The following is a 56,891-nucleotide window of genomic DNA, read 5'->3' on the forward strand; positions in this document are numbered from 1 at the left end:
AGCGGGATCAGCCGCTCAGATCGGGGCTGGTCGCTGTACAGTGTAGCGACCAGTCGGACATTTCTACTTTGCAAACCGCCGGACATTCCAACTTCTCCGCCACAAGGCCGATCCCCGAAGACCCGCCAACAACGACGACGTGCTGCAATGACATGATGTTGCTCCTTGAATGACGTAGTCGCCAGGACGTCGATCGGCCGGCGACGGAAACATCATTGCTGAGGGCGACAATGGCAAACAGTTCCAGTTTTATCCTGGTATCGATACTGATATGATGCCTCATGGATCAGATATCGACAGACCCGAAGCTTGAGGCTCGCCGGCGTGAACTCGCGGCATTCCTGCGCTCGCGTCGCGAGCGGCTGACGCCCGCCGCCGCCAATCTGCCGGAAGGTTTTCGCAGACGCACGCCGGGGCTGCGCCGTGAAGAGCTCGCGATGCTCGCCGGGGTCGGCACCACCTGGTACACATGGCTGGAACAGGGGCGCGACGTTCGCCCGTCGCCGCAGGTTCTGTCCGCGCTTGCTGATGCGCTGCAGCTCGATCCTGCCGAACGCCAACACCTTTTTGTGCTCGCGGGCCGACCGCCCCCGGAGGCGCGGTCCGTCGGGCCGGAGATCGTAGGCGAACCCTTGCAGCACATCTTGCGCACACTTAGCCACCAACCGGCCTATGTCCTCGGCCGTCGCTGGGATGTCCTCGCCTGGAACACGGCCGCGGCGAAGCTCTTCGGTGGCTACGATAACGCGGATCCGGATCAGCGGAACACGATGTACAGGCTGTTCGCCGATGCGGCGCATCGCAAGCTTCTTGTCGACTGGGACCATGTCGCGCGCGCCTCGCTTGCGATGTTCCGTGCTGACAGTGCTCGCTTTGCCGGGGATCCCGATTTCGAACGATTGATTGCGCTCCTGAAGGAGACAAGCCAAGAATTCCGCGAGTGGTGGCCAAGACATGAGGTTTTGCGGCCACTGAGTGGTCTCAAGCGCATCGACCACCCGCTGAAGGGCCGGATGTCCTTTGAACACACCGGCCTGACCATCATGGGTGAGCCGGACATGAAACTGATCGTCTATACTCCGGTCGATGTCGATGAGACGGAGAGGAAGTTGGCGGAACTGCTGGCTTGAGCAAGCGATCGATCATTGCCCCATCGGAGGGGCATCCCATATTCTCCTCATCGCCGTCCTTCGAGGGGAAATCATGGACCGCATTCGCATGAGATTCGTTGCTGCTTTCGCCGCCCTGTCGCTGGCCGTCTCGCCGCTGGTGCCGGCGTTTGCCGCCTCGCCTGCACCTGTAGAAGCCGAACATGGAATGGTCGTGACTGCCCAGCATCTCGCCACCGACGTCGGCGTCGATGTCTTGAAGAGCGGCGGCAATGCGGTGGATGCGGCGGTCGCCGTCGGTTATGCGCTGGCTGTCGTCTATCCGAGCGCGGGCAATATCGGTGGCGGCGGCTTCATGACGATCCGCCTGAAGGACGGACGAAGCACGTTCCTGGATTTCCGCGAACGCGCTCCGCTTGCTGCGACCAAGACGATGTACCTCGACGCCAAGGGCGACATCGTGCCTCGTGCAAGTCTGGATGGCTATCTTGCCGTCGGCGTGCCCGGTTCGGTCATGGGTTTCGAGACCGCACGCGAAAAGTATGGAACGAAGTCCCGGGCGGCCTTGCTGGCGCCGGCCATCCATTTTGCGCAGGAGGGCTTCACGCTTGGGCAAGGGGATGCCGCGTTTCTCGCCGCCAGCGCCAAGCGGCTGGCAAAGGACGAAGCCGCGGCGAAGATCTTCCTGAAGTCGGATGGCAATCCCTACGCCTCCGGCGAAAAGCTGGTGCAGCCTGACCTTGCCACAGCACTTTCCGCCATTGCGGAAAAGGGACCGGACGCCTTCTACAAGGGCGCCCCGGCGGAAGCGATCGTCAAGGCAAGCCAGACCAAGGGCGGCCTGCTGGCGAAGGAAGACTTCGAGCAGTATGCCGTGCGCGAGCTCAAGCCTATCGAGTGCAACTATCGCGGCTACGATATCATTTCCTCTCCTCCTCCCTCCTCCGGTGGCGTCATCATCTGCGAGATCCTGAACGTGCTGGAAGGCTACCCGCTCTCCTTCCTCGGCTACGGTTCGGCCGAGACCGTGCACCTGATGGTCGAGGCCATGCGGTACGCCTATGTGGACCGCAACGCCGCCCTCGGCGATCCCGATTTCATCGACAACCCGGTGACGACGCTGCTCGACAAGAGCTATGCCAAGGCCATCCGCGCAAAGATCGACACCTACAAATCCGGCACCTCCGCAAACCTGAAACCGATGGGCGCCAAGGAAAGCGTCGAGACCACGCACTACTCGATTATCGATGATGAAGGGAACGCCGTCGCCGTCACCTATACGCTGAACGGCAATTTCGGCGCCGGCGTCGTGGCTCCGGGCACAGGGATCCTGCTCAACAACGAGATGGATGACTTCACCTCCAAGCCCGGCGTTCCGAACCTCTACGGTCTCGTTCAGGGCGAAGCCAACGCCATCGCGCCGAAGAAGACGCCACTTTCCTCGATGAGCCCGACCATCGTGACCAGGGACGGAAAACCCTTCATGGTGATCGGCAGCCCCGGCGGTTCGCGCATCATCACCATTACGCTGGAAGCTATTCTGAACGTCATCGACTTCGGCATGGACATCAGCCAGGCAGTCAACGCGCCGCGCATCCACCACCAATGGCAGCCGGACAAGATCTATCTCGAACCCTACGCCCTCTCTCCCGATACGATCCGAGCGCTGATCGCGATGGGCCACACGCTGGACGACGGCAGCGGCCCGCCGCAATGGGGCCAGGCCGCCGGTATTCTCGTTGGCGGCAAGAGCCTTGCCGGCATCGAGAAAGGCGGCGGCGCGCGCTACAACGGCGCCATGGACAGCCGCGCGGCCGAGGGCTCGGCCGGCGGCTACTGACCCCATCAGCGGATCGTCGTGCGGGCGTATTCGGCCTTGATCGTCACGACAGGTTTTGCGCCCACAACGCTCGGCCGCGCACTGTCGATCAGCGACGCCTTGGCGGTCACGGTATAATCGACCGGCACATCCTTGCCGAAATCGAAATAGCTGTCGATGGAATGCGCGATCACCGCCACCGTCTCGTCTGCGGTCAACCGGTCGTAGACCAGATGCGCCCGGACCGCGGCGCTATCGATGTTCACGCTCGAGACATGCCCCTGCAACGTGATGTCGGCGGCCTTGGCGTCGAGCCCGAGGCTCGCAAAATCACCGTCGAACCGTGCCATGACGGCCTGCTGATCCACGCGAACGGTACCGCCCGGCGGAATATTGGCAAGCACCTCCGGCGAGCAATCGGAGAGATCGAACCATTTCGACGAGGCAACCGCGATCCGCAACGTCGTGCCTTCGATCTGCATCCGGCTCTGGTCCTGGCAACCGTTGAAGAACCAGCTCGAATACCAGCGACTGAACCAGCCGTCGCGCCGGCCGCGCGTCTCGGCGCGATAGGGCTCTTCGGGTTTCGTGCTGATCTTGATCGAGCTGGCATCGCCGCTGATGACAACAGAGCGGATCGCCGAAACGTCGAGCACCTCCCCGGTCTTCCAGCCATCGGCAAAAGCCGAAACCAGTGTCATCAGCAGCATTGGTATCACTATGAATATCGTCATCGCCTGTCTCCTTGTGCGACGCCGCTCCCATCGAACGGCGAGCCCAGGTTCTTCCGAGGCGCGCAAAATCGAGACCTTGATCGCAATCCGGGTCGCCCGCGATTGCGATCGAGGTCATTGTCGTGCTGATATCTCTCTGCCTGTATCGGGACCCGACCCCATGATTTTCGTGCCGCTGCCCTTTGTCGTCACATTGCTGCTCCTCATCCTGCTCGTGCGCATGGTGCGGCAAACCGACGGTATAACGCCTGAGAAGCGCCCCTTCCTGATTCTGACGACGCTCTACGCGCTGCAATCGGTGCTGATCGGCCTGCGCTGGGGCTATGACATCATCGCCCTGATGCCCGCCCAGGCGGTGCTCGCGACACTCATCGCCGCCTTTGCCTGGATCGGTTTCAGCAGCCTGGCGCGGGAGACACCTGCTTCGTGGCTGCGTCTTTCTCCACATCTTCTGCCGGCCCTTCTCGTGCTGGTGCTGATGGCCTTCCGGCGCGACCCCGTGGGGATCGTCGTCACCCTTACCTTCGCAGGCTATGGCTTCGCGCTCTTCTGGCTCGCCCGCCACGGTCCCGACGGGCTGGTCTCCTCGCGGCTGGATGGCGCGCTCCTCTCCTATCGCTCACTGCTGATCACCGGCTTCGCGCTGCTCGCCTCCACCGCCGCCGACATCGTCATCAGCTTCGATTTCTACCGGACAGGCGGCGCCAACGCCGGCGCGGTGGTTGCAGTTGGCAATGTCATCTCACTGCTGGTGCTCGGCACGGCTGCCGTTGTCGCCAGCAGCAGCCAGTCCTCGGGGACGACCACGCCGTTCCCAGCACCCCCGCTCGCGACCTTGGGGCCAACCGAGGAGGACGGCGCGGTCGCGCGGTCGCTGGACGACCTCATGCGGTCCCGCCAGCTCTACCGCGACCCCGAACTCAATCTCGGCCGCATCGCACGCAAGATGAACCTGCCCGCCCGCCGCGTCTCAGTCGCGGTGAACCGCGTGCATGGCATGAGCGTGTCACAGTATGTCAATGATTTCCGCATCCGCGCTGCCTGCGAGCTGTTGGCGGCCAGCGATGAACCCGTCACAAGGCTGATGTTCGATTGTGGCTTCATCAGCAAATCGAACTTCAATCGCGAATTCCTCCGCGTCACCGGCACCAATCCCACCGAATTCAGACGCCGCAACCCCGCCAAGCCAACGACGTTCGATCCGCCTGTCGCGAGGAAGCTTTTCGTGTCACCGTGACAAAGTCGCCGTTCACAACAAGCCTGCACCATCCTATTCATGTCGGGATTATCATCTGAAAGAGCTTTTCATGGTCAGCATTGAAATGATCGTCGCAGCCCGCGCCCGCCTGCGCGGACATGCGCGCCGCACGCCGCTTCTGTCCTCCCCGTTCATCGACGAAATTGCCGGCCGGCGGGTGTTCGTGAAGGCCGAGTGCCTGCAGCACACCGGCTCTTTCAAGTTCCGTGGTGGTTGGTCGGCCGTTTCCGCGCTGGATCCGGCCGTTCGCAGCCGCGGCGTCATCGCCTTCTCCTCGGGCAATCACGCCCAGGGCGTGGCGCTCGCCGCCAAGCTGCATGGCGTGCCATCAGTCATCATCATGCCGGCCGATGCGCCGAAGCTGAAGATCGCCAATACGCGGGCGCTCGGCGCCGAAGTCGTGCTCTATGACCGTGCGACACAGGATCGCGATGCCATTGGCGCCGAGCTTTCGTCCGCCCGTGGCCTGACCCTGATCAAGCCTTTCGACGAGCCGCAGGTGATCGCCGGTCAAGGCACGACGGGTCTCGAGATCGCCGAGCAGGCGGAAGAGGAAGGCGTCAAGTCGGCCGAGGTGCTGGTCCCCTGCGGCGGTGGTGGCCTGTCGTCCGGGATTGCGCTTGCACTCGAAGCCAGTGCCCCGGCATTTCGCGTTCGCCCCTGCGAGCCCGATGGATTCGACGATTTCACGCGATCGCTGGCCTCAGGCAAGATCGAGCGTAATGCGACGATGACCGGCTCCATCTGCGATGCGATCATCACACCGCAGCCCGGCAACATCACCTTCCCGATCCTGCAGCGCCTCTCGGGCGCCGGCATTGTCGTGACGGACGAAGAGGCGCTTCGCGCCATGGCTCTCGCGTTCGTCCGGCTGAAGATCGTCGTCGAACCCGGCGGCGCGGTCGCATTGGCAGCAGCCCTCTTCCATGGCGATGAGCTGGAAGACGACAACGTCGTCGTCGTCACCTCGGGAGGCAACGTCGACGCCGATATCTTCGCCGAGGCTTTGGCCCGGCACGGATAGAGGCAGGCCGGGCCTGCCTCCCCTTTGTCTTAAGCGGCCTTATAGCGCGCCGCCGGTGCCGCGCGTGACAGGTTCGGCATCAGCGCCTGGCGAGCATCCTCGTAGGCCTTGAGCAATCCGGCATCCTCGAGAGCCGGAATGGTCGCGAACTCGCCCTGGTCGAAACCGGCAAGGGCGGCGTCCACCATGTCTTCGGCCTGCATGACGATTTCGGTCGGCAGGTGCTCGACCGGCGTGCCGGCGATGCCCCAGAATTCCGTCGCCGTCGCTCCCGGCAGCACCGCCTGGATGCGGATGTTCTTGTCCGCCAGCTCATGCTTCAGCGATTGGCTAAAGGCGAGAACGAAAGCCTTGCTCGCCCCATAGACGCCGTTCAGCACCTCCGGCGCGATCGCCACGATCGACGCGACGTTGATGATCGCGCCACCACCACGGGCAACGAAGCCCGGCACGGCGGCATAGGTCAGCCGCATCAACGACGTGACGTTGAGATCGACCATTGCCTGCATCTTGTCGACGTTGGAAGCAAGCAGCGGCGCGGTGCCGCCGACGCCGGCGTTGTTGACCAGAAGCGTGATGCTGCGATCGCTCTTCAGCACCGCCTCGACACGCGCCAGATCGGCCTTCTTGCCGAGATCGGCCGGAATGGTTTCAATCGTCCTGCCCGTTTCCCGGGTCAGCTTCGTTGCAAGGTCTGAAAGCCGCTCTGCATTGCGGGCGACCAGAATGAGGTCATAGCCGCGCTTTGCGAGCCGCTGGGCATAGATCGCACCGATCCCCGATGACGCACCGGTAACGAGTGCGGCTCCTTTGTGCTGTTCGGTCATTGTCGTTCTCCAAGTTGGCAACAGCGCCTGCTGTTGGCTTGAGGAGAGTCTTAAGCCTGATTGCCAATGTCTTGAATGTCATATAAGCCACCTTTTAGGACAAACGGAGTTTTGAGCCATGCAGCGCATAGCCGTCCTGCTCTTTCCGGGCTTTCAGATGATGAGTCTCGCCGCCATCTCCGCCTTCGAGTTCACCAACCTCGAACTCGGCGAACAGGCCTACGACATCGCCTATCTCTCGGAGACCGGCGGCCCGATACAGGGCTCCTTCGGCGTCACGATGGAGACGACGCCGTTCGACGATCCCGCTTTCGATACGTTGCTGGTGTCGGGTGCGGTCGGCATCAAGCTGCCGACTCCGGGAGAAGGCGAATTTATCCGCAACGCGCTTGCCGCCTCCCGCCGCGTTGCCTCGATCTGTACCGGCGCCTTTCTGCTCGCCGACGCGGGCGTGCTGGACGGCCGTCGCGCCACGACACACTGGCTCCTCGCCCGCGAGCTGCAATCGCGCTACCCCCGGGTCAGGATCGAAGAGGATCGCATCTTCATCATCGACGGATCAGTCTGGAGCTCGGCTGGCATGACGGCCGGAGTGGATCTGGCGCTTGCCATGGTCGAGAAGGATCACGGCGCCAACATCGCCCGCGCCGTCGCCCGCAAGCTCGTCGTCTATCATCGCCGCGCCGGCGGCCAATCGCAGTTCTCGGCGCTGCTGGAACTGGAGCCGAAATCGGACCGCATCCAGAAGGCGCTGGCGCATGCGCGCGGCAACCTGAAGAACAAGCTGTCTGTCGAGGAGCTGGCGGAAGCGGCCGCACTCAGCCCCCGGCAGTTCAGCCGGACGTTTCGCGCCGAGACAGGGCAATCGCCGGCCAAGGCGGTTGAGAACCTGCGCCTCGAGGCGGCTCGCCTGATGATGGAGCAGGGCCGGCACCCGATCGATGTCGTTGCCGCCGAAACAGGCTTCGCGGATCGCGAGAGGATGCGCCGCGCCTTCCTGCGCGCCTTCGGCCAGCCGCCGCAGGCAATCCGCCGGAACGCGCAGCGCGAATATCAGGCATAGGCTCTCGCTGCCGGCTGGATCGCCGATGGCACCGCATCGGCGACAGCCTCCCTGACCGATTGGAGCATAATGGCCGCAAGCCGCGCCGTCGCCGGCCCGGGCTCCGCTTCGGCGCGATGCAGCACAAGGCCGAGCGATGGAAGTTCAGGCAGGCCGGTATCGGCGGCGACGAGCGGCTTCACCTTCCGCGGCAGCCCGATCGGCGTGCGGATGCTGATACCGAGCCCGGCAGCCGTCGCTGCCCACAATCCCCCAAGACTCGGACTGACGAAGGCAAGCCGCCAGGGAATGCCCGCCGTATCGAGCGCCTTGGTCGCCGCGGTGCGCAACAGGCAGGGAGCCTCGAGCGAGGCGAGCGGTACCGGCTCGCCGCTGCCGAGATTCCAGTCGACCGCCCCATCCGCCGGTCCGATCCAGCGCATCGGCACCTCCGCGATCTTCTCGCAATGGGGTGTCAGCGCGCCATCGCTCCAGGCCAGCGCCAGATCGAGCTTGCCCGTGGTCACGCGCTCGATCAGCTCGACATTGCGCACCACCCGCGCCTCGATGCGGACCTTCGGATGCGCGCGCGCAAAACGGCCGAGCACCTCGGGCAAAAGCGTTTCGCCGAAATCCTCTTGCAATCCGAGCCTGACCCAACCCTCGAGTTCGACGCTCTGCACCGCTGCGGCCGCCTCGTCGTTGAGCTCCAGCAGGCGGCGCGCATAGGCCAGCATCGTTTCGCCGGCATCGGTGAGCGCGAGCCCGCGTCCGGCCTTGCGGAAGATCGGCGTGCCCGCCTGCTCCTCCAGCTTCTTCAACTGAGCGCTGACGGCCGAGGTCGAACGGCCGAGCCGGTCGGCCGCTCTCGCGAAGTTGCCGAGCTCCATTCCCGTCGCGAAGGTCCTGAGCACATCGAGATCGAAGATCGTCCGTCGCATCGATATAATCCCGTTTTTATGGATCATAAGTTCATTTAATTCTGATTTTTCGCATTATCGTGATGTGCGATGCTCCTCCTGTCAAGAATTCACTCAGAGGAGGCAGTCATGCCTTTTGTTCGTATCTCTCTCCTGCGCGGCAAGTCGCCGGACTATCTTTGCGCCGTTTCCGACAGCATCCATCAGGCAATGGTCGAGACATTCAATGTCCCGCCTGCCGACCGCTTTCAGGTCATCCACCAGCATGAACCGAGTGAACTGATCTTCGACCGGAACTATCTAGCCGGGCCGCGTTCCGACGACTTCGTGCTGTTCGCCATCACCGCCGGCAAGCCGCGCTCGACCGAAACGCGACAGGCCTTCTTCAAGCGCGCCGCCGAACTTCTCGGGGCATCCCCGGGCATCCGGCCGGAAGACATCATGATCGTCGTCACCACCACATCGCCGGATGAATGGTCGTTCGGCGACGGCAAGGCGCAGATGATCGAACCTGGCTGGGAAGCCCGCGCCTTCGGGAGTGCCGCATGATGGGCAACCCTGAACGCATGACTGTCATTCGTCCGGGCAACGCCGTCCGCTCGCCCGCCGATATTGCCACCGCGCCCTTCTGGGTCGAGATGCTGCTGGAAGGCGCGGTCGATGGCGAGAACACCGCGATGCGCGCAAGCCTCGATCCCGGCACGATCACGCGCTGGCATTCGCATCCGCGCGGGCAGCTGCTTTATGTTCTATCGGGCAAGGGGCTGGCGCAACGCGAAGGCGGCGTCGTGGAGGAGTTGGGCGCCGGAGATGCCGTCTGGTTCGCCGCCGGCGAAAAGCACTGGCATGGCGCGACGCCTGACAGCCCGTTCAGCTACATCAGCATCCAGGTAAGCGAGGCCGGCCGCATCGTCGACTGGCTGGAGCCGGTGGAGGTTCTCTCATGATGGCGATGCAATACAGCTTCACCCTGCCGGCCGATTACGACATGTCGATCATCGACCGGCGCATCCGCGACAAGGGACCGATGCTCGACGGCTTTCCCGGCCTCGGCTTCAAGGCCTACCTCAGTGCCCGCAAGGGCGAGTTCGGCTCGCGCGAAAACCTCTACGCACCCTTCTATCTCTGGCAGCAGCCGGAGCGTGCCAGCGACTTCCTCACCGGCCCCGGCTTCGAAGCACTGACGCAATCCTTCGGCTGGCCCCGGGTGAAGACCTGGATTGTCTGGCACGCGGAAACCATGCCTGCGGTGGCAGAGGCCAAATTCGCGACTGAGGAGATCGTGTGTATCGAGCCCTACGCCTCGCTTGCCGAGATCAAAGACGAGGAGAGCAGACAGGCACAACGGCAAGCGAGACAGGCTGATGTCCTTGCATCGGTCTCGGCTTTCGAGCCGACAAGCTGGACGGCCGTGCGCTTCAGCCTGCATCGCTCGGCCCCGTTGATCGCGGGAGCCGGCCAGATCTATCGGGTCGGGCACGTGTCCCTGCCCTAAAGCGTCAGGTCGTTGCCCGCCGATATAGCGCCAGCGATCCCGCCAGCGCCAGCATCGCCCCGCCGCAGGCGCGCTCCAGCCAGACCGCGCCTGCCGTCTTCAGCAGCCGTACGGCCTGCGAACCGAAGACTGCGTAACCGAGCATGATCAGAAAATCGAGCGATGCGAAGACCACCGCCAGCACGGCATACTGCGTCGGCTGCGGCAACGCCGGATTGATGAACTGCGGTAGAAACGCCGAGAAGAAAAGGTAACCCTTGGGGTTGGTGACGGCGACCATGAAGCTCTTGAGGCCGATCGAAAAAGCGGTTCCGCCAGTAATCTCGCTTTCCGACTTCAGCGCGGCGTTGAAGCCGCCCTTGGTGCGCAGCATCATGATCCCGAGAAAGGCGAGATAGGCAGCACCTACATATTTCAGCATCGAGAACCAGAACTCCGACGCCGCGAGAAGCGCGCCGAGACCGATCGCCACAGCACCCAGCAGCACAAAGTCGGACAGCACCGCGCCTATCATTCCCGGGATCGCTCGGCGAACACCGTAACGCGAGCCGTTGGTCATCGCCAGAAGCACCGTCGGCCCGGGCGTTGCAATCGCGACGAAGGACACGGCTACGAATGCGAGAAGTGTAACAATGTGCATGATGCCCTCCCGAACATGAAAGCCGACCCTTGCATGTGCGCCCGCCAGCCGCAAGACGCCATGGTTCAGGACAGCAAAAAGCCCGCCGCCTGTTAGGGCAGCGGGCTCCGTGAATAGTGGCTAGTGCGCTTAGATGCCGCTCTGGCCGTCGGAGCCGATATAGGCGATGCGCAGCATGTTGGTGGCACCTGGTGTTCCGAGCGGCACGCCGGCCGAGATGATGATGCGATCGCCCGGCTTGCCGAAGCCTTCGTCGGCAACGATGCGGCACGCACGGTTGACCATGTCGTCGAGGTCGGTCGCGTCATGCGTGACGACGCAGTGCAGACCCCAGACGATGGCGAGACGGCGAGCCGTCTGAATGACCGGCGACAGCGCCAGGATCGGAACCTGCGGACGCTCGCGCGAGGCGCGCAGACCCGTCGTACCCGACGAGGTGTAACAGACGATAGCCGAGAGGCGCAGCGTTTCGGCTATCTGACGAGCAGCGAGCGAGATCGCATCCGCGCCGGTTGCTTCCGGCTGCGCGCGCTGCGCGTAGATGATGCCAGGATAGTGCGGCTCGCGCTCGATGGTGCTTGCGATCGAGGCCATCGTCGAGACGGCTTCAACCGGATAGTCACCGGATGCGGACTCAGCCGACAGCATGACGGCGTCGGCGCCTTCGAATACGGCGGTCGCGACGTCGGAGACTTCAGCACGCGTCGGGACCGGCGCGGTGATCATCGATTCCAGCATCTGCGTGGCGACGATCACCGGCTTGCCCGAACGGCGACAAGCGCGGATCAGCTGCTTCTGGATACCCGGAACGGATTCGAGCGGCATTTCGACGCCGAGGTCGCCACGGGCAACCATCAGCGCGTCGGAGAGCTCGATGATTTCCTCGATACGCTCGATCGCCTGCGGCTTTTCGATCTTCGACATGATGCCGACGCGACCGCGCGCGATCTTGCGCACTTCGGCTAGATCTTCCGGGCGCTGCACGAAGGAGAGCGCGACCCAGTCGACATCGTCGGTCGCCAGAACGGCGTCGAGGTCGGTGCGGTCCTTGTCGGTCAGAACGCCAACGGTCAGCAGCGTGTCGGGAAGGCTGACACCCTTGCGGTCGGAGATCTTCGTACCTGAGATAACCGTGGTAACGATGCTCTTGCCGTCGCACTTTTCAGCGCGCAATGCGAGCTTGCCGTCGTCGATCAGCAGGCGATGGCCAGGCTGCACGGACTCCAGAATTTCAGGATGCGGCAGGAACACGCGGGTCGCATCGCCGGGAGCTTCGTTGTTGTCGAGTGTGAAGGTGTCGCCCGGCTTCAGGTCGACCTTGCCTTCGGCGAACTTGCCGACGCGCAGCTTCGGGCCCTGAAGGTCCGCCAGAATACCGATCGGACGTCCCGAACGCGCTTCGACGGCGCGGATACGCTTGATCAGCGAACGCATGACGTCGTGGCTGGCATGGCTCATGTTGATACGGAAAACGTCAGCACCGGCCTGGTGCAGCTTTTCGATCATCGACTCCTCGGAGGAGGCCGGTCCGAGCGTGGCGAGGATTTTAACTTTGCGGTTACGCTTCATCAATTCGGGCTTTCTTGCGTGCCGGGGGTATCGGAAAGTTGAACCATCCAGCTGCCCTGGCGGCCCGTATCATATTCCTTGAACCCCATCTTCTGATAGCCACGGGCGTAGCAATCATTGACACCCGTGATCTTGAACTCGTTCTCTGCCACGCACATCTGCACGTCACCCGTCCATCGTCCTCCCCGGGCGGCGTCCTCGGCGTAGAGATAATAATATCGCGACTGCAGCTCTCCCTCGATCAGCGTCGCGCATGTCGTTGCTGGCACCTGCCACCAGCCTTCCGTCATCCAGCCATCCTTGGCCCTGTATCCAATTGCGACACCCACGAGGTTCTGTGTGCCGTTGCAGACGCGAAAATCGGCATGAGCCGCGTCGGCTATGAAAAACGGCGAAAAAGCCGCGAGAACAAACAGTGCAAGACGGGCAAGCGGCCCGGAGCGCAGAAGGAAACTTGGCGCGGTCTGGATCAACACGACTTCCAATGGGCTCCCGATTATTCGTTGGTGTGCCTTCTTGCGCCGCCTCCCCGAGAATGTCAACGCAATGCTAATCGATTATATTCCATGACAGCCCCGACAGGCAGCCGTGTTGCGGCGTTTGATCAACGGCCATGCTTGAACGCGTCACTTGGCCATGCGAACAGAGATCGACCGCAAACCATAATTGGCGATTTCCCTCATGAATGCCTTCCAATCATTCGAAATCCTAGACGGCAACCATGACAGTGGCATGGTGCTCCTCGGCGACCACGCGATGAACCGTCTCCCTGAGAATTACGGCCGCCTGGGCCTGCCCGCCAATGCCTTTGAACGCCATATTGCCTATGACATCGGCATCGAGGGACTGGTACGTGCGCTGTCGGCAAGGCTCGGCGTGCCAGCGGTTCTCGGCGGCTTCTCCCGTCTGCTGATCGATCCCAATCGAGGCGAAGACGACCCGACGCTGATCATGAAGATTTCCGACGGCGCCATCATTCCGGGCAATCACCCGATCTCGACCGAGGAGTGGAACCGCCGTGTGGAAACCTACCACCGGCCGTATCACAATGCCGTCAACGAAACGATCGGCCGCGTGGCTGCAAAGACGGGCAAGGCTCCACTTGTCCTTTCTCTGCACTCCTATACCCCAGCGTGGAAGGGCGTTCCGCGCCCCTGGCACGCAGCGGTCCTCTGGGACAGCGATCAGCGCGCCGTCTCCCCCTTGCTTGACATGCTCCGCAAGTATCCCGATCTCATAGTGGGCGACAACGAGCCATATGACGGCGCGCTGAAGGGAGATACCATGTACCGGCATTGCATGGTTCCCGGCATTGCCCACGCGTTGCTGGAGGTTCGGCAGGATCTCATCGGCGATGACGCTGGCATCGCGGCCTGGGCCGACCGGCTGGCACCCATTTTCGAATCCATGAATGCCGATCCGGCGCTGCATGAGTATAAGGTGCACGCATCGCGAACGGGACCATCCGAATAAAGGAGAGCGCCATGACCGCACTCACGAAAGAACAGCAAACCGAATTCGAAGCAGCGGCCTTCCGCCGCCTCGTTGCGCACCTGCGCGAGCGCCCCGATGTCCAGAACATCGACCTGATGAATCTCGCAGGCTTCTGCCGCAATTGCCTGTCCAACTGGTATCGCGAAGCCGCCGAGGCCGAAGGTGTCGAGATCTCCAAGGACCAGTCGCGCGAGATTGTTTACGGCATGCCGTTCGAGGAGTGGAAAAGCCTTCATCAGAAGGAAGCCACCACCGAGCAAAAAGCCGCATTTGAAATCAACAACCCGCACAAATAAGCCTCGGCTTGTCGAATAGGCTTGACCCCGGCCCCGCTTCGCGGCAGTCAACGCCATCCGAATTTTACATCCCCTATCAGGAGAACACGATGTCTGATGCCCACGGCGTTGCCCGCGACCAGCTTCGCGCTTTCATCGAGCGCATTGAACGGTTGGAAGAAGAAAAGAAGACCATCGCCGACGATATCAAGGACGTCTATGGCGAAGCCAAGGGAACCGGCTTCGACACCAAGATCCTCAAGAAGGTCATTGCCCTGCGCAAGAAGGACGAGCAGGAACGTCTGGAAGAGGAAGCCATCCTCGACACCTACCTGCACGCGCTCGGCATGATCGACTCGCCGCCGGAAGGCTGATTGTCCAGGCATCTGCCCAGTTGAAACCGCCGACCAGTTCGGCGGTTTTTTTATAACTGTCGCAGCCCTACGTAACACCAAGCTGCGGCTGCTCGCGTCCTAGAAAGCTGGCAACCGACAGCAGCCTGCGCTGCAGTTCGTAAGCAATCGCACAAACCGCGCACGTCACGACCACCACGACACCGAACGCCCACGGCGGCTGCATTCCATGTTGCTGCAGCCAGTACGCGACCAGAACCAGCACCGTCTGATGCAGGACGTAGTAGGTCAGGACAGCCCTGTTCAGATACATGACGACCGGATTTGAGTGACGGATGAACCGGCGGGCATAGCCGAGCAAGGCGACGATCGCCGTCCATTGGAACACGGACCGGCAGACGCGCAGCGCCGTCACCAGCAGGGCTGGTCGCTCCGCCGCGGGAATGGTGGTGACAATCGCCGCCAGAACGACAAAGCACGCGAGCGCGATCGTCAGCGCCATCTTCCTGTGTGCGACGACCGCATCCCAGAAATCTTCTTGCCCCGCCAAAAGCGCACCGGCCAGGAAGAAGCTGAAGTAGACGATATGCGCATACCAATCGGTCACCGGATTGAGCGTCTCGCCAAAGGCCGGGAAAAGCGCCAGGCGCAGAACGGCGAGATAAAGAACCGGCCAGTACAGCAGCCCGACCCCATGCAGGGTCTTCGACAACCACGCACCTCCGCGCAGAAAAAGCGCGGGAGCGTATCGGTGGAGAAGCGCCCACAGGGCGGTATAGACCCAGAGATAAGCAAGAAACCAAAGATGCGCGAAACTCCCAACTTCGCGCCCCGATGCATCGATAAAGCCACCGGTGACGTAGCTCCACCAGAACTGCAGATACGGCATGGAAAAGCCGCTCTGCATCTTCAGCGTGATGTAGATCTGCGGCGGAATGATCACCAGCATGCCGATCAGAAGCGGCGGAAGAAGCTGGCGCGATCGAAACAGGCGGACTTCGCCCGGAGAGCGTCGCGATGTCAGCGCTGCCGTCACCACGCCTGACAGGAAAAACAGCAGGCTCATCCGCCACGGATGCGACCCGATCGAGATCAGGTCGAAGAACCAGCTTTCGCCGCCCGCCTGGTGCAGCCAGCCGCGCGAGCTATACAGAATACTGGAATGATAGACGATCAGCAGCCCAAAGGCGCACACCCGCAGGAAATCGACATCATGCCGACGCCCAATCCGGCCCTCGTTTGCCATTGCCCCTCGCCCCCGTTGCCTTTCCCTGATGGAAATTCACGCGAGCTTTATAAGTAGTCGCAAATGATTGAATGGCGCTTAATTGAATAGATGAAAAGATAACGATCGGCGGGCCGAAACGAAAAAGCCGCCGGATATCTCCAGCGGCTCTCTGATCTCGTTATCGGGAAGCTCAGTTCGTATTGAACTTCCGGACTTCCATGAAGTTCACCGCGCTGCCGCTGAAGCGGCCCGGATCGATGGAGGCCGTCTTGGTGAAGCCTTCCGCATAGACCGCGGTCGGCTGTGCGCGGAGCGTCTGGCTGACGAAGCGCGGCGCCTTGACCGGCTTTGTCACCATTTCCATGCGCGCATTGGTCAGCGCCCACTTCGAGATGATCTTCTCGGTCAGCTTCGGCTCTGTCGTGATCGTGGCACGGCCAGCGTCGGCCTGGGCGGCTTCATGCTTGGTCGGGCGCCCGCCCTTAGTCGGCGCAACCTGGGCCGCGCTGGCGTCAAGCGACGGCTTGGGTGCATCGAAACCATCGCCGAACGTCGCGGCCTTGGGCGTCGGCGCGAGCGCCGCCATCTGTACCGGCGGCTTCTCCGATGGAACCTTTTGCGGCATCGCTGCGTTAATGGCCTGTTCGACGCTCGAAATCGCCGGCTGGCTGGACGCGACTTGGCTATCGCCGGCCGTCTTCTGCTGATCAAGAGCGTCGGCAACAGCAGGAGAAAGCGTATCCTCCTGGTCTGCCACGTCGTCATCAGCTTCCGAGTCGGCGTTCGCCGCAGCGAGGAGCTTTTCGGCGAGCGCCGGACGTTCAGCCGGCGTCGGAACCGCTGCGAGATTCCCCGTCATCGCAGCCGGGTCAGCCGAAGCGACTTCCGCGTCTCCTGGAGAGCGCCGCGGTCCGAGCAGTGAAGGAACGGGTACGCTATAGGCGCTGAGATCCGCGAACTGCTGCTGACCCTCGGTCACAGCAGAAAGGGCCTCTTGTGCCGCATTTCCGGACTGAGGAGCGACCAGGGCGCTAGCCACTTCGCTTCCACCCGGCTGGTTGGCAAACGCTGGACGCACCTGCGGAACCGGCGCATTTACACTTGCGACCTCGGTCGGCTGGGCGGGAGCCTGCTGGCCGGGATCGGCTGCGTTCGGCATATCAGCCTTTGGCGGCGTCGCCTTCGCGACGGCGACAGGTGCTGCTGCACTATCATCATCAGAACTGTCTTCAGCTTCGTCAGCGCCGCCGCCAAACAGCGCGGCAAACAGTGTCTTGTGCTTCGGCTGCTCGCTCGACGACGAGCCGCTATAGGCGCCGGAGCTTGCCATCTGCACTTCGGTCGAGCTGACGCGACGCTTGTAGTCGGCCACGGCCTGCTCATATCCCGGCAGCGGTCTGCCATCAGCAGGGATGTGCATCGTGTTGCCGTTCGGGAAGAGACGGACGAGTTCTTCGCGGCTCATACGCGGCCATGCGCGCACGCCACCCACGTCCATGTGCACGAACGGCGAGCCCGACGTCGGATAGAATCCAACGCCGCCGACCTGCATTTTCATGCCGATTGCGCGCAAAGTGGCCAGTTTGACGTCAGGAATGAAGAAATCCATCGCCTTGCCGAGCATGTGCTGGCTCTTCTCTGCAACGCCGGAATTGCGCGAACGTGCCTTCAGCATGGCGTTGGTGCCTGGCGAACGGAAGCCGCAGACGACGTTGATGTAATCCTTGGAACCGCTCTGGCGATACACTTCCCAGATCAGGTCGAAGAGACGCGGGTCCATCCTCGTCGGCTGGTTCTTGCGCCAGTCGCGAAGGAAGCGGTTCAGCTGCTCGAGACCCTTGGGGTCGAACCGGCCGTTGCGCTTGTAGGTGATGACCGCCTTTTCGCCGGTGTGAATGAAATAGAGCTTGAGACTACGCGTTTCGCCAGCCGCCTGAGAGGGCGTGCTGATGACCACAGGCGACGAAACGGCAACTGCGAGAAGGGCGGCCATGGCCGTCCTAAACACCTTTCCGCAAAGGTCTGCGCACCTGTCGCGCCAGATCGGGCGCTTAGGCTTCGTATTCCCATTCAGATCCGGCAAACTCAATCCCCGTCAGACAGCCGATGGTCCTCTATCTCGACCCTTGACTGTGAAATGCGGTCACACGATGGCAAAAATGCCACACATGATCAACCTTTTCTTTACATAGTGAACAGGCCACTAACAAGTGGTTTATGATTGGTAACAAAAGATGATTGCCGGATTGTTAATGAAGCGTTTCAGGCCGCGTCCTTCTGCGGGTTGTCAGGGTCGATCCCGTAATCCTTGAGTTTTCTGTACAATGTGGACCGCCCGATGCCGAGTTTTCGGGCCACTTGACTCATCTGCCCCCGATAGAATTTAAGGGCGAATCTGATCAGCTCTTCTTCCACATCCGCAAGCTTTCGCACGTCGCCTGAGGGGTTCGTGCTGGCAATTGCGTTGTCCGGTGCATCACTGATTCGCGCCACGAGGTGGTCCGCGGCTGCCTGCGAGACCGGATCCTCGGGACTGGCGAGTTCGGCGAGACGATCGCCGACGCTATTGTCGGCAACGAGCGCGAGGTGGTCGACCACCGCGTATTCCGGCAGCTGGCCTGCGATCTGCGGGAAGTCGGCTTCGGTCAGCTCTGGTCCATCTGCCAGCACCACGGCGCGGAAGATTGCGTTCTCGAGCTGGCGGATATTGCCCGGCCAATCGTAGGCGGTCAGCAGCGCCAGGGCGCCTGCGCTCACCGTCATGCGATGGCCGTTCTTCTGCTCGCTCGAGAAGCGCTCGGTGAAGACGCGCACGAGGTGCGGGATGTCTTCCTTTCGCTTGCGCAGCGCCGGAATGGTGATCGGGAAGACGTTGAGACGATAATACAGATCCTCGCGGAAGTGGCCGTTCTTGACCTCTTCGATCAGATCCTTGTTGGTTGCCGAAATCAGGCGGACGTTGACCTTATGCGCGGTGCGCGCGCCGACGGTCTCGATCTCGCCCTGCTGCACGGCGCGCAGGAGCTTGACCTGGACTTCGAGCGGCAGGTCGCCGATCTCGTCGAGGAAGATCGTGCCGCCATCGGCTTCCATGAACTTGCCGATATGGCGCTCGGTCGCGCCGGTAAAGGCACCCTTCTCATGGCCGAACAGAATGCTCTCGACCAGATTGTGCGGAATGGCGCCACAGTTGACGGTGACGAACGGCTTGCCGGAACGGTCGCTGCCGGACTGGATGGCGCGCGCCACCAGTTCCTTGCCGACCCCGGATTCCCCTTCGAGCACGACGGGGATGGTCGACTGCGACGCACGCTGCGCCAGATCGATGACCCGTATCATTGCGGGGCTGGCCGAAACGATATCGTCGAACCCGACTGAGCCGGAACGAGACCTGCGGCCGCTGCGCGCCTTGATTTCGCGCTGATCCAGCTTGAGGGCGTTTGCAATCGAATTGGCGATCCGCTCGGGAGACACCGGCTTGACGACGAAATCGAAGGCGCCGGCACGCATGGCCTGCACCACCGTTTCGATGCCGCCCTGCCCCGTCTGAACGATAACGGGAACCTGTGTGCCGAATTCGTGCACCGCTTCCAGGAACTCCAAGCCCGTCATTTCAGGCATCATCAGGTCCAGCACGATGACGTTGTAGAGGCCGCTGCCTCTCTTCACCATCTCCAGACCGATCCGGCCGTTCTCGGCCTGATGGACCACGTGCCCGTGGCGCTCTATCGCGTTCTTGAGCAATCGGCGCTGAACCGGATCGTCCTCGACGACCAGTATCTGCGCGGCACCCTTGATCTCATTGTAACCGGTCATTGCTGCCTCACTTCATGCGAAACCTGACAGGCACTCTCGCAGAAAGGCTTGAACATCCAGTTTTGAGAAATAATTGCATTTTAACGTTTGGGGCGAAGACGAATCCGGCTCGAAACGGAGCTTCCCGAAAGCCGAAATGCCCTTGATACCGGGGCTTTAGGCGCTTAGACAGTCTAGCCTGTCGCAAAAGAGGAAGAGGAACCCCGCTCATGAAAAAAACACTCGCCGGCGCCGCCCTTAATTTTTCGGCAAGCTCCGCCGCCTCCGCGACCGATAGCGCGCTCGGCGACCTGCCGACCTGGCGATTGCAGGACCTCTACCCCTCGGCCACCTCGACAGCCTTTACGTCGGATATGGAAAAAGCAGGCAAGGCAGCCGCCGCCTTCGAAGAGAAGTGGAAGGGCAAGCTTGCGGACGCCGCCACGAAGAAAGGCGACGCCGGCATCGGCCAGGCTCTGAAAGAATATGAGGCGCTGGACGACCTTATCGGCCGCCTCGGCTCGTTTGCGGGCCTCACCTATTTCTCCGACACCAGCAATCCTGTGAACGGCAAGCTCTACGGCGACGTTCAGGCCCGGATCACCGATTTCTCCGGCCACCTGCTGTTCTTCGCGCTCGAACTCAACCGCATCGACGATGCCGTGATCGATGCCTGCATGGCGAATGACCCGGATGCCGGCCACTACCGCCCCTGGCTCGTCGACCTGCGCAAGGACAAGCCCTACCAGCTGGACGACAAGCTGGAACAGCTCTTCCTCGAAAAGTCGATGACGTCGGCTGCCGCCTTCAACCGTCTGTTCGATGAAACGATGGCGGAACTGCGCTTCGACGTCGATGGAGAGAAGCTGTCGATCGAGGTCACGCTGAACATGCTGCAGGACCGCGATCCCGCCGTTCGCCACAAGGCGGCGATGGCGCTTGCCGAAACCTTCAAGACGAATATCCGCACCTTCACGCTGATCACCAACACGCTCGCCAAGGACAAGGACATTTCCGACCGCTGGCGCGGCTTCGAGGACATCGCCGATAGCAGGCACCTGGCAAACCGCGTCGAGCGCGAAGTGGTCGATGCGCTGGCCGCCGCCGTCAAGGATGCCTATCCGCGCCTCTCGCATCGCTATTACAAGATGAAGGCCAAGTGGCTTGGCATGGAACAGATGGAGTTCTGGGATCGCAACGCGCCGCTGCCCGAAACCTCCAACGCTGTGATTTCCTGGACTGAAGCCAAGGACACGGTGCTTTCGGCCTATGGCAATTTTGCCCCCGAGATGGCCGCGATCGCCAAGCGCTTCTTCGACGAGCAGTGGATCGATGCGCCCGTTCGCCCGGGCAAGGCGCCCGGCGCCTTCGCTCACCCGACCGTTCCTTCGGCTCACCCCTATGTGCTCGTCAATTACCTGGGCAAACCGCGCGACGTGATGACGCTCGCCCACGAGCTTGGCCATGGTGTGCATCAGGTTCTGGCCGGCGGCCAGGGCGCGCTGATGTGCCAGACGCCGCTGACGCTTGCCGAGACCGCCTCCGTCTTTGGCGAGATGCTGACCTTCCGGGCCCTGCTCGACAAGACGAAGGACAAGCGCGAGCGCAAGGCGATGCTTGCTCAGAAGGTCGAGGACATGATCAACACGGTCGTGCGCCAGATCGCCTTCTACGAATTCGAGCGCAAGGTCCACACCGCCCGCAAGGCCGGCGAACTGACCTCCGACGACATTGGCGAGCTCTGGCTCTCGGTACAGTCGGAAAGCCTCGGGCCAGCGATCAAGATCTCGGAGGGATACGAGACCTACTGGGCTTATATCCCGCACTTCATCCATTCGCCCTTCTACGTCTACGCCTATGCGTTCGGCGATTGCCTGGTGAACTCGCTCTATGCTGTCTACCAGAAGGCCGACAAGGGCTTCCAGGACAAGTATTTCGATCTCCTGAAGGCCGGCGGCACCAAGCATCACTCGGAACTTCTCAAGCCATTCGGTCTCGACGCCACCGATCCGTCGTTCTGGAGCAAGGGACTGTCGATGATCGAAGGCCTGATCGACGAGTTGGAAGCGCTAGATAAGGCCTGAGGCGGCACCACCAGTCCCTTCTCTGCGTCAGCGGGAAGGGACAAAGCGAAGATCGCCGTCTTAAGGCCAAAGCTTGGACATGATCGACAGACAGCCCTACGCGCTCTTCCGGGACGACACGACCGGACAGGTGATGCTCTTCGCCGATCCGGCGGAGATCATCATCGCACGGACGCGCACCGAGTTTTTCGACGGCCTCGCGCGCATCGAGCAAGCGCGTGCCGCGGGCAAGTGGCTGGCCGGCTACCTGTCCTACGAAGCGGGTTACCTCTTCGAAGACAAGCTTTCCGCCTTTGCCGACGGGCGCAGCGAAACGCCGCTCCTCTGCTTTGGCATATTCGACGCGCCTTCAGCGGATACTCACCCCCTGGCGAAGGCAGTAAAGCGCGTCGAAAATGAGGAATGCATCACGGCACCGAAAACCGGATGGGATTTCCCCACATACAAGGAGCGCTTCGACCGGCTGCATTGGCATCTCCGACAGGGAGATTGCTACCAGGCCAACCTTACCATGCCGATCACGGCCCGTTGGAGCGGCGATCCCCGCGCGGCATTCTGGTCGCTGATCGACCGGCAACCCGTGAAGTATGGCGCGCTGGTGGATCTCGGTGGCCCGATCATCCTGTCGCGCTCACCCGAACTCTTCTTCCGCACCGACGATGACGGCTGGATCGAGACACACCCAATGAAGGGCACCGCCAAGCGTGGCAACAGCCCTGCCGAGGACGCCGCGATCATCAAGGCCATGCGCGGGGACATCAAGACACAGGCCGAAAACCGCATGATCGTCGACCTCCTGCGCAACGACATCTCGCGCATATCGGAGGTCGGCACGCTCGACGTTCCGAAGCTCTTCGACATCGAGACCTACCCGACGGTGCACCAGATGGTGAGCCATGTGCAGGCGAAGCTGCTTGCTGGTCTCACCATCACCGACATCTTCGCCGCCCTCTTCCCCTGCGGCTCGATCACCGGCGCGCCGAAGATCAGCGCCATGACCATTCTCCATGAACTGGAGGACGGCCCGCGCGACGTCTATTGCGGAGCGATCGGCATGATCTCGCCGCGCGGCGCTATGCGCTTTTCGGTCGCCATCCGAACCATCAGCCTGTTTCCCGACGGCAAGGCGGTCTTCAACGTCGGCGGCGGCATCGTCTTCGATTCGACCGCCGAAGCAGAATACGAAGAGTGCCTGTTGAAGGCGCGCTTCGCCATCGGCGATCAGGAAGTGACCCGCGATCAGGAGACAGCGGGATGACCGACCTGTCCTTGATCGAAACGCTGCGCTTCGAGCCGGGCATCGGCTTCGTGCGCCTGCGCCTCCACCTCGCTCGCCTCTCCCGCTCCGCCCGCCGACTTGGATTTCCAGAGCCGCTGGCGGCTGCCGATCGACTGAACGAAGCCGTGGCGGGCGCATCGAGCGCCTTGCGCATTCGGCTGACATTCGATCACAACGGGCAAACGGCGATCACTTCGGCGCCGTTTACGCCGTTTGCCGCAGGCAGTGTCTGGAACGTTAAAGTGGCCGGCACGCGCCTCGACTCCGGCGACACGCTGCTGCGCATGAAAACGACCCGCCGCGCGATCTACGACATGGCAAGGTCCGAATACGCATCGTCCGAAGCCGATGAAGTGATCATGCTGAACGAACGAGGCGAGGTGTGCGAGGGCACGATCACCTCGGTCTTCCTCGACGACGGATCCGGCCTCCTGCGCACCCCGCCGATCGCCTGCGGTCTGCTGGCCGGCGTGCTGCGCACCGAACTCATCTGCCAGCGAAAGGCTCGCGTTGGCCGCATCACGCCGGAAGACTTGAAGACAGGCCGGCTTTATATCGGCAATTCCCTGCGCGGTCTGATCGCCGCCAACCTTATCCTCTAAGCAACGATCCTCAGCCGATCACGCCCGCTCTGCTTGGCATGATAGAGCGCCTCGTCGGCGCGCGCGTAAAGCTCGCGTGCCGTCTCGCCCAGATGCAGTTCCGCGAGCCCGGCGGAGCAGGTGTAGGAAAAGCTGGGGCTGTTGCTGATCGGACGGGCACCTCGCACCGTCGTCAGTATACGGTCGACGATCAACTCTCCCTGCGACAAGGTGGTGTCGGGAAGGATCAGCATGAATTCCTCGCCGCCGATCCTGCCGAAGCTGTCGCGCCGGCGCACGAGCGGATGTACGCGGCGGGCAAAATCCACCAGCACGTCGTCTCCCACCTGGTGGCCATACACGTCGTTGATCCGCTTGAAGAAGTCGAGATCGATGATGCAGATGCAGCCGCTCGCCTTTTCCATCGAGGCCTGCCGCTGCACAAGGCTCTCCAGCGCCGCCATCATGAAGCGGCGATTGGAAATGCTGGTGAGCTCGTCGGTCTGCGATGCCTTGAGCGCGAAATCGCGGTCCTGCCGGATATCGCGTTCGCTGGCTTTCAGATGGGTGATGTCGCTGGCGACGCAGAGCATCCAGCCGTCCTTCTGGACGGTCTCGGTCATCCACAGCCAGCGCCCGTCGACCACATCGGTCTCGAACGCCCGGAACGGCAGCTTGCCGCGCCGCGATTGCGCCGAGACCAGCCACGTCTCGAAATCAGCGGCACGGATGACCGTCCCTTTTCCGGCCTTGGTATTGCGGCGCATAAGCTCGGCCCACAGGGGGCATTCATCCGGCTCGAGTGCGAAGGTGGTGCGAAAGGCCGCGTTTGCATACTGCAGCCGGTCATCCTGATCATAAAGCGCGATCAGGACGGCGCTCTCCTCCTGCAACTCCGCAAGCCGCTCCGATATCTGGTTCATCCGATGGTTCCGGGGCGATGGAATAACAATGATTCGCACTTTGACGCGGAAATCTGAAAAGAAGATGGATGCCCCCGAGACAATTGAATATCCACATGTATCGGAACGCAACGCCCTGAAAGGAAACACACCATGTTCATCCTCGCCTTGACCTATGTGAAGCCGAACGAGGAGGCCGACAAGCACATGGAGCCGCACATGGCCTGGGTGAAGGAAGGCTATGCCAGGGGGTGGTTCCTCGCATCGGGCCGCAAGGTGCCGCGCACCGGTGGAGTGGTTCTGGCCGTCGGAAATCGGGCTGATATCGAAGCCTATGTCGCCGCCGACCCCTTCACGATCCACGGCGTGGCGCAATACGAGATCACCGAAGTCGCGATCACCACAGCCGTCGACGGCATGGAGGCATTGAAAGGATGAAGCCTTGAGAGAGCAACCGGAAGACCTGCGTCTCCATCTTCAGTCCTTGGAGGAAAAGCTGTTCGACCCCGCCGTGCGCAACTCGCGCACATCGCTGGACGCACTGCTTGCACCCAATTTCCGGGAGATCGGAAGCTCCGGTCGGCTCTATGGTTTCGATGAGATCATCGCGGCGCTACTTGCCGAGCCGGCAGACGCAACCACCCGCGCATTGGCCGACTTCGAGATCTGGCCGCTGTCTCCCGGGCTGGTGCTCGCGACCTACCGCTCCGAGCGCAGCGAACCCCATCTTCCGCCGGTCAGATCCCTTCGAAGCTCGATCTGGCGGCACGATGCCGACGGTTATTGGCGAATGGTCTTCCATCAGGGGACACCGGCGCGCTAGAGTTCGGCCATGACGCCTCCGATCTACACGCCCTATGACGGCTCCTCGAAGCCGTTCACCATTGGCCTGATGCCGCTTGATCCCACGCGCTGGATCGAGCCGGATGCCGATTGGTCGCGCTATGTCGGCGAAAAGCAGGCGCTGGTCAGCACCAATTGCAGCGAGGTCTTCGTCGCGGAGGAGGACACCGAGGACGCTCAGCGGGAGGCGCTCGAGCTGCTTCAAACACATCTCGCCGAACGGCATCCGCAACTCCCCCGCGACGACGCGCAGACCGGATACGATCTCCCGCCATTGCTCCGCGCCGGCCTGTTGATCCAGGACGATCTGGTGATCATGCGTCGAAAGGCCGACGGCTGGCATCTCGTCGCCGGCTTTGTCGCCTTTCCATCCTCGTGGTCGCTGCAGGAGAAGTTCGCACGTCCGATGCAGGCAATCCATGCCGACGTGCCGGGTTTCGGAGATGGCACCCGCAACGCGGCGCTGATCACCCGGATCTTCGATAATCTTCAGGTTGCCCAACCCGTCGAGCGGATGAACTGGTCGATCAACCTGACGGACGACCTCTTCCTGCCGCTCTCGAAGCATCGCCGGCCGCCGCAGGCGGAAGCCTTCACGCTCGCCCAGCGCTTTGCCCGCGTCGAGCGGCAGACGCTGCGCAAGCTGCCAGTCGCCGGCGATATCCTCTTCACCATCCGCGTCTATGTCGATCCGATCGCCGCCATCGCGTCCCATCCCAAGGCTGCGATATTGGCCGCGAGCTTCGCAACGCAGCTCGAAAACCTTGACGAACACCAGGCTGCCTACAAGGGGCTGAGCTTGCAAAAAGCCGAGCTTGCGGCCAAGCTGCGCGCGCTCGCAAACCAGCACTTGCCCGCCTGATATTTGTGTTCCCGCCCCGAACGCTCTTTATTGTGACGCCATTTTGTGGTTAGAGCCGGACTTCCTCGCAGTATTTTCGCGATTTCAAATGAATTCTTAAAGGCCTCTCGCCTTCGTCACCTTCCACAGGAGAAAAGAATGACGGAACAGAACCACCCGGTATATGCCGAAATTACCGGTCCGATCGTCATGATCGGCTTTGGCTCCATCGGCCGCGGTACGCTGCCGCTGATCGAGCGCCACTTCAAATTCGACAAGAGCCGGATGGTCGTCATCGACCCGCGTGAAGAGCCCTCCGACATGGAGATCCTCAAGAAGCACGGCGTCCGTCACATCAAGGAATATGTGACCAAGGACAACTACAAGGAGCTGCTGAAGCCGCTTCTGACCGAAGGCGAAGGCCAGGGCTTCTGCGTCAACCTCTCGGTCGATACCGGTTCGGTCGATCTGATGAAGCTCTGCCGCAAGCTCGACGTCCTCTACATCGACACCGTCGTCGAGCCGTGGCTCGGCTTCTACTTCGACAAGAACATGAAGAACGCCGACCGCACCAACTATGCGCTGCGCGAAACCCTTCGTCATGAGAAGAAGAAGAACCCCGGCGGCACCACGGCCGTTTCTACCTGCGGCGCAAACCCGGGCATGGTCTCCTGGTTCGTCAAGCAGGCGCTGGTCAACCTCGCCAACGACATCGGCCTGACGTTCGACGAGCCGGATCAGCACGACCGTGAAGGCTGGGCCAAGCTGATGAAGAAGCTCGGCGTCAAGGGCGTCCACATCGCCGAGCGCGACACGCAGCTCACCAAGAACCCGAAGCCGCTCAACGTCTTCTGGAACACCTGGTCCGTCGAAGGCTTCATCTCAGAAGGTCTGCAGCCGGCCGAACTCGGCTGGGGCACCCATGAAAACTGGATGCCTAAGAACGCCAAGAAGCACAAGAAGGGCTGCAAGGCCGCTATCTATCTCGAGCAGCCCGGCGCCAACACCCGCGTTCGCAGCTGGTGCCCGACCCCTGGCCCGCAGTATGGCTTCCTCGTCACCCACAACGAGTCGATCTCGATCGCCGATTACTTCACGGTGCGCGACAAGGATGGCGAAGTCACCTTCCGCCCGACCTGCCACTACGCCTACCATCCGCCGAATGACGCCGTTCTGTCGCTGCATGAGATGTTCGGCAACGGCGGCAACTCGCAGCCGGTTCATCACGTTCTCAACGAGGACGAGCTGGTAGACGGTCTCGACGAACTCGGCGTACTGCTCTACGGCCACGAAAAGAACGCCTACTGGTTCGGCTCGCGCCTGTCTCTCGAAGAGACCCGCCGCATCGCGCCTTACCAGAACGCGACCGGTCTGCAGGTCACCTCGGCGGTTCTCGCCGGCATGGTCTACGCGCTGGAAAACCCGAAGGCCGGCATCGTCGAAGCCGACGAGATCGACTACAAGCGTTGCCTCGAAGTGCAGCTGCCCTACCTCGGGCCGGTCGAAGGTCACTACACCGACTGGACCCCACTCGACGGTCGCCCGGGCCTCTTCCCTGAGGATCTGGACACGAAGGATCCGTGGCAGTTCAAGAACATCCTCGTTCGCTAATCGCTGAACGAACCGCATTCGAAGATGCCCGCCGCACGGCGGGCATTTTTGTAACGCTTGCTGTATAAATGCCGTCCCGACACCTTTGAAGCCTTGCCTTCCCGGGCGACCCGCGCCATGTGTTTCGCAACCACACGGATAGTTCCCGCTCAGACTACTGGGAGAAGCCTATGAAAATCAGAACCCTCGTTGTCCTCCTCGGCGCCTCCGCAGCGCTCGCATCCTGCGTTTCGTCGTCGCCGGGCCCAACGCCGGTCGCAGCACGCCCGGCTCCGGTCGGTGTTGAGGGCACTTGGACAGATCCAAATGGACTGAACTCGACCTTTAGCGGTGGACAATTCGTGACTCGGACAACTGACGGCACGAATACACAAATGGCATCTGGCACCTACACAACCGGTCCCAACGGCGTCATTCAAATTAACCTGTATTCAAACGTAAAACGCACAAGCTCTTTGGTTAACTGCGCGCTGGTTGCCCAGAGCCAGCTCAACTGCACCTCCGACGCTGGTTCCCAATTCACGCTCACGCGCCACATGTGATCGGTCGATATCGACGATTGAAAAGCTCCCCTTGCGGGAGCTTTTTTGTTTACCGCCCTTGGAAAGCACCTGCACTGTCACAGCTTTTTCTCTTGCAGCTACTAGTGCTTAGTGGAAACATCAATCGCGTAGGGGATGGCGAAGCGCAGGGTTCCAGGCTTCGCCCATCAAATCAGGAGAACAGGATGACGAAGTCATTTCAATTCGGTCTGTTGACCGCGTCGGTGCTGGCGCTGTCGAGCAGCGCCGCCTTTGCCGATTACCAGCTCAATATTCTTCACATTAACGACTTCCATTCCCGCATCGAGTCGATCAACAAGTTCGACTCCACGTGCTCCGCAGAGGAAGAAGGCAAGAACGAGTGCTTCGGCGGCGCCGCGCGTCTGAAGACTGCGATCGACCAGCGCCGCGCCGCCCTTGACGGCCAGAACGTGCTGCTGCTCAACGCAGGCGACAATTTCCAGGGCTCGCTGTTCTACACCACCTACAAGGGCGCGGCCGAAGCCGAAGTCCTGAACGACATGAAGTTCGACGTCATGACCGTCGGCAACCACGAGTTTGACGACAGCGAAGACGGCCTTGCGACCTTCCTCGACAAGGTCAAGTTCCCTGTTATCTCGGCCAACGTTCTCGCCGGCGACGGCGCCAAGATCGGCGATCGCATCAAGCCCTCGCTGGTTCTCGAGGTCGGCGGCCAGAAAATCGGCATCGTCGGCGCCGTGACCAACGACACCGAGGAACTCTCCTCTCCCGGCCCCAAGATCATGATCGCCGATGACGTGCAGACGATCACCGCTGCCGTCGAAGACCTGAAGAAACAAGGCATCAACAAGATCATCGCACTCACCCACGTCGGCTATCCGCGCGACCTCGCGGCCATTGCCAAGATCCCCGATGTCGACGTCGTTGTCGGCGGCCATTCGCACAGCCTCTTGTCGAACACCGACCCGAAGGCCGAAGGCCCCTACCCGACGATGGTCGACAACCCCGGCGGCTACAAGGTGCCAGTCGTACAGGCGGCCTCCTACAGCAAGTATCTCGGCGACCTCGTGGTCGACTTCGACGACAACGGCGTCGTGAAGAGCGCCAAGGGCGACCCGATCCTGATCGATTCGTCCTTTACCCCGGATCCGACGATGACCGCACGCATCGCCGAACTCGCCAAGCCGATCGAAGAGCTGCGCAAGAAGGTCATCGGTTCGTCCGAAGGGCCGATCGAAGGCGACCGCAAGGTTTGCCGCGTCGAGGAGTGCTCGATGGGCAACCTCGTCGCTGACGCAATGCTCGATCGAGCCAAGGATCAGGGCATGACCATCGCCATCCAGAACGGCGGCGGCCTGCGCGCCTCCATCGATAGCGGCGACGTCACCCAAGGCGAGGTCATCACCGTCCTGCCGTTCCAGAACACGCTCGCGACCTTCCAGCTGGCAGGCGCCGATATCCGCAAGGCCCTGGAAAATGGCCTGAGCCAGATCGAACAGGGCGCCGGTCGCTTCCCGCAGGTTTCCGGTCTCAAGTACAGCTACGACAAGACCAAGCCGGCCGGCAGCCGCCTCCTCTCCGTCGAGACCAAGGAAGGCGACACCTTCGTCCCGCTTGATGACGCCAAGACCTACGGTGTGGTAACCAACAACTACATGCGCGCCGGCGGCGACGGCTATTCGATCTTCGCCAGCGCCGGCAAGAACGCCTATGACTTCGGCCCGGATCTCGCCGATGTCACCGCCGACTACGTTGCCGCGCACTCGCCCTACAAGCCTTACACCGATGGCCGCGTGACCGACGTTGCTGCGAACGCCGCAGCCCCTGCTGCAACGGAACCGGCAGCAACGGCGCCTGCCGCCCCAGCAGCAACCGCCCCCGCGGCAGCGGCCCCGGCTGCGCCCGCCGCGCTGGCACCCAACACGCCGACAAGCCATGTGATCGCCGCCGGTGACACACTGTGGGATCTCGCCAAGCAGTTCTATGGCGACGGCACGCTCTGGAAGAAAATCTCGCAGGCCAACGGCACACCCACGCCGCGTCACCTGACGATTGGCAAGGAACTGCAGATCCCGTCCAAGTAAGACGATTTGTCTCGATTGCGAAGGCCGGTCCGGGGTTCCCCGGGCCGGCTTTTGTTCTTATAGGGTGAACCATCCAAGCCGGGCTGCGTATGAGCCGGGCAGAGAAGACGAGCACTGGGGTTTAGATGACGATCATTGATACTGCGCACCGCCCGGCGGAACATCCGCCCGTGAAATCAGGCAAGGTGGGCGTCCTGCTCGTCAATCTCGGAACACCCGACGGCACCGACTACACCTCGATGCGCCGCTATCTCAAGGAATTCCTGACCGACAAGCGCGTCATCGAATGGTCGCCGTGGAAATGGTACCCGATCCTCTTCGGCATCGTGCTCAACACCCGTCCGGGCAAGGTCGGAAAGGCCTATGAGCTGATCTGGAACAAGGACAAGAACGAGAGCTACCTGCGCACCTATACCCGCAGCCAGTCCGAACTGATGGCGGAGCGCCTACGCGACCTGCCCAACGTTCAGGTCGATTGGGCGATGCGCTACGGCACGCCGTCGATCGCCTCGCGCATCCAGGCGCTGAAGGACGACGGTTGCGACAGGATCGTGCTCTTCCCGCTCTATCCGCAATATGCTGCTGCGACGACGGCGACCGTCAACGACAAGGCCTTCCAGCATCTCCTGAAGATGCGCTGGCAGCCGGCGCTGCGCACCGTGCCCGACTATCACGACGACGACACCTATATCGAAGCGCTGGCGAACTCGATCACGTCGCATCTGGCAACGCTCGATTGGGAGCCGGAGATGATCCTCGCCTCCTTCCACGGCATCCCGATGTCCTATTTCCAGAAGGGCGACCCCTATTACTGTCAGTGCCAGAAGACCGCCCGTCTGCTGCGCGAGAAGCTTGGCTTGTCCAAGGACAAGTTCATGATCACCTTCCAGTCCCGCTTCGGGCCGGAAGAATGGCTGCAGCCCTATACCGACAAGACGGTCGAGAAGCTGGCGCAGGATGGCGTCAAGAAGATCGCGGTGCTGAACCCGGGCTTCGTCTCCGATTGCCTGGAGACGTTGGAAGAAATCGCCGAGCAGGCCGCGCATTCGTTCCACGAGAACGGCGGCGAGAAATTCACCCACATCCCCTGCCTGAACGACAGCGAAGACGGGATGCGGGTGCTGGAAACGGTCGTGCGCCGCGAACTGCTTGGGTGGGTTTGAGGTAGGTAGCGCTGCGGCCCGCATTACCCCCTCTGGCCTGCCGGCCATCTCCCCCACAAGGGGGGAGAAGACCCTGCCTCAATGCACCGGGGGCCAGGCGGGGTTAAGCCATCCCCCTTGTGGGGAGGGTTGGGAGGGGTCTTTCTATTCACCGGCTACCGCTCGCGGGCACCGTCACACCCCTCGCCGGTTCCCCCAAAGCAGAACATGCAGCTGGGGCAGCACGCGGGCTTCGAACCACCTGTCATCCGTAACCTTGCCGACGAGCCAGAGCATCCGCTCCATGATGCCGTCGATGTCGATAGACGCATCGTCATCGTCGGGTGGCGGTGGCGTATGGTTGCCGGGCTGCAGATAGACCGGTAGCGCCGGGTATCGAGCCGCCGCCTGGCGCGCATAGTCATAATCGCGATCGTCAAAGACCACGATCTTCAAGGCAATCTGCGGCCGGCCGGCCGCCAAGCGCAGACAGTCGTCGAAGGCTTGCCAATCGGTCTCCATGCCGCTCGACGGCGGCTTCGGGCTCAAGACCAGCGTATCGAGATCCGCAAACCAGTCCTTGGCAACGCTGCCCTGCGTTTCCAAGGCAAAGCTGTAGCCCTGCGCATGGCCATGGGCGATCAGCGGCCCAAGCGGCTGGATCGCCGGATTACCGCCGGAAAGGGAGATGGTCAGCGGCTTGTCGCCGGAAAGCGCCGAAACTTCCCGCCAGATCTCCTCGACCGACATCGGCCGCCATTGATCGCGGTATTCGCTGTCGACGGCATGCAGCGTATCGCACCAGGAACAGCGGTAGTCGCAGCCCCCAGTCCGCACGAAAACCGTCGGCAGTCCGATCAGCACACCCTCGCCCTGGATCGTCGGCCCGAAGATCTCGCTGACGCGGATGGAGGCCTCACGAGCCCCGCTCATGGCCGGTATTCCGCCCATGTCTTCGGAGTCTCGCTGACCCGCACCGCCGATGTTTCCGGCAGCCGTTCCTTGCACCAGTCATAAAAGTGCTTGGCGAGATATTCCGACGTCACGCCGTCGTGGCCGAGAACCTCGTTCAGGTGCCGATGGTCGAACCGGTCGTCGATATAACGCTTCAGCGGTGCCAGCTCGTGATAGTCGCGCACGAAGCCGTTGGCATCCAGCTCCGCCGAAGCAAGCTCCACCACCACAATGTAATTGTGTCCGTGCAACCGGGCACACTGATGATCGGCCGGCAGGCGCGTCAGCTGGTGCGAGGCCGAAAAGTGGAACTCCTTGGTGATCCGGAACATCACTTCACCTCCTGCGCCGAAAACCCGCTCGTCGCGGCAACCCAGAAATCAGGATCGTCGTAGACCGTCGGATCTGCCACTCCGGCGAGATGAAATGCCTCGCGCCGCTCGACACAGGTGCCGCAGCGACCGCAATGTCTCGTCCCGCCCTTGTAGCAGGACCATGTCTCAGCGAACGGCGTTCCGCTCTTCACCCCATCCGTGACAATATCGGCCTTGGAGATATTGACGTAGGGCGCATAGAGCGAGACCTCTGCATAGCCGTCCAACGCCTGGTTCTGCATCGCCTGGAAGGCATCGATGAACCCGGGGCGGCAATCGGGATAGATGAAATGGTCGCCGCCATGAACGGCGACGGCCACGGCATCCGCCTTCTGCGCGGCGGCGAGCCCGAAGGCGATGGCGAGCATGATGGCGTTGCGGTTCGGCACGACCGTCGCCTTCATCGTTTCCTCGGCATAGTGGCCGTCAGGCACATCGACATCATCCGTGAGCGCCGAGCCGCTGAGATGCCGGCCGATGGTGCGGATGTCGATGATCTGGTGCGGTACGCCGAGCCGTTTGGCGCAAGCAGTGGCAAAGTCCAGTTCCTTGCGATGCCGCTGGCCATAGTCGAAGGAAAGAAGGCCGATGAGCTGATGTTCCGCGGCAACCTTGTGCGCAAGCGAAACGGAGTCCAATCCGCCGGAGCAGATGACGATAGTCTTCATGATGGAGGTCCCTTGTTTTGACCGGGTGGGCTGCGACCGGATACAGCGGCGTTTTACGCCACCCCCCTCCCGTTGTGAAGGGCCAATCGAAAACCCATATATCCAGTCAGGATCCTTGGCGTCGGCGCGACAGGCTGGCGTTTGAATTCGTCTACGCTAAGGTGCAGTCAATCGATTCTATCGCGGGGGAGTTTCATGGTTTTGGGCGGCTTCGACATTGTCGTGATCGCGTTGGTGGTCTTCGTCATCCTCGTGCTCTTCGCCGGGATCAAGACCGTACCACAGGGCTACCAGTACACGGTCGAGCGCTTCGGTCGCTACACCCGCACTCTGGGGCCCGGCTTGAACATCATCACCCCCTTCATCGAGCGCGTCGGCGCTCGCATGAACGTGATGGAGCAGGTTCTCAACGTCCCGACCCAGGAGGTCATCACCAAGGACAACGCCTCGGTGTCGGCCGATGCCGTTTCCTTCTACCAGATCCTGAACGCTGCCCAGGCGGCGTACCAGGTCTCCAACCTCGAAAACGCCATTCTCAACCTGACCATGACCAACATCCGCTCGGTCATGGGCTCGATGGACCTCGACGAACTGCTCTCCAATCGCGACGCGATCAACGATCGGCTGCTCCGGGTGGTCGATGACGCCGTCCAGCCATGGGGCATCAAGGTCACACGCGTCGAGATCAAGGACATTCAGCCGCCGCGCGACCTTGTCGATGCGATGGCGCGACAGATGAAGGCCGAGCGCGAAAAGCGCGCTCAGGTGCTGGAAGCGGAAGGCGCCAGAAACGCCCAGATCCTGCGCGCCGAAGGTGCGAAGCAGTCAGCCATCCTGCAGGCCGAAGGCCAGCGCGAAGCGGCCTTCCGCAACGCCGAAGCCCGTGAACGTCTTGCGGAAGCGGAAGCCAAGGCAACTAAAATGGTCTCCGAGGCGATTGCCGCCGGCGACGTGCAGGCGATCAACTACTTCGTGGCGCAGAAATACACCGAAGCGCTCACCTCGATCGGCTCCGCCAGCAACTCCAAGGTCGTGCTGATGCCCATCGAGGCTTCGTCGATCCTGGGATCTCTGAGCGGCATCGGCGCCATTGCCAAGGAAGTATTCGGCGACGGCCCGCACCCGCCGACGCCGTCTGCTCCCCGCCAGGTATCGTCGCGCTCGACGCCGACGATCAACCCCTTCAATCAGAACCCGGAGCGCTGACCCATGCTCGCCGCCGTCACATCGGAGCTGGGCCCCTGGAGTTGGTGGGTGGTCGGCCTTGTTCTGCTCGCCGCGGAAATGATGGCACCGGGTTTCTTCCTGGTCTGGATCGGCCTTGCAGCCATTGCCGTCGGCGCCCTCTCCCTGCTTTTCTGGGACAGCGCCTTCTGGGCCTGGCAGTTGCAGGCCATCCTGTTTGCCGCCTTTGCGGTCGCCGCGACCTTCATCGGCCGCAAGTTGACCAGGGAGCACGGCGAGACCGACGAGCCTTTCCTCAATCAGCGCGGCGCCAGCCTCGTCGGCCGGACGGCAACGCTCGCCGAGCCGATCGTCGAAGGACGTGGCCGCATTCGGCTGGATGATACACAGTGGAAAGTCAGCGGCCCCGACCTGCCCGTGGGCACGCGCGTCAAGGTGGTGTCAAGCAACGGCCGCGACCTGACGGTCGAGGAAGCCTGATCCCATCAGACTTGACTTTATCAGGCGACCCCGATCCGCAACAGATCGTGGAAGTGAACCAGACCGACCGGCCGATTGTCATCATCGATCACGATCAGCGCGCCGATGTGGTGCTGGTTGAGCAGCGAAAGAGCAGCCGTCGCGAGCACTGTTGCCTTCACCGTCTTCGGCGTGTGCGTCATGATCTCGTCGACGATCAGTTCCGACAGGTTGCGCGTCAGATTGCGCGCAAGATCGCCTTCGGTGACGATCCCGCAAAGCCGGCCGTCGCCGTCGATAACCCCCACGCAACCGAAATGCTTGCGCGACAAGGTCGAGATCGCCTCCGGCACGGAGGTTCCCTTCGGCACCAGCGGCACGCGCTCCCCGGTATGCATGATATCGCCGACATGGCTCAGGCTGGCCCCGAGTTTGCCGCCCGGATGGAACACATGGAAGTCACGCGCCGTAAACCCGCGCGCCTCGAGCAGGGCGATCGCCAGCGCGTCGCCCATGGCAAGCTGCATCAGCGTCGACGTGGTCGGCGCGAGACCATGAGGGCATGCCTCCTCGACGTTCGGCATCAACAGCACCACATCTGAAGCAGCGGCGAGCGACGATTTCTCGGACGCCGTCAACGCGATCAACGGGATCGAAAACCGACGCGTATAGCTGATGATGTTACGCAGCTCGGCACTCTCGCCGCCCTTGGAAAGGGCAATCACCGCATCGCCCTTGCCCACCATGCCGAGGTCGCCATGGTTGGCTTCCGCCGCATGCATGAAGAACGCCGGTGTTCCCGTGGACGCAAGCGTCGCCGCGATCTTTACCCCGATATGGCCACTCTTGCCGACGCCGGTGACGATGACGCGGCCGGATATGCCGCCAGCAACTTCGACCGCGCGGGAGAAGGGCTCCGCCAGAGCGCCTCCCAGGGCAGCTTCCAGCGCCTCAAGGGCGCGCCGTTCAGTGCCGATCGTGCGCTTGGCCGACTCGAGCACCCCGTTTTCGATGAGATTTACCGCTCTGCTGATCATGGCAATCCGATAGAGCTTTTCAGCCGCCGAGTCCATTGCGCAGATCGCAACCGCTTCGACGATCATCGAAACGAATGGTTAACCATGGAGCTTTACGTTCGGGTAACCACTTCGAAGCATCCCGGGCACGAGTTCATGGGCCATTGGAAATACACGAGCAGTCTGACGCCGCTCCGCGCGGCGGGCATTGCCGTGTGCGTGGCCCTGTGCGCCATCACGCTTGCTCCCCTTCACGTCCTTGCTCAATCGGCCCAGCCACGTTCGACCGACGGAGCGACCGCCGCGACACCACTCGCCCCGATCGGGGACGATGACAGCGCGCCCTCGACGGACGCAGCGGAAAATGGGGCCGCACCGTCGGCGGAACCCGCCACCGACCCAGCCTTGAAACAGGCAACAGCCTCGGATGACCAGAAGCCGAGCGACGAGACCACCGGCGCGATCCTCGACGAAGACATGATGCGCATGAATACGCGCGAGGCACCGATCGACGCACGAATGGCGCGAAAGCCGGACCGCGACCTCACCAAGGAGGAGACGCCGGGCATCCGGGTCGGCACCTTTGTCCTGCGCCCGACGGTCACGCAGAGCATCAATACCGAGACCGAAAAGGGCGGCGATACCAAGCAGAGTCGCGCCTTCCTTGAAACCGATATGTTGACCACGCTGACCTCCGACTGGGCGCTGCATCAGCTGCTCATCACCACCGAGGGCGCCTGGCAGCAGAACGTCAGCGGCGAAGGCGAGGAACAGCCCGACTTCAAGATCAATGGCGACCTCCGGCTCGATCTGCCGGAAGATACGACGGCCCACCTCACCGGCGGCTATCACTTCTATCGCGAAGACACCGACGATCCGAATGCCCTGCAGAACGCCGCCAAACAGTCGGATGTCCAGGAATTCAGCGCTGGCGCCACCATTGAACGCGACTTCGGCATTCTGCGCGGCAGCACCGGCATCGACGTAGTCCGCACAATCTATTCCGATGCGACCTTGTCCGACGGCACCACGGTTTCGCTGAGCGATCGCAACGAGACGACCGGCACGCTGCGCGGGCGCATCGGCTACGAACTGTCGCCTGCACTCATTCCCTTCATCGAGGCGAATATCGGCAAGACGGCCTATGACGACAGCGTGGACAGTTCGGGCTATCGCCGATCAGGCCAATCCTATGGCGCCAAGGCTGGTGTCGAGATGGACATGGGCGAGAAACTTCGAGGCGAAGTCGCGCTCGGATATCAAACGGCGACCTTCGATGACGACCGCCTGTCGGACATCGATGCTGCGGTGGTGGACGCTCAATTGTTCTGGTCGCCGCTCAGAGGAACCGACGTCAACATCGGCCTGCAGACAAGCATCAACCCATCGACTACAGCTGGCGAATCCGGCTACGTGTCCCACGCCCTGACAACGACGATCGCTCATCAGCTGCGTGACAATCTCACCGGCACGGTGCTTGGCGGCATCACCTTGCGCGACTATCCCTCGGACAGCGCCACAAGCGACGAGACCGTCTACACCACGAGCGCCGCGCTCACATGGAATATCAACCGCTACCTCGATCTGGTCAGCACCGTCGGCTACGAACTGACATCGCGCAAGACCGGCAGCGACTCCGAACAATGGCGCGCCGGTGTCGGCCTCAAGCTGAAGCGTTAAACGAAATCCGCCTCCAAGCCGGTAAGCTTGGAGGCGGCTGCAGTTCGTGCAGCTGAAAGACTTTCTTCAGATCCCCTTCAGCAGTTCCTTGAAGCCGCTTTCGACAGTCGGACGGATGTCCGCACGTTCCAGCGCGAATGCCACGTTGGCAAGGATGAAGCCGTCCTTGGCGCCGCAGTCATAGGTCGTGCCGCGGAAGTGATAACCGGCGAAATCCTGGTCCTTCAGCAGCTTCAGCATGCCGTCGGTCAGCTGGATCTCGTTGCCCGCGCCGCGCTCCTGGGTTTCCAGGATCTTGAACACTTCAGGCTGCAGGATGTAGCGGCCGTTGATGAAGTAGTTCGAAGGCGCGGTGCCCTTGGCTGGCTTCTCAACCATGCTGTTGATGCGGAAACCGTCACCGATGGCCTCGCCAACGCCGACGATCCCGTACTTATGGGCCTGATCGGGCGCGCATTCCTCGACGGCGATGATGTTACCGCCGCTCTGGGCATAGAGATCGATCATGCCCTTCATGCAGCCCTTGCCTTCGCTCTTCATGATCATGTCGGGCAACAGCAGCGCGAAAGGCTCGTTGCCGACGATCTCGCGGGCACACCAGACGGCGTGGCCGAGGCCGAGCGGCTCCTGCTGGCGGGTGAAGCTGACCGTACCAGCCTTGGGAAGCTGGCCGGCAAGCAGCGTCATTTCCGCCTGCTTGCTACGCTCGCGCAACGTCTGCTCGAGCTCGAAATGAATATCGAAGTAGTCTTCGATGATGTGCTTGTTACGGCCTGTGACGAAAACGAAATGCTCGATACCCGCTTCCAAAGCCTCGTCGACAACATACTGAATGATCGGTTTGTCGACGACCGTCAGCATTTCCTTCGGCACTGCTTTTGTGGCCGGGAGGAAGCGAGTCCCCAGGCCGGCAACCGGAAATACAGCTTTGCGAACTTTTTTATGCTCTGCCACACAATCCTCCTGCAGCGATTACACCGCTTGAAATAAAAGGCATTTTTGATTGGACTAGATAAGATTTGCTACAGATTTGCAAATAGTGACTGCGTTCGTCTGTCATGGTAAAGAATTTGTTGACTCCGTTCCGGTAATCTCGGGCCAGAGCGGAACTCCGCGCTCTGCTGTGCCTGAAACGAAAGGACGGATGACCGCCGATGACTCAAAATCACAGAAACTCCCTTCGTGGTCTTGCTCTCGCATTCATCGTGACCGCGTCCGCCGGTCTGGCTCCCCTCAACGCAAAAGCCGATCAGCGGTTCCAGAAGTGGATCGCGGACTTTTATCAAACAGCCGCTCAAAGTGGCATCAGCAAGGCAACCTATCGCAAAGCCTTCGCAGGTGTGACCGATCCCGACCCGACAGTGCTGGAAAAGGCTGCTTATCAGCCTGAATTTACAACGAAAATCTGGGATTATGTAGATTCTCGTGTAAATCCTTATACCGTCCAGATCGGCCGCAAAATGGCCGCCAAACATGCCACGACTCTGGCTGCGATCGAGCGTCATTTCGGCGTCGACAAAACGATTCTCCTGGCGATCTGGTCGATGGAATCGAACTATGGCGCCGTGCTCGACAAGGATGACCGCCTTCACTACGTCCCACGCGCGCTGGCAACCCTTGCCTATGCCGACCCCCGTCGCGCCAAGTTTGCCCAGAAGCAGCTGGTCGCAGCGTTGAAGATTCTGCAAAACGGCGATATTTCGCCGGATGGAATGACCGGTTCCTGGGCAGGCGCCATGGGGCACACGCAGTTCATCCCGACCAGCTATCTGCTTTATGCCGTCGATGCCGATGGCAACGGTCACCGCGATATCTGGAATTCCGTGCCGGACGCGCTGGCGACATCCGCCAATCTTCTGATGAAGAACGGCTGGGATACCGGCAAGACCTGGGGATACGAAGTCACGGTGCCGCAAAGTGCGCTGAAGCAGGTCGGCAAGACCCACACCCTGTCGCAATGGGCGGCAATGGGTCTGGCGCGCCCGACCGGCAAGGGCTTCAAGGACGGTGGCAGCAATGCCGTTCTGAAAATGCCGGCCGGCCCGAACGGCCCCGGCTTCCTGATGACCAGCAACTTCTTCACCATCAAGAAGTACAATTCCTCCGACAGCTACGCGATTGCCGTTGGCCTGCTTGCCGACGAAATCGCCGGCTACGGCGGCATGAAGCAGCGCTGGCCGCGCCCGGATGGTACGCTCGACGTCAAGGAGAAGTTCGAACTGCAGACCCGCCTGAAGGCGCTCGGCTATTATGACGGCGAGGTCGATGGCAACTTCGGCAGCGGTTCGAAGGCGGCGATTGCCGCCGTACAGGGCCGGATCGGCATGCAGGCGGACGGTGAGCCATCGCTGCCGCTGCTCAATGCACTTCGCAAGTAGACAGCCTGATTCTCCGCCATACGTTTTGGGGTGTGGACGCATGTCCCGCTCCATGAGAAAATAGCGGCAGATGCGAGGCTGCTGACAATGCGTAAACGAGTAAACCGTACCACGGCCCGCTGGGGCGCCATTGGCGCCATCGCGCTGGTATTCTCATCCGGCGTTCTGCCGCCGGTGCAGACCGCCGAGGCACAGTACTATCAGCGCCGCTCGATCCTCGATTTCCTCCTCGGACGGCGCTACATCGACCAATACCCCCCGGCCCCCAACGAGAATGCCGCACCACCCCGCGGCGTTCCGGCCGCGCCCAAAAAGAAGAAGGCACCGCCGAAGACGGTGGTTTCCACCCCTCGCCCGCCGGCAGCGGCACCGGTTGAGGAGAAGGTTGTCGAAAAACTCGGCAACGCCCAGAAGATCCTTGTTGTTGGTGACTTCCTGGCTGGCGGCCTTGGTGTCGGCCTTGATGCGGCGTTTCAGGAATCGCCGGGCATCGTCATCGAAACGCATAGCAACGTCGCCTCCGGTCTCGTGCGCGACGATTACTACGACTGGCCGGCCCAGCTCACCAAATTCCTCGACGACGCAAAGCCCGCCATGGTCGTCGTCATGCTCGGCGCCAATGATCGCCAGCAGATGGTGACGGATGTGGGCAAGGAAAAATTTCGCACCGATGGATGGTACGCGGAATATCAGCGCCGCGCGCTCGCCTTCGGCAAGGAAGTCACAAGCCGGAAGATCCCGCTCCTCTGGGTCGGGCTACCGGCCTTCGATTCCCCGGCGATGATGGCCGATGCGGTGCAGATGAACCAGCTCTATCGCAAGCAGGTCGAGGCCGCCGGTGGTGAATTCGTCGACGTCTGGGACGGCTTCGTCAGCGAAAGCGGCGAGTTCATCGTCACCGGCTCCGACATCAACGGCCAGCAGGTTCGCCTGCGCACATCGGACGGCATCAACCTGACTGATGCCGGTCGCCGCAAGCTTGCCTTCTATGTCGAAAAGCCCGCGCGCCGTATCCTTGGCACCCAGGCAAGCCCCGACCTCGTACGCCTCGACAGCACCAATATGCCGAGCCTCGACCTGTCGTCGAATCCGGCCGACCATACCGATCCGATCAGCCTTTCCGACCCCAATCTCGATGGCGGAACCGCCCTTCTCGGAGGCGCCGCCCTGCCGGTGTCCACCGGCAAGTCGCCGCGCGACAGATTGGTGCAGGACGGCGAGATGGCGCCGCCTCCGGCCGGCCGTATCGACGATTACCGCCTGTCGGCAGCCAAGCCGGCGCCCGAAGTCTCCTCCAAATAGAGGGGCGCGCGCTCACTGAGGGATGAGGCAATGGACGAAGATCATACGAAACGCATAATCCTTGAATTCCTGAGGAAGCACACCTTGGCGGTGATCGCGACCTGCCATCGCAATGGAAAGCCGGAGGCTGCTACGATCGACTTCTCGGTGCGCGACACTCTGGAGGTCGTGTTCAGCACTTTCAAGGAGACGCGAAAGTTCGACAATCTCGCGGAGCGCCCCGGCGTCGCCTTCGTAGTCGGATGGAACGACAACATCACGGTTCAATACGAGGGTGAGGCAACAAGAGTTCCTGCCGCGGATATCGAAGAATACCAGGAGGCTTATCTCAACAGCCTTCCGGCTGCCAGGGAGTTCATCGAGAGAGGGGCCGTGATGTTCAAAGCAACGCCGCGATGGATTCGGTATTCCGATTTCAACCAGGAGCCTCCCGAACTGATCGAGATTCAATTCTGACAGACGCAGGCACCATGCGCGTTACGACGAGTCGTTTGCGTCGCCCATATGCTTGCGAGCGGTGATGAGGGGGCCCTAATTGCCGCGATGGCATTAAGCCGCCGTCCGCTTCGGACCGAAAGAACACCAGCAGCCGACTACTTTGCGCCATGAGCGGTCATTGCCACACCGTATCGTTAGGCTATTCTGATTTTCTTCAGTTTGGCTTGCGGTCAACAGGTTTTCAGAATGCTTTACATTGGCTCTGCCGACGCTAAGGAAATCGCCAAGGTTCGGCGCGTCATCGACGAACGCTGTATGTCGTCGCATATGAACGATACCAAATGGCGAGAACTGTGTACGGCGGTGTCTGAAGAGCTACCTTTCCCTCCGCCTTATCAGGCGAAATTAATACTCTCAGGCAGTGCCGATCCCGAAGAACTTGAGACCGCCCCCTCGTATTATGGCGATTGGGCAAGGACCCCAGAGGCAGCCATGGGCATCTTCATTGAATGGCTCAAGGTTGCACCCAGGATAAGCGTTCTTAACAGAAAATCCTCGGAACCCCGCGTCCAGGATTGCTCAGAGGCTTTACGCGATCTCCTGAAAAGATTGAAAATTCCTTTCATTGAAAAGGACGGCTTCTTCGTCATCTATGGGCATTCCTCCGATCCAGAGGTCATTGGTTGACTGCTTCGGGCCGATGGCCGACTTCAGCTTCGCGCCAGAAGGACACGTTGACCGTCAGATGAAAGGTTCCACTATAGACGCGCTGCGCATGCAGTAATTGAGGGCGGAAGTCGATGTAAGAAGTAAAAAGCGTCGAGCTATACGAAATTCACGGATTCGAAAGCCCAGGTGAATATGAGCGGTTTAATCGCTGGTTAGACGCCCTGATCGCCGATGGATCGTGCATTGAGAAATCGTGCGCCAAAGCGGGGGTCGACGAAAAATACGTCCGTCGGGAGATTGCATTCAGTAATGGAGAGGCCTGGCGACTGGAGCCACCCGATTTCCCGTTTCGAGGATCGTGGCAGCCACTGGCATAGTAGTACCAAGACTGCTTAGGACCGAAAAGCGACTTTGGCTTGGTCACCTTTCAAACCGAAATATGCCTTGACTGATCCACTGGGATTTCTACCGTGGGTCGTCGTTGTTATGGCTGGAGCAACTCATTGGCACATGGGAGCGTGAAGCTGCTTGCGGCGGCGGCGATCTTCGCACCGCGATGCCGCCTTTCTTTGCGAGACATAGATGTCTCTAACATTGGCAACCTAGCTGAGAGCCGAATTCGCGAAGGATATACACAAGATGAATTAGATGCCGGACTAAACGTGCTCGATTCAGTTCAGCTTTTGGAGGACTGAGTCCCCTCGAACCGTAGAAGCGTTGCATTGGCCTTATATTTGAGCATCGGTTGGGACGATGATAACGGAAACGACTATTTCGATGTCTTTGTTGTGACTAACGATTTGCGATCTAGTTTGCTTAAATTGTCGAACTCATGGCTATATGTGGACGAATTCAATTGGCTGGACGTCTTGGTGAGTCTTTTCAACATTTTGCAGAAATGCGAGCGCGGAACCTGGAATGACAGCGTCCAACAACTACGAACGCGCTTTGACTGGGAATATGAGGGCATGGCGGGCACGTGAAGTAACGCCCACGAGCGACCCAGCACGACCTTCATTGACTGCTTTGGGCCGGAAGCGGACGCGCCATTTCTAGCACGTGACCTCCTCCGATCTGCGTCCGGTATGCATCGATATCGTCTGACGAAAAACGCCCTGCAACGGCGCCGCCGCAAGCGGCTCGTCTGCAATGGACATCAGCATCAAATAAAAAGGGGCCGCTCGAAGCGGCCCCATCCATTGCATCGATGTCAGTCGCTTACCGCGGCAGAACCGTCGAACCCATCAGGGCTTCGTCGATGGCGCGAGCAGCCTGACGGCCTTCGCGGATCGCCCAGACCACCAGCGACTGGCCGCGGCGCACGTCGCCCGCCGTCCAGAACTTGTCGACCGAGGTCTTGTAGTCGCGGTCGTTGGCAACGACGTTGGTCGAGCCGCGACGGTCGGTGTTGAGCGTGAGCTTGCCGTCGAGTTCCTTCAGAACGCTGTCCTTGAACGGACCGCTGAAACCGATCGCGATGAAGGCGAGATCGGCCTTGATGATGAACTCCGTGCCCGGCACCGGCTTGCGGCGCTCGTCGACTTCGCAGCACTTCACGCCGGTCAGCACGCCATCTTCGCCGACGAATTCGAGCGTTGCGACCTGGAACTCGCGGATCGCGCCTTCCGCCTGAGAAGACGAGGTGCGCATCTTGGTCGCCCAGAACGGCCAGACAGCGAGCTTGTCTTCCTTCTCCGGCGGCTGCGGACGGATGTCGAGCTGCGTGACCTTCACCGCGCCCTGACGGAACGCCGTACCGACGCAGTCCGATGCCGTATCGCCACCGCCGACGACGACAATATGCTTGGCGCCGGCAAGGATCGGGTCGGATGCCCAACCGACACTGTCGATGTTTTCGCGACCGACGCGCTTGTTCTGCTGCACGAGATACGGCATCGCGTCATGAACGCCTGACAGTTCGACGCCCGGGATACCCGCTTCGCGCGGCGTTTCCGAACCACCGCAATAGAGCACCGCATCGTGGTCGGCGATGAGCTGCTCGACCTTCACGTCGACGCCGATGTTGACGCCATAGTGGAAGGTGACGCCTTCGCCCTTCATCTGCTCGACGCGACGATCGATGAAGTTCTTTTCCATCTTGAAGTCAGGAATACCGTAGCGCAGCAGACCACCCGCCTTGCTTTCGCGTTCGTAGACATGAACTTCGTGACCCGCCCGGCCAAGCTGCTGCGCCGCCGCCAGGCCGGCGGGGCCCGAGCCGATGATCGCGACCTTCTTGCCGGTGTGAACCGTCGCAGGCTGCGGCCGGATGAAGCCGAGTTCGTACGCCTTGTCGGCAATCGCCTGCTCGACGGTCTTGATCGCAACAGGCGCGTCTTCGAGGTTCAGCGTGCAGGCCTCCTCGCAGGGCGCCGGGCAGACGCGACCGGTGAACTCCGGGAAGTTGTTGGTCGAATGCAGGTTCTGGATCGCGGCTTCCCAGTTGTTGTTATAAACGAGATCGTTCCAGTCGGGGATCTGGTTGTGAACAGGGCAGCCGGTCGGCCCATGACAGTACGGGATGCCACAGTCCATGCAGCGCGCGGCCTGTTTCTGCACTTCCGGGTCCGACATCGGGATTGTGAATTCGCGGAAATGCCGGATGCGATCCGACGCCGGCTGATACTTCGCTACCTGCCGGTCGATTTCCAGAAACCCTGTAACCTTACCCATATTTTCGTCCCTTACACTCATGACCGCCTCGCCTGCGGCCAGTTGTCCATTGTTAGCCTCGACAGCGGAGGCAAGTTGCTTTTTTCGACCGTCATTGAGATATCCCTTGGGTGCCGTCCACGTGTCTGCGCTGCCTGAGGCTGCTGCCGATCCGAGGGTCATTGAGATATTTCGGTCATCCGCCGCGCCGACATTTCGCCGGCGCAACGGAAGTAAGCGTATTTACTCCGCCGCAATTCCCATGCGGGCGCGTTCCATTTCCTCAAGCGCACGGCGGTACTCGACCGGCATGACCTTGCGGAACTTCGGACGATAGTCGGCCCAGTTGTCCAGGATCTGCTTGGCGCGGGTAGAGCCCGTGTAGTGCAGATGGTTGGAGATCAGCTGGTAGAGGCGCTCCTCATCGTGGCGCGTCATGTCACCGGAGACGTCGACGCGTCCCTTGTGGGCAAGATCGCCACCGTGATGATGCAGCTTTTCGAGCATGTCGTCCTCTTCCGGAACCGGCTCGAGTTCGACCATCGCCATGTTGCAGCGCTTGGCGAAATCGCCAACCTCGTCCAGCACGTAAGCGACGCCGCCGGACATGCCGGCCGCGAAGTTACGACCCGTTTGGCCGAGAACGACAACGACACCACCCGTCATGTATTCGCAGCCGTGGTCGCCCACGCCTTCGACGATGGCAATCGCGCCCGAGTTACGGACCGCGAAGCGCTCGCCTGCGACACCGCGGAAGTAGCACTCGCCTTCGGTCGCACCGTAGAGAACGGTGTTGCCGACGATGATCGAATCTTCCGCCACGATCTTCGAATTCTCGGGCGGACGAACGATGATCTTGCCGCCCGAAAGGCCCTTGCCGACATAGTCGTTGCCGTCACCGATCAGGTTGAAGGTGATACCGCGAGCCAGGAAGGCGCCGAACGACTGACCAGCCGTGCCCTTGAGCGTCACGTTGATCGTGTCTTCCTTCAGGCCACGGTGATTGTAGCGCTTGGCCACCTCGCCCGAGAGCATCGCACCCGCCGAACGGTCGACGTTCTTGATGTCGACTTCGAAGGACACAGGCGTCTTCGAAGACAGTGCCGGCTCGGCTTCCGCGATCAGCTTGCGATCGAGAATGTCGTCGATCGGGTGCTTCTGGCGGGTCGTCCAGTAGGTTGCTTCCTTCGGCGCCTCGACCTTGTGGAAGATGCGGCTGAAGTCGAGACCCTTGGACTTCCAGTGCGCCAGCATCTCATCCTTCTCAAGCAGTTCCGAAGCACCGATGATCTCATCGAACTTGGTAAAGCCCAGCGACGCCAGGATCTCCCGCACTTCGTTGGCGACGAAGAAGAAGTAGTTGATGACATGCTCCGGCGTGCCCTTGAAGCGCTTGCGCAGAACAGGGTCCTGCGTGGCAACGCCCACGGGGCAGGTGTTCAGATGGCACTTGCGCATCATGATGCAGCCGGCGGCAATGACGGGCGCGGTTGCGAAGCCGAACTCGTCGGCGCCGAGAAGCGCACCGATGATGACGTCGCGGCCGGTCTTCAGGCCACCGTCAACCTGCAGCGCGATGCGCGAACGAAGGCCGTTCAGCACCAGCGTCTGCTGCGTCTCGGCAAGGCCGATTTCCCACGGAGAACCAGCATGCTTCAGCGAGGTCAGCGGCGATGCGCCGGTCCCGCCGTCGAAGCCGGAGACGGTGATGTGGTCGGCACGCGCCTTGGCGACGCCGGCGGCAACCGTGCCGACGCCGACTTCCGAGACGAGCTTGACCGAGACATCGGACGTCGGGTTGACGTTCTTCAGGTCGTAGATCAGCTGTGCCAGATCTTCGATCGAGTAGATGTCATGGTGCGGCGGCGGCGAGATCAGGCCGACGCCCGGCGTCGAGTGACGGGTCTTGGCAACCGTCGCATCGACCTTGTGGCCGGGCAGCTGGCCGCCTTCGCCGGGCTTGGCGCCCTGCGCAACCTTGATCTGCAGCATGTCTGCGTTGACGAGATACTCGGTCGTGACGCCGAAGCGTCCCGATGCGATCTGCTTGATCGCCGAACGCTCAGGGTTCGCCGAACCGTCAGGCAGAGGGAAGTAGCGATCGCTTTCTTCGCCGCCCTCGCCGGTGTTCGACTTGCCGCCGATCTTGTTCATCGCAATCGCCAGCGTCGTATGCGCCTCGCGGCTGATCGAGCCGAAGGACATGGCGCCGGTCGAGAAGCGCTTGACGATCTCAACCGCCGGCTCGACCTCGTCGAGCGCGACCGGCTTGCGACCGATCTGCTCGGCGCTCTTGATCTTGAACAGACCACGAATGGTATTCATGCGCAGCGCTGAATCATTCACCATCTCGGCGAATTCGCGGTAGCGGTCCTCGGAATTGCCGCGAACGGCGTGCTGCAGCGTGGCCACCGCATCCGGCGTCCAGGCATGGCTTTCGCCGCGCATGCGGTAAGCGTATTCGCCGCCGATATCGAGCGTCGTCGCCAGCAGCGGGTCCTTGCCGAAGGCGGAGGTATGACGGACAACGGTCTCTTCGGCGATCGCCGTGAGATCGACGCCTTCGATCATCGTCGCGGTGCCGAAGAAGTACTTGTCGACCAGCTCCTGCTGCAGGCCGATCGCATCGAAGATCTGACCGCCGCAATAGGACTGATAGGTTGAGATGCCCATCTTCGACATGACCTTGAGGATGCCCTTACCGACCGCCTTGATGTAGCGGTAGACGACTTCAGAGGCGTCCACTTCCTTCGGAAACTCGCCCTTGGCATGCATGTCGAGCAGCGTATCGAATGCGAGGTACGGGTTGATCGCTTCGGCGCCATAGCCTGCGAGCAGGCAGAAGTGATGCACTTCGCGCGGCTCGCCGGTCTCGACGACGAGGCCAACCGAGGTGCGCAGACCCTTGCGGATCAGGTGATGGTGCACGGCAGCGGTCGCGAGGAGCGCCGGGATCGCGATGCGATCCGGTCCGATCTGGCGGTCGGAGAGAACAATGATGTTGTAGCCACCCTTGACGGCCGCCTCGGCGCGCTCGCACAGACGGTCAAGCATCTCGGGCATGCCTTCGGCGCCACGCTCGACATCATAGGTGAAGTCGAGCGTCTTGGTGTCGAAGCGGTCTTCCGTGTGACCGATCGAGCGGATCTTTTCGAGATCGCCGTTGGTCAGGATCGGCTGACGCACTTCCAGGCGCTTGGCGTTCGCCATGCCGGTGTGGTCGAGAAGGTTCGGACGCGGCCCGATGAACGAAACGAGGCTCATGACGAGCTCTTCGCGGATCGGGTCGATCGGCGGGTTGGTGACCTGCGCGAAGTTCTGCTTGAAATAGGTGTAGAGCAGCTTCGACTTTTCAGACATCGCCGAGATCGGCGTGTCGGTGCCCATCGAACCGACAGCTTCCTGGCCCGTCGTCGCCATCGGCGACATCAGGATCTTGGTGTCTTCGGTCGTGTAGCCAAAAGCCTGCTGACGGTTGAGCAGCGAAACGTCGCGGCGCAGCGCGCGCGGCTCGACCGGCTTCAGGTCTTCGAGGATGAGCTGCGTGCGATCCAGCCACTGTCCATAGGGATGCTTGGTCGCAAGCTCGGTCTTCAACTCCTCATCGGAGATGATCTTTCCCTTTTCCATGTCGATCAAGAGCATCTTGCCCGGCTGCAGGCGCCACTTCTTGACGATGTCCTCTTCCGGCACCGGCAGCGTGCCGGCCTCCGACGCGAGGATGACGCGGTCGTCCTTGGTGACGAGATAGCGGGCCGGACGCAGGCCGTTTCGGTCGAGCGTCGCGCCGATCTGCTTGCCGTCGGTGAAGGCGACAGCGGCCGGACCGTCCCACGGCTCCATCAGGGCGGCGTGGTATTCGTAGAACGCCTTGCGCTCCTTCGACATCGACTGGTTGCCGGCCCAGGCTTCCGGAATCAGCATCATCACGGCATGCGCCATGGAGTAGCCGCCGCGCACGAGGAACTCGAGCGCGTTATCGAAGCAGGCCGTGTCGGACTGCCCTTCATAGGAGATAGGCCAAAGCTTGGAGATGTCGTCACCGAAGAGCGGCGAGGACACCGAAGCCTGACGCGCCGCCATCCAGTTGACGTTGGAGCGCAGCGTGTTGATTTCGCCGTTGTGGGCGACCATGCGATAAGGATGCGCCAGCTTCCAGGACGGGAAGGTATTGGTCGAGAAGCGCTGATGCACGAGGGCGACCGCGCTTTCGAAACGCGGGTCCGACAGATCCTTGTAGTAGGCGCCGACCTGGTAGGCCAGGAACATACCCTTGTAGACGATCGTCGCCGACGACAGCGATACCGGGTAGAAGTGGCTCTCCTCACCATCGAACTCGTCGTAGATGCGGTTGGAAATCACCTTCCGCAGCGTAAACAGCCGACGTTCGAATTCATCCGTCGTCGCGGCATCCTCGCCGGCGCCAATGAAGATCTGACAGTGGTGCGGTTCGGTCGCGGCAATATCGGGCGCCTTCGACAGCGACGAGTTGTCGACCGGCACGTCACGGAAGCCGAGCAGAACCTGGCCTTCCTCGGCGATGACGTCGTGCATCACCTTCTTGAAATGCTCGATCTGCTTTTCGTTGCGCGGCATGAAGATATGGCCGACGCCATATTCACCGGCCTTTGGCAGGGTGATGCCCTGCTTGGCCATTTCCTCGCGGAAGAAGCGGTCCGGGATCTGCACGAGAATACCCGCGCCATCGCCCATCAGCGGATCGGCGCCGACGGCACCACGGTGCGTCAGATTCTCGAGAATGAAGAGACCGTCCTTGACGATCTGGTGCGACTTCTGACCCTTCATATGGGCGACAAAGCCGACGCCGCAGGCATCATGCTCGTTGCGCGGATCGTAGAGGCCCTGTTTGGCTGGCAGACCGGAAGCGAATTTACGCGCATTGGCCGTCGCGCGCGTCGTTGCTGCTGCGAACTGGTCAAAACCCGTGGATGGCGTCTTCGTCATCGTCTTCCCTCCTGTCAGAGCCGTGATCTGTGAGCGGCTCTTCGTCGCGCACCGTCCCTGATCTTAGGTTCGGTGCGTGACAGCGCTGTTGCATTATCGAAGATCCGGTCGCCGGCGGTAGGCTTTCCCTGGGAAAGAGGCTTTCCCGACAAAGCAACCGTTGCGCTCCGCGCCTGCTATCGGCCTCCGTGCGGGAACCTTTGCCCGCGCTCGGTGAACTATAGCCTGAAACCCCGGAAGTGTAAGGGATTTCGGCACCTCCTCGGCCATCACGGCCAAAATAGGACAGCAACACTGCCCTAATTCATCGGTTCTATGACATGAACATTATCGCCATGCAAGAGCCCTAAATCAAAAAATCGACATGTCGCGAAACAATATTGCTCCCGCAAATCAAATGGAGACATATAATTACACGTTCTCGCATTATCTTGTTTGTTGATTGCGGCGATCAATTTTTGCGATGAGTAGCGCCCTAGCGGCTTGATCCAGCGGCACATTGGATTAATGTCCCCCTCCGAACCCGCCCCACCCGCATTTTTCCAGGTTTTCTCTCATGTTCTTTGCTTCCGACAATTGGGCCGGTGCCCATCGATCCATCGCCGAACGGCTGCTCCAGGAATCCACAGGATTTGCAGCCGCCTATGGCACCAGCGAGCTCGACCGGCGCGTCGAAGCGCGCTTTGCCGAAATTTTCGAGCGCGAAGTCTCGGTGTTCTTCGTCGCCACAGGCACGGCCGCGAATTCCCTGTCGCTTGCCAGCGTTCAGCGCCCGGGCGGAATCACCTTCTGCCATTCCGAAGCCCATGTGATTGAAGACGAATGTGGCGCGCCGGATTTCTTCAGCAGTGCTCGCCTGGTGGCGGTGCCGGGTGAAGCCGGCAAGATCGATCCCGACAAGCTCGCAAAGAAAATTGCGGGCTTTCCCGCAGATGCCGTCCACCACGGCCGCGCCACAGCCGTCACAATCACCCAGGCAACCGAGATCGGCACCGTTTACTCGCTCTCCGAAATCGACGCGATTTCCGCGATTGCCAAGCAGAGCAACCTGCCGCTCCATATGGATGGTGCCCGCTTTGCAAACGCGCTGGTCGCCCTCGGCGCAACTCCGGCGGAAATGACCTGGAAACGCGGCGTCGACATTCTCTCCTTCGGCGGCACGAAGAATGGGTGCTGGTGCGCCGAGGCGATCGTCTTCTTCAACCCCGAGCAGGCGAAGGAAATGCCTTTCATCCGCAAGCGGGCCGCGCAGCTCTTCTCCAAGTCGCGCTTCATCGCGGCCCAGTTCGATGGCTACTTCGAGAACAATCTCTGGCTCGATCTCGCCGGCCACTCGAACGGCATGGCAGACCGCTTGCGCGCCGGCATCAGCGGCAGCAACAGTGCGCGCCTGGCATGGGCGACGACCTCCAACGAAGTCTTCGCGGTCATTCCAAGAAGTGCTGCCAAGGTTGCCGAAGAACGCGGCGCGAAGTTCTACGAATGGCCGGTGCCGACCGCCACGCCCGAGCTCGTCGGCAGCGAGGAAACGCTGATCCGCCTCGTCACAAGCTTTGCGACGACGGAAGCGGATGTCGATGGTTTCCTGAGCTGCCTGGTCGCCTGACGCTAGTTCTGATGCCCGAGGACGGCGGATTGCGGGGCACCGCTATCCGTCGTTTTCGCATCGTGGCCAGCCACGATAATCAGCATCACACAGGCAACCAGCCCGGATACGAAGAGTATTCCATACGTCATCGGTCCGTTCTCCTTGCCCCGAACGTCGACCATAAGGCAGCGCTAAACTAGGCCTCGAATCTGACCAGATACCTAAGTTAATGGGTTGATGGTCCCTTAAAATGCCATGCGCTGGCTTAACCATTCGCTAGCCAGAACGTTCCCGAACTCTAGAACGGACTTGTCCCCGCGTTGGAGCGTAGGTTGCGCACCTTGGCAAGAATGTCTTCCGACAGGGCGGAAACCAGCGCCTGGTCCGCCCCCTTGCGCGGCACCAGCACGAACTCGACATCCTCGAGCACCGGCAGCTTTCCCTTGCCGATCTCCTTCAGCCCCGACGGCGCCATGCTGCGCGGCTGCACCAGAACCCCCATCCCGGCGCGGGCGGCAGCCGTCAATCCGCTGAGACTTCCGCAGGTGCAGACGATGCGCCAAGCGATCTGGCTGCGCCCCAGCGCTTCCAGCGCAATGCTGCGCGTGACGCTCGGCGGTGGAAAGGCGATGAGCGGCAGTGGCCCGCCGCCGAGAATGTGTTCGGGATCGCGGGCTAGCCAGACCAGCGGCTCGCGGTAGACCAGCCGCCCACGGGCGTCGCCCAAGCGGCGCTTTGCCAGCACGAGATCGATTTCCCCATTATCCTGCATTTCATAGAGTGTACCGGACAGGGCAACCGTAAGCTCCAGGTCTACCGAGGGATGCGAGCGGACGAAATCTTCGAGCACCGCAGGCAGCTGGCTTGTCACGAAATCCTCCGAGACACCAAGGCGCAGGTTGCCGCGAAGGCTATGGCCCTTGAACAGCGACTGCACCTGCCCTTCGATCGACAGCATGGCGCGGGCATGGGACAACAAAGCCTCGCCGTCCGTCGTCAGCACGACCTTGTGCGTGTCGCGCGCCAGAAGCCGGCGCCCGATCGCCGTCTCCAGTCGCTGGATATGCTGGCTGACCGTCGATTGCCCCAGCCCCAGCCTTTCCGCCGCAAGCGTAAAGCTGCCCATCTGTTCGACGGCGACGAAACTGCGCAGTTGCGTGAGATCAAGCATATCAAATCCAGATACGTGATAACTGTTATTCCTTGCATCCTGTATCATAATGGAAGAAACAAGATCGATCTACCTTCTTGATGAGACATGCCATGCGCCGCTTCATGCCCGATACCTTCACGATCCTGCTTGTCTGCACGGTCATACTGGCTTCGCTGCTGCCTGCCAGCGGCACGTTCGCCGATTATTTCGGGATTGCCACGGACCTTGCGATCGCGTTGCTCTTCTTCCTGCATGGCGCGCGCCTGTCGCGTGATGTCGTGATCGCCGGCCTGCTGCACTGGCGCCTGCATCTGGCGATCCTGCTGACGACCTTCGGCCTTTTCCCGCTGCTCGGCGTCGGACTGGGCTTCCTGCCGGAATCGATCCTGCCGCACCCGCTCTATCTCGGCATCCTCTTTCTCTGCGTCCTGCCCTCCACGGTGCAGTCCTCGATCGCCTTCACCTCGATGGCGGGCGGCAACGTCCCGGCGGCGATCTGCTCGGCTTCCGCCTCCAATATTTTCGGCATGTTCCTGACGCCGCTGCTTGTCGGCCTGCTGTTTTCCGTCGGCGGCCATGGCGGCTTTTCCTGGGATGCCCTGCAACAGATCCTCGTGCAGCTGCTCCTGCCCTTCATCGTCGGCCAGCTCCTGCAGCCCTGGATCGGCAACTGGATCCGCGCCAAGAAGAAGCTGCTGATGCCGGTCGACCGCGGCTCGATCCTGATGGTCGTCTACCTCGCCTTCAGCAAGGCCGTCGTCGAAGGGCTCTGGCATACCTTCTCGATCGAAGACATTGCGGTCGTCATCGTTGCCGACATGGCGCTGCTCGCCCTCGTGCTTTGCGTCACGATGTTCGGCAGCCGCTGGCTCGGCTTCAACAAGGCCGACGAGATCACCATCACCTTCTGCGGCTCGAAGAAGAGCCTCGCGAGCGGCGTGCCGATGGCCAACGTCATCTTCGCCGGCCAGTCGATCGGCGCGATCGTCCTGCCGCTGATGCTCTTCCACCAGATCCAGCTGATGGTCTGCGCCGTCATCGCCCACAAATATGCGGCAGCGGCCGCCCACCGGATAACGCAGCAAGAAGCCGAAGAGGCAACAAGTCCGGCCTGATCCCAAACGAACTTGATCCCAAACGAAAACGGCGCCCCGATTGGAGCGCCGTCTTTGTTTGTCCGGGAGGACGGATTAGTTTGCGACGTGTGCCTCGATGGCCTTGGGCGCATTCACCGGCTCGGCTGCGATCGCGATCTTGCGCGGCTTCATGGCTTCCGGAATGCTGCGCAGAAGATCGATATGCAGCAGGCCGTTCTTCAGCGAAGCGGCGGTGACCTCAACATGGTCGGCAAGCTGGAAGCGGCGCTCGAAGGCGCGCTTGGCGATGCCGCGATAAAGGAACTCGCTGCCATCTGCTTTTTCTTCGCTCTTTTCACCTTTCACGGTGAGAGCGTGGGCCTGTGCTTCGATGGAGATTTCGGTTTCATCGAAACCGGCGACCGCCATGGTGATGCGGTAGGTGTTCTCACCGGTGCGCTCGATATTGTAGGGCGGATAGGTCTGGCCCTGGTCCGGCTGACCGAGACTGTCGAGCATGGTGAAAAGCCGGTCGAAACCGACGGTCGAACGATAAAGGGGAGAAAAGTCTACGTGACGCATGATGTCCTCCTGAGGAAGCGACGTGTTGCGATGATGTGCCCTGAAACCCCATGTTCGGCAGCTTCGGGACGGTTCCGCGGACCCTATTGGCGTCCGCAGAAATGAGATGGGGATGGCTTTTGCGCAGTTCAAGCCCTTTGTTGCCGGCAATCACGCGCATGGGCTGAACGGCATCTGAACGGCTGGTTCGGCATCGGTTCAGCCGTCCGCGGGTAGCTTTTGCGGCGTCGGGTTGACACTGGCCCGATGGCCGAGGGCTACCGTCCCTTCGTCTTCGGTCAATCTGCGGCCGGCATGCGGAGCCTTCTGGAAGCTCCACATGTCGGCCTCTTTTTCAGGGAAACCGACAACCCAAAATTGGAAGTTTCGCAGCGCGACACAACAACCGTGGCGACACCGGAACACCGGGCGCGAGACTCGTTATGCGAGTGATCGGCGAGCAACACACAAGCATGAAAGCTATGCGTTTGAATTTCTTTCCAATGTGATGTAAAAGATCATCACTTGATTGGTAAGGGCTGTACCCAATCAGATAGGAGGCATTGGGCATTGAGGGCGAAAAAAGCGTGGGGCACATCCTTTTCCGGGATTCTTCTGGTCGGGCTCGCCGCGACTGGCTGCACGAGCGCGCCGAATCAATCGGTGCCGGTGGCGGCAAATGCCGCCAAGCCGATCGCGGCGAAAAAAGTCACCTATAACTATACGTCCGAGGACCGCTCATGCCTGAAGCGGGCGATGTATTTCGAATCCCAGCATTCCGATCACGAAGGCTACATGGCGGTCGGAACGGTCGTGATGAACCGGCTGACATCGGGCGCCTACTCTGATTCGATTTGCGGCGTCGTCGCTCAGAAGAAACAGTTCGCGCCCGGCGTGATGACCCGCACCGTCGAACCGGCAGCCGAACCCGACCTCGACGTTGCAGCCGATTCGATCCTGCACGGGGAGCGCAACCCCGAGGTCAAGGAAGCGATGTTCTTCCATACCGACGGCCTCAAATTCCCCTATGGCAACATGCACTATGTGACCGTGGCCGGTGGCAACGCTTTCTATGAGAAGCGTGGGGCCGATGGTGAGCTGCAGACCCCGGCGCCGCTCCCGGCCTATGAAGTCGCGATGAACTACGCGTCGGAACATGCCACAGCAGCACCGTTCGAGTTGCTGATCCCGGCGGCTGTTCCGGTTCCAACACCGATGCCTATGCCGAGCGCCATCATGGACACCGGCGATACCAGCGCTACTGGTGACACGGGTTTCGAACCGCCTCCCACCGTGGCGGTACCGATGCCGCGCCCGGCTTTCGACAGCGCCAGCCTGCGTGGCGGCCTCGATCAGGTCGGCGGCTGACAAGGACAAGGCGCGTGCGCGACCGATAGGTTGCGCGACGCATTTTTCTTTGATTTGACAGCGTGATCGCCTATCCGCTTTACTCGATATCCGAATCCGCTTGAAGGTCACGATCGAGCTGCCATGGACCAGGTCCTTTTTTCCACACCCGGAAATCCGGTTCCCGAGAACCGCACGGAAGGCTTCTTCGAAACCCACGACGGCCTGCGGCTGCGCTATGCGGTCTTCCGCTCCAGCGCCCCCGTCGCAAAGGGCACGGTCGTGCTCGTGCATGGCCGCAACGAGTTCATCGAGAAATATTACGAGACGATCCGGGATCTCACGGAAAAAGGCCTCTGGGTCGCAACCTTCGACCTGCGTGGCCAGGGCGCATCCGATCGTCTACTGAAGAAGCGCCAGCATGGCCATGTCCGTCGCTTCATCGATTACGAACACGACCTCGATACCTTCCTCGAGAAGATCGTGCTGCCGGATACGAGGCTGCCTTTCTACCTGCTCGCCCACTCCACGGGCGCGCTGATTGCCCTATCCGCCGCCCCCTATCTCGCGACGCGTATCGAACGCATGGTGCTGACGGCACCCTTTATCGGGCTGTCGGGCCAGGCTGCATCGGCCGGGACGATCCGTCGGCTTGCGGGTGCGGCCTGCTCGCTCGGCCTCGGGACCTTTCCGCTTGCCCGCAAGCTGAAGGAGCCGCCCTTCAGGGATAATCCGCTGACCTCCGACGAAGTCCGGTTCGAGCGCAACCGAGCGATCGCGACGGAACATCCCGAACTGGCTCTCGGGCCGCCCACAGCGCGCTGGCTGCACGAATCGTTCCACACGATTGCGCGCGTCACCTCACCGAACCATCTCTTCTCGATCACTATCCCGACGGTCGTCATCGCGCCGACGCGCGACGCCATCGTGCCGTATATCGCCCAGGAGCGGCT

Annotated in this window: 51 protein-coding genes and 3 pseudogenes (1 of these 54 running past the window's edge); 33 read left to right on the plus strand and 21 right to left on the minus strand. The window is 61.3% G+C overall.

Annotated elements, in window-relative coordinates; translation table 11 throughout:
- Positions 1 to 281 precede the first annotated feature (281 nt).
- Together QTL94_RS09830 and ggt are read left to right on the plus strand one after the other, a co-directional pair.
- Positions 282 to 1,130: a helix-turn-helix transcriptional regulator gene (locus QTL94_RS09830; RefSeq protein WP_289801398.1), complete on the plus strand. Its 849-nt coding sequence runs from the start codon at positions 282 to 284 to the stop codon at positions 1,128 to 1,130.
- A gap of 73 nt (positions 1,131 to 1,203) precedes the next feature.
- Positions 1,204 to 2,949, plus strand: a complete 1,746-nt coding sequence (ggt, locus tag QTL94_RS09835; RefSeq protein WP_289801399.1) for a gamma-glutamyltransferase — start codon at positions 1,204 to 1,206, stop codon at positions 2,947 to 2,949.
- A 5-nt stretch (positions 2,950 to 2,954) separates the two neighbouring features.
- Here ggt and QTL94_RS09840 read toward each other — a convergent pair whose 3' ends face one another.
- Positions 2,955 to 3,662: a hypothetical protein gene (locus tag QTL94_RS09840; RefSeq protein WP_289801400.1), complete on the minus strand. Its 708-nt coding sequence runs from the start codon at positions 3,660 to 3,662 to the stop codon at positions 2,955 to 2,957.
- A 160-nt stretch (positions 3,663 to 3,822) separates the two neighbouring features.
- Here QTL94_RS09840 and QTL94_RS09845 point away from each other — a divergent pair, with 160 nt between their 5' ends.
- Positions 3,823 to 4,899 carry a helix-turn-helix domain-containing protein gene (locus QTL94_RS09845; protein WP_289801401.1) on the plus strand — a complete coding sequence of 359 codons (1,077 nt, stop codon included), beginning with the start codon at positions 3,823 to 3,825 and terminating at the stop codon, positions 4,897 to 4,899.
- Between the two features lie 70 nt (positions 4,900 to 4,969).
- A complete protein-coding gene (locus tag QTL94_RS09850; RefSeq protein WP_113521874.1) occupies positions 4,970 to 5,944 on the plus strand; it encodes a threonine ammonia-lyase in 975 nt (324 codons plus the stop codon).
- Between the two features lie 29 nt (positions 5,945 to 5,973).
- Here QTL94_RS09850 and QTL94_RS09855 read toward each other — a convergent pair whose 3' ends face one another.
- Positions 5,974 to 6,771, minus strand: coding sequence for an SDR family NAD(P)-dependent oxidoreductase (locus QTL94_RS09855; protein WP_289801402.1), 798 nt, complete (start codon positions 6,769 to 6,771; stop codon positions 5,974 to 5,976).
- Between the two features lie 118 nt (positions 6,772 to 6,889).
- Between QTL94_RS09855 and QTL94_RS09860 the strand changes: the two genes are divergently transcribed.
- A complete protein-coding gene (locus tag QTL94_RS09860; RefSeq protein ID WP_289801403.1) occupies positions 6,890 to 7,834 on the plus strand; it encodes a GlxA family transcriptional regulator in 945 nt (314 codons plus the stop codon).
- Here the strand turns inward: QTL94_RS09860 and QTL94_RS09865 are convergent.
- A complete protein-coding gene (locus QTL94_RS09865; protein WP_289801404.1) occupies positions 7,825 to 8,754 on the minus strand; it encodes a LysR substrate-binding domain-containing protein in 930 nt (309 codons plus the stop codon). The genes QTL94_RS09860 and QTL94_RS09865 overlap by 10 nt on opposite strands.
- 108 nt (positions 8,755 to 8,862) lie before the next feature.
- Here QTL94_RS09865 and QTL94_RS09870 point away from each other — a divergent pair, with 108 nt between their 5' ends.
- From QTL94_RS09870 to QTL94_RS09880, 3 genes are read left to right on the plus strand one after another with little or no spacing between them, the layout of a single operon-like run.
- Positions 8,863 to 9,282 (plus strand): tautomerase family protein, encoded by a 420-nt coding sequence (locus QTL94_RS09870; RefSeq protein ID WP_065691583.1) that lies wholly within the window; start codon positions 8,863 to 8,865, stop codon positions 9,280 to 9,282.
- Positions 9,279 to 9,680: a cupin domain-containing protein gene (locus tag QTL94_RS09875; protein WP_065691582.1), complete on the plus strand. Its 402-nt coding sequence runs from the start codon at positions 9,279 to 9,281 to the stop codon at positions 9,678 to 9,680. Before QTL94_RS09870 ends, QTL94_RS09875 begins: the two co-directional genes overlap by 4 nt.
- Positions 9,677 to 10,228: a DUF4865 family protein gene (locus QTL94_RS09880; protein WP_065691581.1), complete on the plus strand. Its 552-nt coding sequence runs from the start codon at positions 9,677 to 9,679 to the stop codon at positions 10,226 to 10,228. The genes QTL94_RS09875 and QTL94_RS09880 overlap by 4 nt, the downstream gene beginning before the upstream one ends.
- A 4-nt stretch (positions 10,229 to 10,232) precedes the next feature.
- Here the strand turns inward: QTL94_RS09880 and QTL94_RS09885 are convergent, their stop codons facing one another.
- The 3 genes from QTL94_RS09885 to QTL94_RS09895 form a co-directional block, all read right to left on the minus strand.
- Positions 10,233 to 10,868, minus strand: a complete 636-nt coding sequence (locus tag QTL94_RS09885) for a LysE family translocator (protein WP_289801405.1) — start codon at positions 10,866 to 10,868, stop codon at positions 10,233 to 10,235.
- 129 nt (positions 10,869 to 10,997) lie between these two features.
- Positions 10,998 to 12,437: a pyruvate kinase gene (gene pyk, locus QTL94_RS09890; RefSeq protein ID WP_153271429.1), complete on the minus strand. Its 1,440-nt coding sequence runs from the start codon at positions 12,435 to 12,437 to the stop codon at positions 10,998 to 11,000.
- Positions 12,437 to 12,922, minus strand: a complete 486-nt coding sequence (locus QTL94_RS09895; RefSeq protein ID WP_113521880.1) for a DUF1036 domain-containing protein — start codon at positions 12,920 to 12,922, stop codon at positions 12,437 to 12,439. Before QTL94_RS09895 ends, pyk begins: the two co-directional genes overlap by 1 nt.
- A gap of 196 nt (positions 12,923 to 13,118) precedes the next feature.
- On the opposite strand from QTL94_RS09895, the gene QTL94_RS09900 reads away from it, so the two are divergent.
- From QTL94_RS09900 to QTL94_RS09910, 3 genes are all read left to right on the plus strand, one after another.
- Complete coding sequence (locus QTL94_RS09900) at positions 13,119 to 13,910, plus strand: N-formylglutamate amidohydrolase (RefSeq protein WP_289801406.1); 792 nt, start codon at positions 13,119 to 13,121, stop codon at positions 13,908 to 13,910.
- Between the two features lie 11 nt (positions 13,911 to 13,921).
- A complete protein-coding gene (locus QTL94_RS09905) occupies positions 13,922 to 14,227 on the plus strand; it encodes a DUF1244 domain-containing protein (RefSeq protein WP_289801407.1) in 306 nt (101 codons plus the stop codon).
- 89 nt (positions 14,228 to 14,316) lie between these two features.
- The gene (locus QTL94_RS09910; RefSeq protein WP_065691577.1) at positions 14,317 to 14,580 is read left to right on the plus strand and encodes a DUF2312 domain-containing protein; all 264 of its coding nucleotides are present in this window, start codon (positions 14,317 to 14,319) and stop codon (positions 14,578 to 14,580) included.
- A gap of 67 nt (positions 14,581 to 14,647) precedes the next feature.
- On the opposite strand, the gene QTL94_RS09915 is transcribed toward QTL94_RS09910, so the two are convergent.
- From QTL94_RS09915 to QTL94_RS09925, 4 genes and pseudogenes are all read right to left on the minus strand, one after another.
- Positions 14,648 to 15,805 (minus strand): acyltransferase family protein, encoded by a 1,158-nt coding sequence (locus QTL94_RS09915; RefSeq protein ID WP_289801408.1) that lies wholly within the window; start codon positions 15,803 to 15,805, stop codon positions 14,648 to 14,650.
- Between the two features lie 172 nt (positions 15,806 to 15,977).
- On the minus strand, positions 15,978 to 17,870 hold the full coding sequence (locus QTL94_RS09920; protein WP_289801409.1) for a peptidoglycan L,D-endopeptidase MepK: 1,893 nt from the start codon (positions 17,868 to 17,870) through the stop codon (positions 15,978 to 15,980).
- Positions 17,871 to 18,049: 179 nt separating this feature from the next.
- A pseudogene (locus tag QTL94_RS28435) lies at positions 18,050 to 18,274 on the minus strand (helix-turn-helix domain-containing protein); the annotation flags it as partial.
- A gap of 71 nt (positions 18,275 to 18,345) precedes the next feature.
- Positions 18,346 to 19,603, minus strand: a pseudogene (locus QTL94_RS09925) (sigma-54-dependent transcriptional regulator); the annotation flags it as partial.
- 209 nt (positions 19,604 to 19,812) lie between these two features.
- Here QTL94_RS09925 and QTL94_RS09930 point away from each other — a divergent pair.
- From QTL94_RS09930 to QTL94_RS09940, 3 genes are all read left to right on the plus strand, one after another.
- Positions 19,813 to 21,666, plus strand: coding sequence for a M3 family oligoendopeptidase (locus tag QTL94_RS09930; RefSeq protein ID WP_289801410.1), 1,854 nt, complete (start codon positions 19,813 to 19,815; stop codon positions 21,664 to 21,666).
- 79 nt (positions 21,667 to 21,745) lie between these two features.
- The gene (locus QTL94_RS09935; protein ID WP_289801411.1) at positions 21,746 to 22,924 is read left to right on the plus strand and encodes an aminodeoxychorismate synthase component I; all 1,179 of its coding nucleotides are present in this window, start codon (positions 21,746 to 21,748) and stop codon (positions 22,922 to 22,924) included.
- The gene (locus QTL94_RS09940; protein WP_289801412.1) at positions 22,921 to 23,547 is read left to right on the plus strand and encodes an aminotransferase class IV family protein; all 627 of its coding nucleotides are present in this window, start codon (positions 22,921 to 22,923) and stop codon (positions 23,545 to 23,547) included. The genes QTL94_RS09935 and QTL94_RS09940 overlap by 4 nt, the downstream gene beginning before the upstream one ends.
- Here QTL94_RS09940 and QTL94_RS09945 read toward each other — a convergent pair.
- Positions 23,544 to 24,449: a sensor domain-containing diguanylate cyclase gene (locus tag QTL94_RS09945; protein WP_289801413.1), complete on the minus strand. Its 906-nt coding sequence runs from the start codon at positions 24,447 to 24,449 to the stop codon at positions 23,544 to 23,546. The genes QTL94_RS09940 and QTL94_RS09945 overlap by 4 nt on opposite strands.
- A gap of 132 nt (positions 24,450 to 24,581) precedes the next feature.
- On the opposite strand from QTL94_RS09945, the gene QTL94_RS09950 reads away from it, so the two are divergent.
- From QTL94_RS09950 to hemH, 7 genes are all read left to right on the plus strand, one after another.
- The gene (locus QTL94_RS09950; protein WP_065691570.1) at positions 24,582 to 24,866 is read left to right on the plus strand and encodes a YciI family protein; all 285 of its coding nucleotides are present in this window, start codon (positions 24,582 to 24,584) and stop codon (positions 24,864 to 24,866) included.
- 4 nt (positions 24,867 to 24,870) lie between these two features.
- Entirely contained in the window at positions 24,871 to 25,251 is a 381-nt protein-coding gene (locus QTL94_RS09955) for a nuclear transport factor 2 family protein (RefSeq protein ID WP_289801414.1), read from the plus strand.
- A 9-nt stretch (positions 25,252 to 25,260) separates the two neighbouring features.
- Entirely contained in the window at positions 25,261 to 26,133 is an 873-nt protein-coding gene (locus QTL94_RS09960) for a heme-dependent oxidative N-demethylase family protein (RefSeq protein WP_289801415.1), read from the plus strand.
- A gap of 138 nt (positions 26,134 to 26,271) precedes the next feature.
- Positions 26,272 to 27,723 carry a homospermidine synthase gene (locus QTL94_RS09965; protein ID WP_065691567.1) on the plus strand — a complete coding sequence of 484 codons (1,452 nt, stop codon included), beginning with the start codon at positions 26,272 to 26,274 and terminating at the stop codon, positions 27,721 to 27,723.
- Between the two features lie 170 nt (positions 27,724 to 27,893).
- The gene (gene omp10, locus QTL94_RS09970) at positions 27,894 to 28,265 is read left to right on the plus strand and encodes an outer membrane lipoprotein Omp10 (protein WP_289801416.1); all 372 of its coding nucleotides are present in this window, start codon (positions 27,894 to 27,896) and stop codon (positions 28,263 to 28,265) included.
- Between the two features lie 185 nt (positions 28,266 to 28,450).
- Complete coding sequence (locus QTL94_RS09975) at positions 28,451 to 30,331, plus strand: 5'-nucleotidase C-terminal domain-containing protein (RefSeq protein ID WP_289801417.1); 1,881 nt, start codon at positions 28,451 to 28,453, stop codon at positions 30,329 to 30,331.
- 125 nt (positions 30,332 to 30,456) lie between these two features.
- Positions 30,457 to 31,494, plus strand: coding sequence for a ferrochelatase (hemH, locus tag QTL94_RS09980; protein WP_289801418.1), 1,038 nt, complete (start codon positions 30,457 to 30,459; stop codon positions 31,492 to 31,494).
- A 174-nt stretch (positions 31,495 to 31,668) separates the two neighbouring features.
- Here hemH and queE read toward each other — a convergent pair whose 3' ends face one another.
- Genes queE through queC form a run of 3 tightly spaced genes read right to left on the minus strand, consistent with a single transcriptional unit; the run spans position 31,669 to position 33,469 of the window.
- Positions 31,669 to 32,406, minus strand: a complete 738-nt coding sequence (queE, locus tag QTL94_RS09985; RefSeq protein WP_289801419.1) for a 7-carboxy-7-deazaguanine synthase QueE — start codon at positions 32,404 to 32,406, stop codon at positions 31,669 to 31,671.
- Positions 32,403 to 32,759 (minus strand): 6-carboxytetrahydropterin synthase QueD, encoded by a 357-nt coding sequence (queD, locus tag QTL94_RS09990; protein WP_289801420.1) that lies wholly within the window; start codon positions 32,757 to 32,759, stop codon positions 32,403 to 32,405. Before queD ends, queE begins: the two co-directional genes overlap by 4 nt.
- Positions 32,759 to 33,469: a 7-cyano-7-deazaguanine synthase QueC gene (gene queC / locus QTL94_RS09995; protein WP_289801421.1), complete on the minus strand. Its 711-nt coding sequence runs from the start codon at positions 33,467 to 33,469 to the stop codon at positions 32,759 to 32,761. The genes queD and queC overlap by 1 nt, the downstream gene beginning before the upstream one ends.
- A 195-nt stretch (positions 33,470 to 33,664) precedes the next feature.
- On the opposite strand from queC, the gene QTL94_RS10000 reads away from it, so the two are divergent.
- Entirely contained in the window at positions 33,665 to 34,675 is a 1,011-nt protein-coding gene (locus QTL94_RS10000) for an SPFH domain-containing protein (protein ID WP_289801422.1), read from the plus strand.
- A gap of 3 nt (positions 34,676 to 34,678) precedes the next feature.
- Complete coding sequence (locus tag QTL94_RS10005; RefSeq protein ID WP_113521900.1) at positions 34,679 to 35,134, plus strand: NfeD family protein; 456 nt, start codon at positions 34,679 to 34,681, stop codon at positions 35,132 to 35,134.
- A gap of 20 nt (positions 35,135 to 35,154) precedes the next feature.
- On the opposite strand, the gene QTL94_RS10010 is transcribed toward QTL94_RS10005, so the two are convergent.
- Positions 35,155 to 36,150, minus strand: coding sequence for a KpsF/GutQ family sugar-phosphate isomerase (locus tag QTL94_RS10010; protein WP_289801559.1), 996 nt, complete (start codon positions 36,148 to 36,150; stop codon positions 35,155 to 35,157).
- 135 nt (positions 36,151 to 36,285) lie between these two features.
- Between QTL94_RS10010 and QTL94_RS10015 the strand changes: the two genes are divergently transcribed.
- Positions 36,286 to 37,809, plus strand: coding sequence for an outer membrane beta-barrel protein (locus QTL94_RS10015; protein ID WP_289801560.1), 1,524 nt, complete (start codon positions 36,286 to 36,288; stop codon positions 37,807 to 37,809).
- A gap of 66 nt (positions 37,810 to 37,875) precedes the next feature.
- Here the strand turns inward: QTL94_RS10015 and galU are convergent, their stop codons facing one another.
- Positions 37,876 to 38,763, minus strand: coding sequence for a UTP--glucose-1-phosphate uridylyltransferase GalU (galU, locus tag QTL94_RS10020; RefSeq protein ID WP_289801423.1), 888 nt, complete (start codon positions 38,761 to 38,763; stop codon positions 37,876 to 37,878).
- A gap of 200 nt (positions 38,764 to 38,963) precedes the next feature.
- Between galU and QTL94_RS10025 the strand changes: the two genes are divergently transcribed.
- From QTL94_RS10025 to QTL94_RS28305, 5 genes and pseudogenes are all read left to right on the plus strand, one after another.
- The gene (locus QTL94_RS10025) at positions 38,964 to 40,187 is read left to right on the plus strand and encodes a lytic murein transglycosylase (protein ID WP_065691557.1); all 1,224 of its coding nucleotides are present in this window, start codon (positions 38,964 to 38,966) and stop codon (positions 40,185 to 40,187) included.
- Between the two features lie 87 nt (positions 40,188 to 40,274).
- Entirely contained in the window at positions 40,275 to 41,489 is a 1,215-nt protein-coding gene (locus tag QTL94_RS10030; protein ID WP_065691556.1) for an SGNH/GDSL hydrolase family protein, read from the plus strand.
- 30 nt (positions 41,490 to 41,519) lie between these two features.
- Positions 41,520 to 41,945 (plus strand): pyridoxamine 5'-phosphate oxidase family protein, encoded by a 426-nt coding sequence (locus QTL94_RS10035; RefSeq protein WP_289801424.1) that lies wholly within the window; start codon positions 41,520 to 41,522, stop codon positions 41,943 to 41,945.
- Positions 41,946 to 42,173: 228 nt separating this feature from the next.
- On the plus strand, positions 42,174 to 42,614 hold the full coding sequence (locus QTL94_RS10040) for a DUF6678 family protein (RefSeq protein WP_289801425.1): 441 nt from the start codon (positions 42,174 to 42,176) through the stop codon (positions 42,612 to 42,614).
- Between the two features lie 692 nt (positions 42,615 to 43,306).
- A pseudogene (locus tag QTL94_RS28305) lies at positions 43,307 to 43,579 on the plus strand (Imm8 family immunity protein); the annotation flags it as partial.
- A 235-nt stretch (positions 43,580 to 43,814) separates the two neighbouring features.
- Here QTL94_RS28305 and QTL94_RS10045 read toward each other — a convergent pair.
- Positions 43,815 to 45,269, minus strand: coding sequence for a glutamate synthase subunit beta (locus QTL94_RS10045; protein ID WP_289801426.1), 1,455 nt, complete (start codon positions 45,267 to 45,269; stop codon positions 43,815 to 43,817).
- Between the two features lie 222 nt (positions 45,270 to 45,491).
- Positions 45,492 to 50,213, minus strand: coding sequence for a glutamate synthase large subunit (gltB, locus tag QTL94_RS10050; RefSeq protein ID WP_289801427.1), 4,722 nt, complete (start codon positions 50,211 to 50,213; stop codon positions 45,492 to 45,494).
- A 556-nt stretch (positions 50,214 to 50,769) separates the two neighbouring features.
- Between gltB and QTL94_RS10055 the strand changes: the two genes are divergently transcribed.
- Entirely contained in the window at positions 50,770 to 51,819 is a 1,050-nt protein-coding gene (locus QTL94_RS10055; RefSeq protein ID WP_289801428.1) for a threonine aldolase family protein, read from the plus strand.
- A gap of 2 nt (positions 51,820 to 51,821) precedes the next feature.
- On the opposite strand, the gene QTL94_RS10060 is transcribed toward QTL94_RS10055, so the two are convergent.
- Both QTL94_RS10060 and QTL94_RS10065 read right to left on the minus strand, forming a co-directional pair.
- Positions 51,822 to 51,950: a hypothetical protein gene (locus QTL94_RS10060; protein ID WP_275078426.1), complete on the minus strand. Its 129-nt coding sequence runs from the start codon at positions 51,948 to 51,950 to the stop codon at positions 51,822 to 51,824.
- 149 nt (positions 51,951 to 52,099) lie between these two features.
- Positions 52,100 to 52,972: a LysR family transcriptional regulator gene (locus tag QTL94_RS10065; protein WP_289801429.1), complete on the minus strand. Its 873-nt coding sequence runs from the start codon at positions 52,970 to 52,972 to the stop codon at positions 52,100 to 52,102.
- Positions 52,973 to 53,064: 92 nt separating this feature from the next.
- Here QTL94_RS10065 and QTL94_RS10070 point away from each other — a divergent pair, with 92 nt between their 5' ends.
- Complete coding sequence (locus QTL94_RS10070) at positions 53,065 to 54,069, plus strand: bile acid:sodium symporter family protein (protein ID WP_289801430.1); 1,005 nt, start codon at positions 53,065 to 53,067, stop codon at positions 54,067 to 54,069.
- 75 nt (positions 54,070 to 54,144) lie between these two features.
- On the opposite strand, the gene QTL94_RS10075 is transcribed toward QTL94_RS10070, so the two are convergent.
- The gene (locus QTL94_RS10075; protein WP_289801431.1) at positions 54,145 to 54,612 is read right to left on the minus strand and encodes an Hsp20 family protein; all 468 of its coding nucleotides are present in this window, start codon (positions 54,610 to 54,612) and stop codon (positions 54,145 to 54,147) included.
- Positions 54,613 to 55,161: 549 nt separating this feature from the next.
- Between QTL94_RS10075 and QTL94_RS10080 the strand changes: the two genes are divergently transcribed.
- Together QTL94_RS10080 and QTL94_RS10085 are read left to right on the plus strand one after the other, a co-directional pair.
- Entirely contained in the window at positions 55,162 to 55,959 is a 798-nt protein-coding gene (locus tag QTL94_RS10080; RefSeq protein WP_289801432.1) for a cell wall hydrolase, read from the plus strand.
- 123 nt (positions 55,960 to 56,082) lie between these two features.
- Positions 56,083 to 56,891: the 5' portion of an alpha/beta fold hydrolase gene (locus QTL94_RS10085; protein WP_289801433.1), read on the plus strand. The gene runs 166 nt beyond the window's last position; only the first 809 of its 975 coding nucleotides appear in the window; its start codon is at positions 56,083 to 56,085; the stop codon falls past the right edge of the window.

The organism is Rhizobium sp. S96 (assembly GCF_030382195.1).
In the GTDB taxonomy this organism is placed as follows: domain Bacteria; phylum Pseudomonadota; class Alphaproteobacteria; order Rhizobiales; family Rhizobiaceae; genus Rhizobium.

Bases quoted from the DNA above. Each gene is read 5' to 3' on its own strand.
- QTL94_RS09870 (WP_065691583.1), top strand. From the start codon at position 8,863: ATGCCTTTTGTTCGTATCTCTCTCCTGCGCGGCAAGTCGCCGGACTAT.
- QTL94_RS10060 (WP_275078426.1), bottom strand. From the start codon at position 51,950: ATGACGTATGGAATACTCTTCGTATCCGGGCTGGTTGCCTGTGTGATG.
- QTL94_RS09905 (WP_289801407.1), top strand. From the start codon at position 13,922: ATGACCGCACTCACGAAAGAACAGCAAACCGAATTCGAAGCAGCGGCC.
- QTL94_RS09975 (WP_289801417.1), top strand. From the start codon at position 28,451: ATGACGAAGTCATTTCAATTCGGTCTGTTGACCGCGTCGGTGCTGGCG.
- QTL94_RS09830 (WP_289801398.1), top strand. From the start codon at position 282: ATGGATCAGATATCGACAGACCCGAAGCTTGAGGCTCGCCGGCGTGAA.
- QTL94_RS09875 (WP_065691582.1), top strand. From the start codon at position 9,279: ATGATGGGCAACCCTGAACGCATGACTGTCATTCGTCCGGGCAACGCC.
- QTL94_RS10000 (WP_289801422.1), top strand. From the start codon at position 33,665: ATGGTTTTGGGCGGCTTCGACATTGTCGTGATCGCGTTGGTGGTCTTC.
- QTL94_RS09950 (WP_065691570.1), top strand. From the start codon at position 24,582: ATGTTCATCCTCGCCTTGACCTATGTGAAGCCGAACGAGGAGGCCGAC.
- QTL94_RS10070 (WP_289801430.1), top strand. From the start codon at position 53,065: ATGCGCCGCTTCATGCCCGATACCTTCACGATCCTGCTTGTCTGCACG.
- QTL94_RS09960 (WP_289801415.1), top strand. From the start codon at position 25,261: ATGACGCCTCCGATCTACACGCCCTATGACGGCTCCTCGAAGCCGTTC.
- QTL94_RS10045 (WP_289801426.1), bottom strand. From the start codon at position 45,269: ATGGGTAAGGTTACAGGGTTTCTGGAAATCGACCGGCAGGTAGCGAAG.
- queD (WP_289801420.1), bottom strand. From the start codon at position 32,759: ATGTTCCGGATCACCAAGGAGTTCCACTTTTCGGCCTCGCACCAGCTG.
- QTL94_RS09935 (WP_289801411.1), top strand. From the start codon at position 21,746: ATGATCGACAGACAGCCCTACGCGCTCTTCCGGGACGACACGACCGGA.
- gltB (WP_289801427.1), bottom strand. From the start codon at position 50,213: ATGACGAAGACGCCATCCACGGGTTTTGACCAGTTCGCAGCAGCAACG.
- QTL94_RS10005 (WP_113521900.1), top strand. From the start codon at position 34,679: ATGCTCGCCGCCGTCACATCGGAGCTGGGCCCCTGGAGTTGGTGGGTG.
- QTL94_RS10075 (WP_289801431.1), bottom strand. From the start codon at position 54,612: ATGCGTCACGTAGACTTTTCTCCCCTTTATCGTTCGACCGTCGGTTTC.
- QTL94_RS09930 (WP_289801410.1), top strand. From the start codon at position 19,813: ATGAAAAAAACACTCGCCGGCGCCGCCCTTAATTTTTCGGCAAGCTCC.
- queC (WP_289801421.1), bottom strand. From the start codon at position 33,469: ATGAAGACTATCGTCATCTGCTCCGGCGGATTGGACTCCGTTTCGCTT.
- QTL94_RS09885 (WP_289801405.1), bottom strand. From the start codon at position 10,868: ATGCACATTGTTACACTTCTCGCATTCGTAGCCGTGTCCTTCGTCGCG.
- QTL94_RS09945 (WP_289801413.1), bottom strand. From the start codon at position 24,449: ATGAACCAGATATCGGAGCGGCTTGCGGAGTTGCAGGAGGAGAGCGCC.
- QTL94_RS09910 (WP_065691577.1), top strand. From the start codon at position 14,317: ATGTCTGATGCCCACGGCGTTGCCCGCGACCAGCTTCGCGCTTTCATC.
- QTL94_RS10030 (WP_065691556.1), top strand. From the start codon at position 40,275: ATGCGTAAACGAGTAAACCGTACCACGGCCCGCTGGGGCGCCATTGGC.
- QTL94_RS09940 (WP_289801412.1), top strand. From the start codon at position 22,921: ATGACCGACCTGTCCTTGATCGAAACGCTGCGCTTCGAGCCGGGCATC.
- QTL94_RS09855 (WP_289801402.1), bottom strand. From the start codon at position 6,771: ATGACCGAACAGCACAAAGGAGCCGCACTCGTTACCGGTGCGTCATCG.
- QTL94_RS09915 (WP_289801408.1), bottom strand. From the start codon at position 15,805: ATGGCAAACGAGGGCCGGATTGGGCGTCGGCATGATGTCGATTTCCTG.
- QTL94_RS10055 (WP_289801428.1), top strand. From the start codon at position 50,770: ATGTTCTTTGCTTCCGACAATTGGGCCGGTGCCCATCGATCCATCGCC.
- hemH (WP_289801418.1), top strand. From the start codon at position 30,457: ATGACGATCATTGATACTGCGCACCGCCCGGCGGAACATCCGCCCGTG.
- QTL94_RS10065 (WP_289801429.1), bottom strand. From the start codon at position 52,972: ATGCTTGATCTCACGCAACTGCGCAGTTTCGTCGCCGTCGAACAGATG.
- QTL94_RS09860 (WP_289801403.1), top strand. From the start codon at position 6,890: ATGCAGCGCATAGCCGTCCTGCTCTTTCCGGGCTTTCAGATGATGAGT.
- QTL94_RS09865 (WP_289801404.1), bottom strand. From the start codon at position 8,754: ATGCGACGGACGATCTTCGATCTCGATGTGCTCAGGACCTTCGCGACG.
- QTL94_RS09880 (WP_065691581.1), top strand. From the start codon at position 9,677: ATGATGGCGATGCAATACAGCTTCACCCTGCCGGCCGATTACGACATG.
- QTL94_RS09900 (WP_289801406.1), top strand. From the start codon at position 13,119: ATGAATGCCTTCCAATCATTCGAAATCCTAGACGGCAACCATGACAGT.
- QTL94_RS10010 (WP_289801559.1), bottom strand. From the start codon at position 36,150: ATGATCAGCAGAGCGGTAAATCTCATCGAAAACGGGGTGCTCGAGTCG.
- QTL94_RS09965 (WP_065691567.1), top strand. From the start codon at position 26,272: ATGACGGAACAGAACCACCCGGTATATGCCGAAATTACCGGTCCGATC.
- ggt (WP_289801399.1), top strand. From the start codon at position 1,204: ATGGACCGCATTCGCATGAGATTCGTTGCTGCTTTCGCCGCCCTGTCG.
- queE (WP_289801419.1), bottom strand. From the start codon at position 32,406: ATGAGCGGGGCTCGTGAGGCCTCCATCCGCGTCAGCGAGATCTTCGGG.
- QTL94_RS10040 (WP_289801425.1), top strand. From the start codon at position 42,174: ATGCTTTACATTGGCTCTGCCGACGCTAAGGAAATCGCCAAGGTTCGG.
- pyk (WP_153271429.1), bottom strand. From the start codon at position 12,437: ATGAAGCGTAACCGCAAAGTTAAAATCCTCGCCACGCTCGGACCGGCC.
- QTL94_RS09845 (WP_289801401.1), top strand. From the start codon at position 3,823: ATGATTTTCGTGCCGCTGCCCTTTGTCGTCACATTGCTGCTCCTCATC.
- QTL94_RS10015 (WP_289801560.1), top strand. From the start codon at position 36,286: ATGGGCCATTGGAAATACACGAGCAGTCTGACGCCGCTCCGCGCGGCG.
- QTL94_RS09840 (WP_289801400.1), bottom strand. From the start codon at position 3,662: ATGACGATATTCATAGTGATACCAATGCTGCTGATGACACTGGTTTCG.
- QTL94_RS10035 (WP_289801424.1), top strand. From the start codon at position 41,520: ATGGACGAAGATCATACGAAACGCATAATCCTTGAATTCCTGAGGAAG.
- omp10 (WP_289801416.1), top strand. From the start codon at position 27,894: ATGAAAATCAGAACCCTCGTTGTCCTCCTCGGCGCCTCCGCAGCGCTC.
- QTL94_RS09850 (WP_113521874.1), top strand. From the start codon at position 4,970: ATGGTCAGCATTGAAATGATCGTCGCAGCCCGCGCCCGCCTGCGCGGA.
- QTL94_RS10025 (WP_065691557.1), top strand. From the start codon at position 38,964: ATGACTCAAAATCACAGAAACTCCCTTCGTGGTCTTGCTCTCGCATTC.